The organism is Bacillus sp. R86525 (assembly GCF_042466195.1).
GTDB classification, from domain to species: Bacteria; Bacillota; Bacilli; order Bacillales; family Bacillaceae_G; genus Bacillus_A; species Bacillus_A nitratireducens.
The window spans coordinates 1-55,299 of sequence record NZ_JAXHPX010000001.1; the positions used below are offsets into that span (position 1 = coordinate 1).

A 55,299-nucleotide genomic window follows, 5' to 3' on the forward strand; every position below is an offset into this window, starting at 1 on the left:
TATAAAACAGAATCATTTATTTTTACCAGATTGTTAGTGTACAAATACAAGAGAATCGAGATCATTTGTTTGGCTAGATTAAAGCAACGCCACATCTATATGGTTGAGATGTGTTACGCCTTCTAATCGGAAAATCTGCTTTATAGAACGTGTCCACAAGTTATATTTTACTACATGTAATATTTATTTGGTGTAATTTTATCAAATATGAATAATTGCATTAAGTTTACGAGAAAAAGAGAGTATACTTTGGTATTGTGTAATAAAGATAAGGCCCACCTACGGAAATAGGTGGGCTTTTTAACGCATAAAGAAAAGACACCCATATAAGAGTGTCTTTTCCAATAGTTTTTTAGCAGAAGCAGCTAGCTCCAACTATGATTAATAAAATAAATAGTACAACTAATAAAGCAAATCCGCCAGCGAAACCGCCGCCGCCACAACTACCGCAACTACCACCAAATCCCATTTTAATCTCTCCTTTGAGTAGGAGGGGAAATTCAAGGTCACTCATGTATTTTAATGGATTCAATTTACTTTATGGTTTTACGCATTAATTGAGCAGGTCCTTTTGAAAAAAAAGACGCCATAAGGCGTCCCCCACAATTGGGTAGATAAGGTTTAGTTTTCCACTTTAAAGAAATTAGGTATCACACCTTGAAAGTATATCATAATATACGGGATGTTTAATATGCAATGTTACATACCATCTTTAACCCCTCTATTTTCTGTTTGATAAAATATAATCCTAATATTACCAAAATTTAAATAAATATTTCTACATATTCAAAATATTTACATAATTTACAAAAGTTATACAGTTGAGTTGTAAGCTATAAAAACTATTAAAGGGGGATTTATTATGTTCAAGAAATTAGTAGTAGGAGTATTAGCAACTGGTATTGCATTAACAGGAGGAATTGGGGCAGCTTCAGCTGATACGCCAAAAGATGTGAGCTCTCCGAAGCAAGCAACATGCTCAATTCCTTATGAGTATTCTAATGGTAAATTCAAAAGAACTCTTTATTACTCAAATGGAGTATATGCTAATAGTTTTAATGAAAATGTTTGCGGCGGGACGATTACGTGGTATTTAAAACATGTTCAAAATGGAGTTGCTTTTTACGAAGGTAATTTAAAATAGTAGATTTTTTGAACCTCATTTATTGGGGTTCTTTTATTTTTAGTTTTTAAAATGATTCTCCATAAAAAAAAGACACCCTAAGGTGCCTTCCTCCGACTTGAACCATCTTAATTTTATTGTATTGCTTAAAAACCATAACAAAATATAACAATCATCGAGTAAGCTTATTATAGCATCAATAAATAGGATTTTCTATATGTAATATTGCATATATATATAGATTTATTTATGTTTTATCTATATAGTTTAATTGTCTGTTATTTGTTTTAATTCATTTACTTATATTATTTTTTGAGAGCTCCAGCAATGGAGCCTTTTTTTATGCAATAAAACATTTTCTTTACATTATTTGGTCGATCTATATTAGCTTTTCCTTCTTAAAAGATACCTATATTTTACCAAACTATTGTATAGACGACCAGTCTTTTTATGAGAATTTAGTGAGTTAATAGTATTAAATTTGAAAATAGTTTTTATATCAAAAGTAGTGGATGGATTATTCTGTATGTCAATCGATATGTTAAATTGCATATCGAAAAAAGTAGAATTTATTAACGTTTTCAAAATAAGGAATATTCTTATAAATTTCTGCTAATATCAAACTTGTACTTATTATAAAACAAGGGGATGTTTATATGTTTAAAAAAGTTACATTAGGGATATCATCATTAGCGGTGGCAGCGGTAGTTGGGTTAGGAATGGCATCGGAGGCATCAGCAGGACCAGCAGCACCTCTAACTTCTTTAAGTGTAGTAAAAGTGGAATCACAATTGGGTGGAGTTGAATACATTAATCCTAATAGTTTTAGTACAACTAAAGATCATGGGGGAAGTTACTTATATGTTTACACAAAAGAAATAGGATATGGCCAGTTTCCTTTTGCCAAAATGAATGGATTTGATATAAAAAGTATTGGTTCACAAATAATTGGTGGTAATCCTATTGTAGGTTGGGAATATAAATGGGACGCATCAAATCATCAAGAAGGGACTTTTGAATATCAAAAGACTTCAATAAATTATCCAAGAGATACGTGGCGCACTTCGTTATATATTAAATAATCAGTTTTATATATTTGTAGCATGAAAATCCCTGCACTTTGTGTGGGGATTTTTTCATAAAAAAAAGACACCCTAAGGTGCCTTCCTCCGACTTGAACCACTTTAATTTTAATAATATGTATTGGACATTAAGTAAACACGTCCTATAAAACAGAATCATTTATTTTTACCAGATTGTTAGTGTACAAATACAAGAGAATCGAGATCGTTTGTTTGGCTAGATTAAAGCAACGCCACATCTATATGGTTGAGATGTGTTACGCCTTCTAATCGGAAAATCTGCTTTATAGAACGTGTCCACAAGATATATTTTACTACATGTAATATTCATTTGGTGTAATTTTATTGAATATGTATAATTGCATTAAGTTTATGAGAAAAAGAGAGTATACTTTGGTATTGTGTAATAAAGATAAAGCCCACCTACGGAAATAGGTGGGCTTTTTAACGCATAAATAAAAGACACTCATATAGAGTGTCTTTTATAATAGTTTTTTAGCAGAAGCAAGCCGCTCCAACGATGATTAATAAAATAAACAATACAACTAGTAATGCAGATCCTCCACCAAAGCCCATAATAGTTCCTACTTTTCCTTGTGTAACTATATTAAATATTGGCATAGGGGCTCAAAGTAATAACTTAAGTTCCTTGTTTAAATAAAACAGAACAGTTTCTGTATGAAATATATGAAAAATAAGAGAAAAGTGGGATGTCAAAGATGTATAATATGATTCCACTGTAAGTCGATTGTTTACTAGATTGTATGATTTTTAGTATCTTAATAAGGATTTAATTAACCAATCACGCGTACAAAATATTTCGGATATTCACTATTTTGTAGGTTACCTATTCATTGCTTTATAAACATCAAGTACACCATTTCCGGATAAGTCCGTAGAACCTTCTTGATGATTCACCCCAAATTTATAAAGAAAATTAATACTAGAATTCGGTTGATTCTTAAAATGATACTTATCAATGATCAAAGCTAGGGCACCTGAAACTTTAGGGGCAGCTATTGAAGTACCACAGCTAAATCCATATCTATTATCTGTAGCGACACCAAGTACTTGTTCCTCCAGATATAATTTATCTTTTATCCATATATCAAAACCATATTTATTAAATAATCTAAGATCACCCCCAGGGGCTGAAATGTCAATAAACCCCTGTCCATAATTAGAGAAATCAGAAATAAAATCAGAAGCATTAACAGAGGATACTGTAACCACTCCTGGTAAATCTGCAGGTATATCGAGAATAGTACCTTTATAAATAAGGTCATCATTTTTTAATCTCTTTTTATAAAACTCATCCATTTGATGATGATCCCGAACATTTAAGGAATCATTCCCGGCAGCTGCTACAACTACACTTCCTAGGCTTTGAGCGTAATCAATAGCTTTTTTATAAGCCCTGATTTCAGCAAAGTCTTGTACGGATTCTTGCCCCTCTTTAACTATTGAACCGTCTATTAGATACTCACCTAAACTTAAATTAATAACATCTACGTCATCTTTTGCAGCTTCTATAATAGCTTTTATAACCCAAGCGGTTTCTCCAGAACCATTACCAAATATCCTATAAGATTTAATACCTATTCCAGGAGCTACGCCCTTAATTTTTCCATTTGCAGCAATTTGACCAGCTGCAAATGTTCCGTGTCCTAATTTATCTTCTAAGAAGTTGATATTTCCATTTTCATCTGATTCTTGCCCCCTAAATCCACCTTTGGGAACGAGATTCTTAGAACCAGGAACTATATTATTCTTTAAATCAGAATGATTAATATCTATCCCAGAATCAATAATTCCCACAGTAACATCCTTGGTTCCTTGAAATATCTCATAACTCTTACCATCATGTGTAACCTTTTTCATATCCCATTGTTGATCCCATGGGTTATCGTCAAGGATATCGTTTTCTGGATCCTTAATTGTATTTTGATGGTTATAGAATCTTAGCGATGGATTATAGGTGCTAACATGGGGAGCATATCCGATTTTTTTCATATCATTAGGACTAGCTTTCACTTGTAGGAGTCCTATTTCATCTACTGAATAGATTATTTGTGCATTATTTTCATAAATCATTTTTTGGGATATAGCTAAGTGTTTAGGATCATCAATTAATATTGTATAGTAGTTTAAGCTTTCAGCTACACTAATATTTTGAAAAGGAACTATTAAAAAGAAACATAAACTTAAGTAGGCTATAATTCTACGAAAAAACAAAAAAAACCCTCCTTTTTCTAATTTAGGAATACCCAGTATCTTTAAAAATGATTACTAATAAAAAATTAATATTAAATCTATTATAGCTGTAGTTTATTGATCATAAGTAACACTTCCTTTTCAAACGAATTATATTGTTCTTGAATATCATGAATTACCATATTAAACTAAAAATAGATATATTTTCAATATTATAAATCTATTTACAGTTAAGATGTTACATCAAAGGGATTTTTAAAACAATATATTTTCTTAATATTCACATTTGATTCAAAACTTTTAAGTTCGTTATCCTTTTATTGCTTGAAAGATTAGTGTGTCTATTATATTAGAGATTCTGAATAATAGATTTTAAAAAGATGAATAGCAATAAAATTTAATCATAGCACCAAAATGTAAAAAAAAACAATATATTCCATAAAAAAACTTTTTTTGAATTTTTTAGAAAAAAAGTATTGAAATGTTCGGTATACCTAACATATAATTAGGTTGTCCCGGGGGAACAAATTAAAACGATATAGGAGGAATAAAAAATGAATTTAGTAGAAAAAACGGTAATGGCTTGGAAAAATCCAGAAATGCGTTCACAAGAGGTATTAGCAAACCCTGTAGGAGAAGTATCTGAAGAAGAATTAATGGCTGCAGTTGGGGGATCAGATGTAAATCCTAGAACAACATGGCCATGTGTTGTTGTTATTACTTCAACAATTTGCGGAAAAAAATAATTAAATCTTCTTAAAATAATGGGTGAAGAAATCTTCACCCATTATTTATATTAAATTAGGTAAAGTGAGTGATAATTATGGAATATCTGAAGGTAATCCCTTGGAAAGTATTTGGGCGTTCAGCTTATTTGACAGAAATATTAGTAAATGATAGTTGCAAAGGTGGTAATGATGAGGTACTTGAAAATTGGATGAAGAGGACAGGTTTTAATGCAGAAACATTGAATTATCAGCTTGAACATTTAGGGTTTACAAAAGAAATGTTAAAATCTATTCTTCTTACTAAGAAAGATAATCAGTTTCCTAATACGAATAAATTAGAATGGATAGAACAATTAAAGGAAATATTTTCAATTCCTCAATCATTTGTGACTTCGAATAAAACAGCTTTTGAATGTCTTCTTGAGCCATTTATTACTTATGCATCCCAAAAAATTAACCACTATTTTAGTATTAACACGAGTTATAAGCGTGTAATGGATGAACAATCTATTAGTAAATCAATTATAGAGAATTTAAAAAAACAATTATCCCCAATCACAGTAAAGCCTATAGTTCTAGAGGTTAATATCGCAGAACTAAGAAAAGAACTTCAGGGACAAACACCGGAAGAAAAATTTGAATTCTTTTTAAAAAATAAATTAAGTTCGTCAGAACAAGTACTTAATTTATTACTAGATTATCCTGTTTTGGCTAGACGTTTAACTGAGATTCTAGAAACTAGTTTGCATCATCAATTTAAAATTTTAGATAGATATTTTAATGATTATAAAGAAATCTATACAAAGATACTTCATTCACCTTCCGTTCTTATTCAATTACATATTGGTGCTGGGGACACACATAATGGTGGTCAAACAGTCACTATATTAACTTTTAAGAATCAAAAAAAATTAGTATATAAACCACGCTCATTATCTATTGATTTGAAATTCCAAAAATTTCTTGAGTGGTGTAACCAAACAGAAGGTAAGATTTGTTTTTCTACATTAAATGTTATTGATAAGAAGAAATATGGCTGGCAAGAGTTTATTTCGCATACAGAGTGCAAAAATGAAGAGGAAATTAGGCTGTTCTATACTCGGCTAGGAGGCTATCTTGCTATCCTTTATGCTTTTAATGCTGTAGATTTTCATTTTGAGAATTTGATTGCTCATGGGGCACATCCTTATTTAATAGATTTAGAGTCTATTTGCTATCCATTACAACCAATGAGTGAACAAAATACAGCTCAGCATGAAGCGATAAAACTCCTTATGAAATCAGTATTAGGCACAGGGCTATTGCCTATCAAATATAAACCAAATGATAGTCTAGATGTGGAAGTCAGCGGCATTGGTGGGAGTGCTGGACAACAAATTGGAAATGTTGAGACATTGAAAGGAAATAATACCTCAGGTATAAGTATAGAAAATGTCCAGTTCTATAGTACATCTAAAGAGAACCGACCAAAGTTTAATGGTCAAATAATAAATCCTGTTTTGTACATATCGGATATTTTAGAAGGTTTTGAAGGAATATACAGGATGTTTTTGGAACATAAAGAGCAATTATTAAAAAATGATGGGATTCTAAAGGATTTTTCAACAGAAAAAATTCGATTTGTTGCTAAAAATACGCATGTTTATGCAGAGTTTTTGAGAAAAAGTGAGCATACAGATTATTTGCAACATGGCTTAGATCGTCAAAGACTCTTTGATCTTTTTTGGAACTATGGCAGTGTATCGGCAAAACACTTACCTATAATTGCATCAGAAATTGATGATTTACTTCAAGGAGATGTTCCGTATTTTTCTACTAAGATAAATAGTAAGAGTATTTGGAATTCAAAGGGAGAAGAGATTCCAGATTTTTTAGAGGTAAGTGGATGGGAGCTAATTTATAAAAAAGTAAATACTTTAAGTTTGCAGGACTTAAAACAACAGAGAAAGTGGATATCTATGTCAATTGCAACTCTATCTGATAAAGAAATCCAATATAATGATATGGAAATAAAGAATTTAGAGAAAGAAAATGAATGTCCAATAGCATTGGCCACTAAGCTAGGAGAATATATTTCATCAGAGGCAATTTGGGGACATAATAAAAAAGATGTGACTTGGATAGGTATAGGAATGGACGAAAGGGAGAAAGTTAGCTTATCTCCTTTATCGGTAGGGCTTTATGATGGGTTGGTTGGTATATCTTTATTTTTTGCTAATCTTTACAAGGTAACGAATAAGGAAGAATTTAAGGAATTGTCGCAAGCTGCATTGAATTCAGTTATGGAAGATGTAAAACATCCTACGTATAAATTGAGCTTATCGGGATATCATGGATATGGATCTATACTATATGGTCTTATTGAAATAAGTCATATTCAAGGGTATTCGAATCTAGAAAATGAAATTAAACTGTTACTTAATAAAATAGATTCTCTTATTTCTAATGATGAAATCTATGATGTAATTGGAGGAGTAGCAGGCACACTAATGGTTTTAGTAAAATATTATGAAATTAATCCTTCTAAAGAAGTTATTGATATAGCCAAACGGTGTGGGAATCACTTAGTTAAAAATTCTTTGAAATTAGATAGAGGGTTAGTATGGAATTCTATATCTTCAGAAACACCTTTAGGTGGATTCTCGCATGGTGTTATAGGGATAGCATTAGCATTATATCGTCTATTTAAAATTACCCAAGAAAAGGTTTATTTGAATACTTGTCTTCAAGCTATCAGCTATCAAGACTCATTGTTTAATAATAAGACTAATTTTTGGACAAATTCAACTGAAAATGAAGGATTGGATCAGAGATTTGGTTGGTGCCATGGTTCTTCAGGGATAATTATTGCTTATATTGAAATGTGGGATATATTAAATTCTAATCAAAAGGAAATGGTACAAAAATCGATAGACACTACTTTAGATTATATGGGGTATAATAATCATTCTTTGTGCCATGGTGCATTAGGAAACTATTGGGCTCTTACGTACACTGAAAAAATAGATGGAAAAGTTGATTATAGAATATCGAATATTAAAAACAAACTTTTAAAGGAGATAGCTACTAATCCTATAATTAGTGGTTTCCCAGGTAAAATGGAAACCCCGAATCTCATGTTAGGTTTATCTGGTATAGGCTTATCTTTATTAGCAATGGAGAGGGAAATTTCTAATGTCTTAATACTAAAGTAATACTATTAATCAAAGAAATGTTATTATGGAACCTGTTTACTTTAAGAAGGCAGGTTCTATATATATTTAAAATCATTTAGGAGGAATCCATGTTTATACATAAATATGTACCTTATGTCGAACAACAAGAACAAGCTGATTGTGGACTATGTTGTTTAGCGATGATTTCTAGGTATCATGGGAAATACATTACACTTTTAGATATACAAGAATCTTATCAAAATAATAGAGATGGCATATCGTTACACACGTTAAAAGAAATAGCAATGGCATTAGATATGGATAATAAAATATATAAAATGAAAAGTGAAGATTTAGTAAACTGTAATCTTCCCGCAATTTTACACTGGAAAGGTCATCATTTTGTGGTTTTAGAAAGTGTAAAGGGTAAACAGTATACGATTGTTGATCCTGCTCAAGGAAGGATCACTATAACACAAGAAGAATTTACTCAGCACTTTACCGGTTTGATTATGTGTTTGCAGCCTAATCAAAATTTCAAACAAAAAAAATCTAAAAATTTATGGATTCCATATTTTAAAATGCTTGCTTCAAAAAAGAAATTTGTATTCTCATTATTATTATTCTCTATTTTATTACAATTATTATTACTATCGACACCTATTTTAACTAACTATACAATCGATTCAATCATAACCCCTAGAAATTTCAATTTGTTTAATGTGTTAATTATAGGTATGTCTATCCTTATTGTCTTTCAATTAATCTTTACTTTGATAAGGGCTAGGCTAGTGGTAGTTTTAAGAAATCATTTGGATTTAGTTATGATGACAAGATTTATATTTCATTTATTACATATGCCATATTCATTTTTTCAAAGAAGATCATTTGGAGATTTAATGTTTAGAGCAAATAGTAATATAATGATTCGACAAACATTATCGAATCAAGCTTTATCGGGAGTTTTGGATTCATCTTTGTTACTTGTTTTTACTATTTATCTATTCTTACAATCCCCTTCTTTGACAGTTATGATTACTTGTATAGGTGTCATATATTTTGTCATCATTTTTATAGCGAATAAGAGACTGCATCAATTATCCAAAGAAGAGCTGTCCAAACGAACAAAAGTTCAGTGGCATCAAAGTGAGATGATTTATGGTATTTTAGGAGTTAAGATGGCTGGAATGGAATTGAATATGTTTAAGGATTGGGAAAAATATTATAAAAATCAGTTATCGGCCATAAAAAAGAAGGATTATTATGCAGCAAATTTAGAAACACTTATTTTTACAATTGGAATAACCGCTCCATTTTTAGTACTTGGATTAGGAACGGTCAAGGTTTTAAATAATAACATGTCGTTGGGGAGTATGATAGCATTTTTTACACTAACGATTACATATTTCACTATGTTATCTTCATTGGCTATTTCTTGTAGTGAGTTTGCTAAGATGAGTGCATACCTTGAGAAAGTAGTTGATGTATTAGATAGGCCTACGGAACTTAATGGAAATATAAAGCTAAAAAAATTAAATGGAAATATTTTTGTAAGAAATCTAAGTTTTAGTTACGATTTTCAAAGTGAAAATAAGATTCTGAAAAATATTAGCTTGGATATTCGTTCAGGGGAAAAAGTGGCCATTGTTGGAAAATCAGGTTCTGGAAAGAGTACACTTGCAAATTTACTTATTGGTTTATATGAGCCGACGGAAGGAGAAATTTATTTTGATGAAACTTCTTTAACACAGCTTGATAAAGCATCTTTGAGAAAAAAGATAGGTATTGTCCCTCAAGATATTAATTTATTTAATCGATCTATAATAGACAATATAACAGCATATCGCCCAGAATCTACCCTTGAAGAAGTTATTGAGTCTGCTAAATTAGCTAAAATACATAACGATATAGCGGATTTACCTATGGGGTATAATACAATTATTTCCGAGTTTGGAACGAATTTTTCAGGTGGACAGAAGCAAAGAATTGCACTAGCACGTGCGCTTGTTGGTAAACCTTCAATTTTGTTACTAGATGAGGCAACAAGTTCACTAGATACAATTATTGAAGAGGAAATTGATAAAGTCCTTTCAAATTTGAGATGTACAAGAATTGTAATAGCACATAGATTAAGTACTGTAAAAAATGCAGATAAGATTATTGTATTAGATCAGGGGGAAATTGTTGAGGTAGGTAATCACGAAAGCTTAATTTTAAAGGAAGGATATTATTATAATCTTATTAATTATTATGATAAGAATGCAATTGTTGCGAACTGACCTTTGTTATTACGGTTTGAAGGATTTAAACTTTATAGTTGTATCTGAATTATCCTTTAGTTGATAGATACAGATTGATTGTACTATTAACAACTTTTAAATAAGAATACATGGGATATCTAATCAAATTACAACATCTTGTAGTGAGATATGTATTATAACTGGAGCTACAGAAATTGCTCTGGTTATAATGCGTTTAATATTTTATTTTTGGACTTGAATCTAACCCGACGTCAGCTTTTATACTAAATTTAGATACAAAAAAGGAGCTGAAGTAAATGAAGAGTCCTACAAAAAAACAACAAACTATAGTTCAATTGATGCTTGGTGCGTCACTTGTTTTTGGTTTTTTGCCCCCATTGTTAATGTTTTTAATCACACGAAAGAAAAATGTATTTTACCGCGAAGTAAGCCGTAAAGCACTAAATTTTCATTTAACTATATTTCCATTCTTTTTTATTAGTTATTTTTCTCCACCATGGTATGTAAATGTTATATATGTTGTATTAGTTGTAGAATTAGTCTTTATTCTAAATGCAATGATTCGTATTGCTTTGCGAAAATCTCATAATTATCCAATTTCAATTTCATATATTAAAAAGAAAGAAAGTTTAGGAGGGTAAATGATGAAGGGAAAATTAACAATTGGACAGTTAGCGAAGCATGCAAATGTTACAGTTCGCACATTACGTTACTATGACAAAATTAATTTATTGAATCCAAGTGACTATAGAGAAGGAGGACATAGATTATATGGTCTCGACGATTTAAAGCGATTACAACAAATTCAGTCTTTAAAGTTTCTAGGTCTTTCATTAAAAGAAATAGACGATCTATTAAAAAAACAATCTATAGAAAAAGTTTTTTTGGAACATTCCATTAACTTTAAAAGAAATGAACTTTTAGCAGAACAAGAAGAAATTCAAAGAACTATTGAAAAACTTAATCATATGAATACCATAATTAATGATAAAGAACATGTAGATATAAGTCTATTTTGTTTTGTAGTAAGTTCTACAATTTGGGAAGAAATGAATTTAGATGGATATGATGATATCGAAAATTTATTTTATAACAAACTAACATCTACTAAACGAATAGAGATTGATAAAATATATTTTGATTTATATACAGAAATTAAAAAGCTAGTATTTGATAAGGTTTGCCCTACTTCTTCTCAAGCGCAACATTTTATAGGAAGACTTATTGAGAATATTGCTGATGCAATACCGATATATCAAGAAAAAAGTACCCTTACGGAAATGAAAAAGACAAGTATATATAATCCTTTTACTGAAAAAGAGCAGGAATTCTTAGAAAACGCATATGATTTTTATCTTAACAAGGAACGGGAGTGAAACGAAATTTAATTTAGCATATATCGTTTTATTTAGGAGTAATTGAAAATATGTCTATTTAAGATAAAGTAATGTTTGATAGGAGGTCTTGAAATGATACAAGACATTATTGGGGAAATTTCGGAAATCAATATCTTTTATCAATTTCTAATGATATTTGTAATTGGATTTATCCCTTTTCTTGAAGCGCATGTTGCTGTACCAGTAGGAGTGTTTTTGAAACTTCCTTTTATTCCAACTGCTGTTTTAGGTATTGCTGCAAATGTACTTTCTGTAATGGTTATTATAGCATTAGCTAAGATTTTAAGATCGAAAACCTTAGAAAGCAAGGGGGATCATTCTTTTTTTAATAATCGTTTTTATAAAGCACGTTTTTATTTTAATAGATATGGTGTACCTGGACTTTCTCTTATGGGGCCAATAATTGGAGCGAATCATATTGGTGCATTTGTTTCTATAGTTGCAGGAGCTAGCAAAAAACAAGTACTAACATGGCAAATTATCAGTATTGTTTTGTGGGGAATAGGTACCGGAATCCTAATATTCTATGGTATTGATGTTTATTATCTATTCAAGAAATAATACATCTTATTTTATGGATGTCAAAATGATTGAATTTATTGATTATTCATTTAAAAAACCAGCATGCATAGTTTTTTTGAATTATGCATGCTGGTTTTTTATTCAGTGGGTTCATATATTTTTTTAACTGCTAACCAATAAATTATATATTGACCTAAACCTAAAGTTACCAAAACAAGTAAAGAAATAAATTTTACTTCATTAAAATATGATATCAAACCCATTCCAGTTGGTATTGCTAGTGAATAATAAATATATACATTTCTGCATGCATGAAATGTTATCCAGCGCAATCCCTCATCATCTTCCCTTAATTCAGTAGGCATTAGTGTGAAAATATTGAATTTTTGGTATGGATTATTATAATTATATATCTTTATTAGTATAATCCATATAATGAATACTGAGGTAAATATATATATAAGTAGGGAAGAAGGGAGGAATTTTGGGAGATTCAGAGAATGATTTTCTTCTAGAATAATTAGTCCAACTAAGATTAGAAGTATTATTTGAAACAAAGGTAATCGTAACAATTTTTCTACCATGTTAATTTTTAACCACCATTCTAGTTTATATATTAGTACATCAATTTTTATCCTTCTCAATCCAAAATACCTCATTAATACTTTTACCTAAGGATTCTGAAATCCTAATAGCTAATGTAACTGATGGATCATATACACCTTTTTCAATAAAAGATATAGTTTGCCTAGTAACATTTACACTTTTCCCTAATTCACTTTGGGTTAAATTCATATTATTTCTTAATTCTTTTACTTTATTACGAAGCATAATTTTTTCCTTTTCTATAATTTACTAATATATGGTCATGTTTTATATGAAAATGGAGTTATTATTTACAATTATAGCATATTTTTCATAATTGAAATAACAATTCTAAGTACACCTACTATTACCGCTGTGGAAGCTAAAGATTTTAATATAGAAGTTACAAAATTTAAAAATTTCCGAAAAAAGGTTTGGTGTATTCCAATAAGACAATGATAAAATAAAAGTGTAACAAGATATTGCTTAGTTTTTAAATTTCATGGGAATAACACAAAAGCTAGGTTTGGTCGCCTTTTTTTACGTTTTTTCATTCCTGTCCCTCCCTTCATAAGGGAAGGGAGAAGATGGCACATCTATTATTCTAAAGGGTTTAAGATGTGTAAAATAAATAAAAGACACCCTAAGGTGCCTTCCTTCGACTTGATAACCACGTTGATTTACATAATGATCGTTATTGGAAGTGTACTTAAGACCATCTTTAACTTAATAAGAGCCTAAAAAGTCCTCTAGTTTGTTTAACTGGAGGACTTTTTATCACTTTTTTGTTTTATTTTTTCTCACTAATTTTAAGCCGTTTTGCATTTATGAAAAATGCGCTTCCAATTGTGAATATAACGGAAGAGATATACATTGTTATCCCTGAGTATTTATTATCAAACATTGTAATATTAAGTAAATTAATGAACATCATCAATATAAGTGATATGTACAATCCATTAATATATTTCACTTATGCCCCCCCTTTACTTTTTTTCTTTTTCATCTCTTTTTTTCGGTAGCTCCTATGTGATAAATAGTGGTTTCTAAAGGTATTATTTAGAATATACTTTTTCCCTATTTTACCATTCGAAAGAGGTGATATGTTGTTTGTTTTCGGTTGAATATTGTATACATACTCGGTTAACATAACGTCTCAATATCGGTAGTTACTGTCAGAGTCCATCACCTTCAATAAAGCCAATTATGTTAAGTAATAAAAAAGTTGTTTAGTCTACAATAAAGTTGTTTAAAAAATACGGCCATTCTATTCAACAATCGGGCCAGATTGTGAAATAGGAAAGGACTATTGAGGATCATTCTTGAATTTGTAAGTTATTCAATTAACGGGAGTTTAGTTTAACCAGAAACTGCAATAGAACATGATAAAATAATCAAAAATGGAGTAACGAAAAAAATGTTAAATACCTCCCTATCTGCATACAAAAAGATAGAGGGCCACTAAAGGCTGAGAGGAGATGGATAGATGGTAAGTTACCATATTGCTACAATTGATAGCCTGCGTATTTTTTACAGGGAAGCAGGAAGCCGCAGAAATCCAGCGATTGTGCTGCTCCATGGTTTTCCGAGTTCTTCTCATATGTTCCGGAATCTAATTCCTCTTTTGTCTGACCAGTTTTATGTCATTGCACCTGATTATCCCGGCTTTGGAAACAGCAGCATGCCTGCTCCCGATGAATTTACATACACGTTCCATAACATTTCTCTTGTTATGGAAAAACTACTGGATCTGCTTGGAATCAGTCAGTCAGTCTTCTATGTTCAGGATTATGGGGGTCCAGTCGGCCTCCGCATTGCTGTTCGCCAGCCGTCAAGGGTGCTTGGATTTGTTATTCAAAATTCCGTTGCTCATGAAGAGGGGCTTGGCAAGCCGTTCGATCTATTTAAAGCTTTGTGGAAAGACAGAAATCCAAACACTGAAGCAGCATTGGGAGCCCTGCTCACCTTTGATTTCACAAAGAAGCAGTATCTTACCGGTGCTTGCTCGCCGAATCTGATCAGCCCAGACAGCTATTTGATGGATCAGCTCTTATTGGACCGCCTGGGAAATGCTCAAATTCAATTGGAACTTGCCTACGATTATCGAAAAAATGTAGAGCAATACCCCGTTTGGCAGCAGTATCTACGCACTAATCAGCCCCCAGCGATAGTTATCTGGGGGAAAAATGATTTTATTTTCACATTGAATGGCGCTGGTGCCTTTAGCAAGGAACTGTACAATGTGGAAACCCATCTTCTTTGCGGCGGGCATTTCCTTCTCGAGGAGCAAGCTTGGCAGGTATCACAGCTAATTAAAAGCTTCTTTTATTCAAGGCTAATTGTTCAATAATTCATGTGTAAAAAATTTTAATGATTTTCAATTCATCAACAAGATTTTATACTGGGAAGACAAAAAAGATTGGCATTTTGTCAGCTTTTTTTCTTCCACCAATTCCTTTTTATTATCTGTCGATAATTAATAATGACCGTTCATAGTATTTTTTCATTTGTAAAAAAATAGTAGTGTAAACTAATGCCTTGGTTTACACTACTAATCTTAGTATGTTTTGGGTGTTGTTTATGAATATACCACTTCAATTCATCAGGTAGCATAGTAAAAAAATTATGACTTTACTTTTTAATCTAGCCCTAGTACTATTTTATTCTCCTAAATACCAATAAACATATTTTTACTATTAGGACCCCAATTTTCTCCCATAAAACCTGACATTCCCTCTAAGTTAACGAAACATGGAAGTACAGTATACATTACCCCCTGCATTGCATTAACTCTAAAAGTTATAACAAATCTCATTTTTGAATTATCAACGGGTGCTATCATTCCCATATTTGGACGTATAGCGTTTTCTGCCGTAAGTGCCTCTTTCATCCCCACACTAGCAATACCAACGGGACCCATATTACTTCTAATCCAATAATTCGAGACATTTGTTGCAGATACCAAATCAGTTGGTTTATCATAAGTCATTAAAATTTGATTAGCCGAAATTTGTCTAGCTTCAAGAAGTATCGGGTGAGCGACCATTTGGCGAGGGTAATAAGTTAACATTGTATTCCTCCATCGTTTTTTTAATAGATAAATTACCTAGATAGTATATGTAGATTTCTGATTCATGTTCATTAGGGGGGGCCATCCCTACATAGGATGGAGCCAACATTTCGTGAGTTTCATATGCTGAGTGAAGTTCAAAAGGGTAAAAGATAGTTGGGGGAGGGATGAGAATGAAAGATGTATACAAAGCATTAAACTATTTCGGTATCATGTGTGTGTGCGTATTTAGTTTTGGGTCTATTTTCCGTTTGGTGTTACGTGATGTGATTGCGCTAGATCAATTACTTGGTTTGAGTATAGGCATTATTATTTTAATAACAGTGACTTTTATGAAACGGTATAGTAAAGAATCAAATAATGTCTGAATTTAACGTGTAAAACCTCCATATTAAAGATTTGATTAAATGTAGTCTCTACAGGAGGGGTTCATAAAGAAAAGACACCCATTTAAGAGTGTCTTTTCCGATAGTTTTTTAGCAGAAGCAAGAAGCTCCAACGATGATTAATAAAATAAACAATACAACTAATAAAGCAAAGCCTCCAGCGAAACCTCCGCCGCCACAACTACCGCAACTACCACCAAATCCCATTTTAATCTCTCCTTTGAGTAGGAGGGGAAATTCAAGGTCACTCATGTATTTTAACGGATTCACTTTACCTTATGTGTTTACGTATTAATTGAGCAGGTCCGTTTAAAAATAAAAAAAAGACACCCTAAGGTGCCTTCCTCCGACTTGAACCATCTTAATTTTAATAATATGTATTGGACTCCCATCCAAATAATATTTTATCATGTTAAGTAATATTCGTCATTGAGAAAAAAGAAAAATTCCTATATAAGGGTACCCCGCTAGCATTTCGGAAAAATACAATGAGCCGCCCATATGGACAGCTCATTTACATAATTATCGTTATCAGAAGTTGATCAACATCAGTTTATTCGTCTTATAAAATAGAAAACTAAGGAGGACAAAGTAATAGGAAGACTAAATTTAATAAAATCCATTATAGAATAAGATACATATGCTCCAGATAATCCAATGTACATTAAATATGTATAGGAAACACCTAATAATATAAACAGGGGAATCCCAATACTTAATTTATAACTTCTTTTTATTTTTCTATAAGAAAATTCCCCTAGTAAACAGCCTATAAGTACAGGTATACTCCCATACATAATGTAAAGAAGAGCCATCGACCAGGGGGAACCAAATGATGCTTTCATACCTTCAGAGTTATTTATAAATTCCAAATTAGATGTAAATATAGAAAAAAATATAAGACATACTAAATAACTAACTATAAATTTTTTCATTTCTATCCCCCATATAATTCACAATGATATCTTCATTATATGACAGTTACTCTTACCTAATATAGATAAAATGCAATATGTATATTGTATTCATGATCGGTTAACATAACGTCCTATTATCAGTAGCAAGAAAAAGGCGAATTCCTTGTAAGAGTAGGGGTCCGCCTATTTCTTTTTCTATGACTCTACAGCTTCAACCGCGAGATATAGTAAGCCTCTTTATCATGAATGGTCTGTAAGTCTCCTAAATCGAAGTAACCAAGATCACGTAAACACAAATCGCCCGCTTCTACGGTTTCAAGGCATATGGTACCGTATGTTTTATCATTATTTTTTCCTGGTCCAAGCTGTACGTTAAGAAATTGACCACTAAGTAAATCATATTCCAATTGGATTTTCACGCCTGCCGTATTACTACTCCCACCTGAACCTTGATAGTCAGTGGCGAAATGGTCAGGCAGTTGAAACACTGTTGCATCTAAAATACGGATACGATTGAAAGTAGAAATCACGTGTGCAGAAAGTGAGTGATTTGAACAAAGTTTTTGTGTGAGAAGAGAAGTAAAGACTTTTCGAAGAAATGCGATAGCTGCTGGATTAAAGCGTTGATTCAATCCTTCTGAGCTCATCATTACCCCAGTTGAAGCTTCTAACTGACTGCACAATTGTGTAAGTGATGTGCTAGCAATTTCTTGACTGAGCCATACGCAAAGGGCAATGAGTTCGTTTGCTTGATACTTACTAGATCGCTGTACAAAGCCAACTTGTTTGGCGATATCTTGTAGGACTACTGGAGATAAAAAGTATTGTAGCTCTTGCGCGAAAAGATTCAGTTCATTTGAAATGATAGGATTCATTAAAAACGCCATCCTTTCTGTATATTTCTACAAAAAGAATAGCATTATTTCTTTAAACTGTGTTCCGTAAACAAACCTTGTTAAATTCATTTCAAAAAGTTTACGGAACTTTAATTCTGTTAACTAAAATAATAAGTGGCCCAAAAAGTAGTGATTTTTGCCGTACCCCTACAAGATTTTATGCGAAAAATAGGGAGACATTGGGAGCAGTCGGAAGGCCAAAAGCCGCGCTAGGATAGAAATATATATAAAGATGTATAAGCGAATGCAAAGAGAAACAGGTAGATCTCTGATGAGAGTAACGGATCCTCATGTTTCCTCGTTACCAATAATGATGTGTTATGTCTTATATAGTTGCTTTTTGTGTCAGGGCGTTTGATGTGGTTATTTCCGCATATACATTGTTTAAAGCACTAATAAAAGATTGATGTACCTGTTGGGCAGGAATAATGTTTTCTTGGAATGCTAAATCTTTTGTAGTACAAGCATTTTCTATAACAATACAGTTAAATCCTAAATCATTAGCAGCTCTTACAGTTGCATCTATACACATATGGGTCATCATTCCACATATAACAAGAGTGTCAATATTTTCTTTTTGAAGAACATTTAATAATTTAGTATCTCTGAAGCTATTTGGAAAATGTTTTTGTATCAAATATTCTTCTTCCAATGGTTCTACTTCTTGATGAATTTCTGCTCCTTCAGTATTTGGAAGAAAAAAAGTAGCATTTTCTTTAGTTGAAATATGTTGGACATGGATAATAGGTCTTTTTTTGTCTCGGAAGAAATCTAAAACTTGTTTTGCATATTGTACAGTTTCTAATGGTTTACTTAACTCCATTTTTCCATTTGGAAAATAATCGTTTTGAATATCAATTAATACTAAAGCTGTTTTCATTTTTCATCCCCCAATATTCTGAAAATTATTTTATAATTCTATTATAGGGAGATGAAATGAAATTTGTAATATTCTCATGAAAGATTTTAGCTTCAAATAATTTCATCGTGAAAGGATTTAAGATTATGGTTGATTATACAGATATTAAGATATTAAATTTGTTAAAAGAAAATTCGAGGATACAGTGGAAAGATATTGGTAAAGAAATACATATGACTGGGCAAGCTGTTGCGAATAGGATTAGAAAACTGGAGGAAGAGGGAATTATAAGAGCTTATACAATTTTATTAGATGAGATGAAATTAGGGAAATCTCATTTGGCTTTTATTACTATTTTTATGAAGACTAATGAACATTCTAGTTTTTTAGATTTTATTGTAACAAAAGATTCTGTTGTAGAGGCTCATAAGATAAGTGGAGAAGGTTGCTATATATTAAAAGTTTTTTTAGAGTCACAGGAACAGTTGAATAATTTGTTAAATGAGATTCTTATATTTGGAAATTATCGCTTGAATTTATCAGTTAATAAAGTAAAAGGATAAAATAAGGAAAGAGATCATCTTTTAGGGATCTCACCACACCAACATCAAGTTAAGAAATTCATTATTTCCTAAAACAACAAATGAATTGGATTCCCATAGACAACTATGAAGAGATAAAAATTTCGTTTTGGGGATACTTCAAACTCTTAGCTTGATGGGCATGGGGTGCTACCCCAATATATAAAGAAAAGACACCCTAAGGTGCCTTCCTCCGACTTGAACCACTTTAATTTTAATAATATGTATTGGACGCCAATCCCATATTATTTTACCATGTTAAGTTATTTTATACATTGAGAAATGTTGTTCAAATCTATACTTTATTGAAACTTTCTTTTTATGTATTTGGCTATATTATCATAATCCCCATAGATAAATTTTTCGTTTATTCCCATGAAATCAAGTTCACTAAGAATTTTTTCTTTATTATGAATGATAATTATTTTATCTGACAAAATCATTTGTATACCTTCAATATAAGGATTTTCTGTATATTCATCACTCTGAATGTAATTTTGATATATAAACAATCCTTGTTGGTTTCGTCCCCGTTCAAAAGTTAATATTGGAGCATATTTAAAGTTGGGTAGTAGATTTATCCATGCGCTCTTGTCTACTGCCGTTGGATTATAATATATACTTGCTAATAATATTTGTAGATATGCCGTGTAGATAAATACCGGATAAGAAGTTTTTTTAATCTTTCTACCGAAATTTTCTAAGTGCGTATCAAATTTCAGTAAGTCTATCCAATTTTCAAAGAAATTAAGTTCATAGCTACCTTCTTCATAAGGAGGGAACTTATTTACATCAATCACAGGAACAGATAAAGGGGGAGATTTTAAGAATACATGAGCATCAATATATAGTTTTTTGAAGTATTCATAAAATGCCTCAGGGTGCTCTTTTTTAAATTTATAAAACAAGTTGTACATATCTAAGAACATATCATTTTCATAAGTTGCAAAAAATTCTAGTATATTTACGTCTTCAAACTTTGTTAAAAGATTTGTAATGTCTACAAATTGATCTTTAAATAAATACACAAATCCTCTTTCTTCATCAAGGTGCACTGCATTTGTATCTTTCGGGTTCTTATAATCTTGACATGCAAAATATAGTGCTACTAAGGGTGATGTAGTAATATCAATGAGATTCGTCGGAATCCCATGATGTTGGGAAAAAGCAGAAAAATGGGTACGTTCATCAGGTGTTAATTTGTACCAAACCTCTTTTTTAAACTCTTTTTGCATGTTAAGAAAGTTATTTGCGTTTTTAGTTCCTTGTTCTGGTCTATAACCCGGGGTGTTACATTTCTTAATCCTGAAGAAGAGGTTTTATTATAATTGGTTGGCTCGCCTCTAAATAAATAATTTGTAAATTCCCCACTAGAGAATAAATCTATATACTCAGCCAAGTTCTTTATTTCAGTTACAGCAGGTGTATGAAGGCCTGTTGTTTCACGTTGCAAATATTGATTTGTATTTGTCATAATAACCTCCAAAATTTAAATAATAAAAGCACTCTTCCGAGTGCCTTCAACTATTCTACTTTTAATTTCTTTTCTAATAATTTTAGGTAAAAATGTAAAATTTCTGAGCTTATCATAGCAAATTATTAATTGTTATATTGTCATATCTTGTCGAATGAAAATAAAAAAGAGAGTTGTCTTCTCTTTTTTATCCCCAAATACCATCGGCATCCATATGCTTAACAGAGTGAATTATATGGATTTCATCTTCATTCAAAGATTTGATTAATTCAGTCTTCATATAATCATTTGGTGCTCCAATTTCTATTACACTCTTTAAGCATGTAAATCCTGGTTCGAAGCAGGATGCTTTCATTTTATTACTTTGTTTCTTATTTTTCTCTCTTAGCTTAATTATCTTACTTCTAGCTTTATCAATCTGTGAGTTTAATTGATTTGTATTTTTAATTGTAAATTTAGTACCTAAGAATATAGGCTGTAAATTTTTGCAGCAGGAAGCATGACACAAGAGATCGAACTTACATATGAATAGAGTTTCTATAAATAATTTTTCAGTAGATGCTAATAGAGCTTTCAAATCTTTACTTATTTTTAAGTATTGAGTAAGAAAAGATTCGCAGAATTCCATTCTTGTTTTTCTATAATCATTCCATTTAATTCTTTCTTCAGGGAGATTAAATAGTCTATTTAGTTCTTCATACATTGACATAATTTCAGGCGTTGCATATTTTATATTCTTTTCTAAGATACCTATAATCTCCTTAAATGCTACTGATGGTTCAGTATAAGTTCCACCTTCTATGTAATGTATTTCTTTTTTGAAATGGTGATGCTCACAATCAATGTATGTCACTATTTTGTGTGCGATTGGGGAATAAAGGTTTTGGAAGTTCTCCTTTTTTTCTTTATTTGTGTCCCTAGATTGTGTTAAAAAATGCGAACAGAATTGACCAAACGCTGCTCCTCCGAATGCTCCGATAATCGGTAAAGAGGGTCCCCAATCAAAATTTTTAATTGATTCCCAAAATGTGTTCATAAATCGCTCTCCTTTTATTTAAATTTTTATTGTATTTTCAATAAGTGATCCGCTAATCAAATAACATAAAATCTAAGCTAAGCAAATTTCTGTAAAATAAAAAGCCGATTTTCCCACGTTAAGGAATAGTGATCATTGCGAAAAAATAAAAGCACTCTTTCGAGTGCCTATTAACGTTTAACACCTAGTTTTGATTCCACTTCAGTTAAGCTAGCTACAGCATTAATTAGTTTCTGATCAGAAAGTTTAATTGATTTTTGAGCTTCTTCCATTCTTTCTTTCAATGGAGCTACTCCTTTTATCCCTTGAGTTACAGCTTTTCCAGCAAGGATTCTTAAACTGGGAATTCATTATCTAATGTATATTTGGAAAGGTACACCTTCCAAGAAATGGTGGAATTGTTTTTTTAATTTAACGTTTTACTAATCTCTTCAATTAGGCGTACCGCCCACATTTTAACGGAAATATACGATAAGCAAAATTAGAAATAAAAAAAACGTTGGTTTTATTAATCCAAGCGAATCATTTAATCTCTATCTTGGATAATTTCGCTTTCCAAGCCAGTATTATTAATCACTGCACTGTTTGTATAAAATTTGTACTCTTTAAGTGAGGTAATGAGCTGTTCTAACAAAGATGGTATTTGTCGTAGGGAATCCTTAATCTCATCTGTTTTATCTTGCATTCTATGCATTATATCAGAGTGCTGTTCAGCTATAGTATTACTTGCTGCTTGTAATGCTACTTCAAATTCTTCTGGTTCACCGGAATAATAACGATAGTCTTCGCCCGCAATTTCCAATATGTTTGGATTAAAACTAGCAAGAGCGGCGAGTTCTATTTTTATAACTTCTAACTTTATTTTCAATTCATGAAGGGTTAATGCCGCTGCCAAATTGAGTGTTATACTTTCGTGTGATTCAATATTTTCTACGATGGAAAAAACATCTTCATGATATTGAATTATATCCTCCCAATCCTCTGCTTTTAGTAATGCATTATTACTAAGTACCTCAACATCCTCTAAACCAGGTCCAACCTCTGCAACAGTATATAAGTTACCTTCAAATTCTTGGACGATTCGTTTACATTCCTGCAACCAATAAAGAAGCCCTTCTTGATGCAGATAATAAAATGATGAACTGTATGGTGTTGAAGCATCAAGTATTTCTTCTACCATTTGTTCACGAATCTGCAAAATGACATCTGAATCTCTGATAATGATGCCACTTTCAAAATTGTTTCTACTTTCATCGGAGAAGTTTTGTGAACCAATATATGCAATATTCTCAGTCATGATAATTTTGGCATGGTTTTCTTTGTTAAAGTAAGTACTGAGGTGACACGAAAATTTACTTGGATCCAGTCTTGAACAATATTGTTCAATTTGAGTAAGGGCCTTTTTTTTCGCATCATAAGTAGTGTAATAGTTCCAACGACTTGGAATTTTAGTGATAACTGTGACGTCTTTATCATCAGACAATTGATGTAGTTTGTCTAATAAATCGTTTTTATGAGGTGAGATATTATACGTGATGATTGTAATGGAAGAAGCATTTTGGAAGTCCTCAATAACTTCTGCATAACCATTTTCGTCTTTACTTAATACTAGTTCACCGTTAACATCGGGTATTGTATTCATGCTGTTCCTCCTTGTATGTATTTTACATAAATGTTAACATCTTTGACTAAATTTGACCAATTGTTTGACTATACATTTAAAATGACTTATAAAATGTGATATTTCGGTTCACTCGACAACCATCATGCATTGGGTACACCATATAGATATGCACTATTGCATATCTTTTCAATAAAGTGTGAGAAAGCATTTATATACAGCTGTTTTCAAACTTTCTCAACATTTTTCTGATAACCACACGACTGAATTTTGGCAAAAATATGATATTATGAAAATAATAAAATAAACGGAACGAAAAAAAGACTCACAGCGTGTATAAGTAGTGTTCGCAGCACTCTTACACCGTTCGCCCGACTCACCAGGGGAACATCTGCCATAAGTCTCTTTTCGGTCACTTCATGAGTAACAATTACATTATAACATGCCGATATTACTAAAGCATTACTATGGTATGAATTTCCTGTTTATAATTTGAGAAAAAAAGCGAAGCGTCTTTGTTCCAGAAGGAGCAAATTTGATGGATCAGACACCTAAACAAAAACAAGAAGGATTAAAAAGAAAAGCATTAAGCAAATTTTTAAGTGAACTTATTGACAAGATTGATTTTCAAAGAAGAAATCAAGAAGAAATTGCGAAGGAATTAGGAATTAAAGGCGGATCGTTTTCAAAGAACTTATCAGGTAAGAGCCAATTTAATTTTTGGAATATGATTAAGTTACTTAACGTCTTGTATGATGCCGATACATTAAAGAAAAAGGAAATGCTACATAGGTTTTGTTCAGTTACAACGAGCAAACAAAATATGCGAATTGCAATGGAATATGCAAATGCTATCGGTGACTTGGAATTATTAAAGTTAATCATAGATATAGAAAAAACTTCCTCGTTGGCGATGAATAGAGAATGGGCTTACGTATATGAATTGGTATGGATGCGAAGTAAAGGTGTCGTTAGTGGGAAAGGACTATTAGAGAAATTAGAAGATCGTAAGAGAAGCAAAGTAATTAAGACAAAAGAAATGAAAGTGTTGTATGGAATACTAACTTTCTATACGATGTATGATTTAGAAAAATTCAATTCATTGTTTGAATACGCTGAAGTGTTACAACCCAAAGTCGAAGAAATCCCAGATGATTTCATTAGAACAGCATATTTAGGCAGAATTAAAGAAGGATTATCTTATGCTTATTTAATGCAAGATAATGTTGGAAAATCCAGAGAATTATGTCATGAAATAATGAATTTGAAAGACGATAAAAAATGTTTTTCTCTTTTAAGAGCATCAGCTTTAGTGTATCTTGCTGAGTCTTACACTTTTGAAAGTTATGAAAGAGCTTCTTGGTATATCAATAAATCGTTAGAAATGTTAGGGGCATTTCATTTTGAAAGGGTAATAAAAAGAAGAGAAAGCGTTATAAATACTTTTGCCTTCATTAAACTTGTTTGTAAAAAAGGGCTAGATAAAATTGAAATATATAACGTGTGTGAAGAAGCATTTTATCAAGTACTGATTGGCGATTCTGATGTAGCGGTTAATCTTTTAAAGGAATGCGAAAGGAAAGATGGGAAGTTAAGTCCTATGAAAAAATGTATTTTGGGTTATGCGTTGAAAGACGCTAAATTGATAGAAGAGTCAATAGTGGATTTCGAGTGCGCGGGTAATAGGTTTTACAGCAAATTACCGAGAAAATTGTTGGTAGATTTTAATAAAAATGGTATAATATACATAGGTGATGCTAAATGAAAAAAGTGTTAGCTATAGTAGCGACATTTGCATTAGTTGGAGTACTATACATATCTCCTGCTAAAGAGCAAAAAGAACAATCAACACAAACAGCAAAGGTTATTCAAGAAAATACGTATAGAATGATGGTTGATCCTGGAGGCGGAATGGGTTAATATCCTGATTTCCAGAGCCGTGATATAAATATTATGAATGCGATTGTCTCAAAAGAGGCAATCGCATTCGCTGTTTCTAGGGATATTTCCTAAATATCAAATTCAATATTTAAGAAAACATTGTGAAAGATTCACAAACTACTATGAAGATATCGGAGGATGTTGGGGATGGAACAAAATACAATCGAAAAAGAGTTAATTGAAATTGAAAGTAATCTACAAGGAATCTTTAACGCGGCTCATAATGGGGATGCTGAGTCTTATGAAATTCTTTTGAAAATAAAAGAGGCGATCGGTAGCATTTGACGCTATCAATCGCCTGATATTTTAACTAGTTGTTTTATCATTTCGATAAGTTCTTTTTGTTTATCTGGATTCTTAGAGCGGATATCTATCATTACTTGTTCTAAGTCATCCTTAGCTGTTAATTCAGGATTCTTCTCATCGGATTCACCTAATACATAAGAAACCGATACATTTGCGAGTTTAGCTATATCTAAAGAAGTTTTTCTCGATGGACATTTATCTATTTCTTCGTTCTCCCACATAGATACAGCAGATTTACTTTTTAGTCCTAGTGCGTTAATGAATTCAGATTGGCTCATTTTGAGTATTTCCGTTCTGATTTCTTTAACCCTTTTGCTAATCAATTGATGATTCATCAGTTTTCTCCCCTTTATAGAAGTCCCGTATAATATTATCTTTTACTTTTTTTTCATTAACTATAGTCAATATATATAAAATTTAACAGAAAAGTTCACTCAAAGACAACCTTTTTAAGTTTATTGAAAAAAAATTAAATTTTATAGTTCACAAAAAGTGAACATTATGTTATTATCAAATTAACGAAACGAACAAAGGTGATAAACATGAAACTAAATATCGAAAAGGCCAAATTGTTACGCAAGAAACGTGGTTATAGTCAGGCTTATGTAGGTGATTATCTTGGTTACTCAACAAAATCCGCTTATTCACAACTTGAATCTGGCAAGAGACAACCAAGTATATACAGATTGGGTTTGCTGTCTAAATTGTATGATGTTACGGTTGATGAATTAGTAGAAGGTTAACGAAAAGTTAACTAATATTTTTAACTAAACGTTCACTTTCCGTGAACTAATAGGAGGAAAGAAAATGAGGCAGTTACAGATTTTCAATCATCAAGAATTTGGAGCATTAGAGGTTATACACCTTAACGCTAAGGAAATGTTCAATCTTGAAAATACAGCGTGGTCACTTGGATATACGAAAGTGGCAAAAGGGAAAACTTACCTTCGAAAAGATCGTATCGAGAAAGTCATCCAAAAAGCTGATATATCAGTAGTTGTCCACGATGGACAACCATATATTACCGAAGATGGATTGTATGAGCTGATTTTCGAATCAGAAACTCAGAAAGCAAAAGAATTTCGAAAATGGGTTACAAGCGAAGTACTTCCTTCTATTAGAAAACACGGAGCATACATGACAGATCAAGTCCTGGAACAAGCAATAACAAATCCAGAATTCGCAATCGGTATTCTCACTAAATTAAAAGAAGAAAAAGAAAAGCTTGCGGCAGCACAACAACAAATCGTACAGCAACAACCACTTGTATCATTCGCTGAAGCGTGTATGCAATCGGATAAATCATTAAAAGTGAGTGAAGTTGCTAAATTAGCAGCTAAACACAATATCAAAATCGGGCAACGTCAGTTATTCACAAAACTTAGAGAGTGGAACTTAATGTTCAAACGTTCTACTGAGCCAACTCAGCCAGCAGTTGAAAAAGGATTATTCGAAATCACACAAGGTGTTAAGCAGAAACCTAGTGGAGAGCCATTCACATGGACAACAACATACGTAACACCAAAAGGACAAGCTTACATCATAGACCGACTGAAGAAAGAAAAGGAACAGGAGGTGGTTTAAACAATGGAAGAAAGTACATTCTCACATTTAATGATATTGGTGGCAGTTATCGGAATTGCAGGATTCATTTATCTGATGGAACGCATAGACAAGCGGATTATGAAGGATGAAAAGTGATGGATAAACAACAGCGCGATGAATACGAACGAAAGAAAATCTTGTGGATCATAAAGGATTTAAGAGCTAGAGGGGTACATAACAGCGCAGATAAGGTTGAGGAAATGCATAAGGAGTTTATCACTCTAGCTAAATAATAAAAGCCCTGCAGGGGTTGCAGGGCAAGACTAGGGTATTGAAGAATTGTCGATTCTAAAAGTAAAGGACTTCTTGGAATGTTATAAGTTTAGCACGAAATTCATTAAAACATTATATAAAGATGTTACAGAAATATGAATATAAAAAACAAAGATAAAAATCATGAAAAAAGTTGATAATCCATAGAAGCTATAAGGGATTATGTTTGTAATAGCGTCTTTATAGAGTTAATAGGACAAGCTTTTTCTTTTCGTAATATTCAGTAATCTTATGATGTCCCCCACCTAACAAATGTGTTCCTGGATATTCCGATGCGTGAAAGCGTCGAGAAAAGGTGAGAAAAATGTATCCGCTAGTTAAAAACTAGCATAATAAAAAGCCCGTACAGAAGCACAGGCTGGTTGATACACATATCGGTAATTAAATATTAACAGAATCATTCGTTAATTGATATTGAGAAAATAAAAAACCGCCCTACGCCTAGGACGGTTTGGAGAAAAGAAATGTAAATCATTCTACTTACATTATACCAAATCTTTTCTCCATAAGTAAATAAGGAGGAATTGGAAATGATTGAAAACGGAATGTTAATTGGCAATCGTCAAGATTCATCAGCAAGAGACTTTATTGAAGAATGTGCGGGTTGTGAAGGAGAGATATATTTCGGTGAAAGTTGCTTAGATTTCGATGGTGCTTACCTACATGCAGATACAGAGTGCATTACTCAATATGTAAAGTCTCATTCTACAGAGAAAGTAGCAGGTGAATAAGATGGGCCTACAAAACAAAATTGAAGCTGAAATTCAAGTTATGAAGAGTTTGGTTGAACGATATAAGCAAAGTAAAGAACCTAATGCTGCATCGATGGTTGTAGCTTATGAATACGGATTACAAGCACTGACGGAAGTGTATGAAGCTAGTAAACAAACGGAAATGTCACCATTTTAAGAGAGAGGGATATTAATATGACAACTGAAAATTATTTTTCTAAATTAGCTCAAATAGATTGCACGGAACATGTTGAAAAGAAAGGACGTTTTAATTACTTATCATGGGCTTGGGCAGTTAAAAAACTTCGTGAAGTAGATCCAACAGCAACGTGGGAAGTTAAGCGATTTGATGGAGTGCCATACCTTAAAACAGATTGCGGTTATTTTGTAGAAGTTGAAGTAATTGTACAAGGAATACCACTAAGCCAGATTCACCCAATACTTAACAATCAAAATAAGCCAATTGCAGAGCCTAACAGCTTTGATATTAACACAAGTATTCAACGTTGCTTAGTAAAGGCAATAGCGCTTCACGGATTAGGATTATATATCTATGCGGGCGAAGACCTACCGGAAGTACAAGAAGAAATGATTACTGCTCAACAAGTAGGTGCAATTAAATTAAACATAAAAAAATTAGCTACTCTTCGAAAAGTGGATGAAGACACGATTAAAGGACACTTAAGTATTAAAGAAGTTGGCGAATTGACATTAAAACAAGCTGAAGAAGTACTTAAGAAATCAACAAAGTGGGTTAAACAGGCTGAAAAAGAAACTTCTGAAATCGAAGAACAAGTAGAAAAAATAGAACAAACAAACTAAGGAGATGCTAAGCCTATGTTAGACAAAAATCAATCTAAAGTCGTCCTTCCGAAGTGGGTATGGAAGGGCGCACGGAATGAAAAAGAAGCAAGAGTAAAGGCGATTGAGTAAATTACTCCCGATCGCTATCCAGGATACAAAGTAATTAAGGTTCAAGGCGACATAGCGGTATGCGAAAGGGTGAATGCGTGATGTTTAAGATACCTGTAAGGCGTGGATCGGTGAAAGAGATGTTAATAGCAGTTCGGGATTTAGAAAAACGAGGTTATGACTATGTAACGCCAATCAAACGAATATATAGGGCAGAAAGAACTTTTTATCATGAAGGTAAGTTCAGGGGAAGAGAAAAGGTTCGGTTTACAGGAATGGAAGATTTAGTGAGTTATGAATGTTGGATGAAGAAGGTGAACTAAATGACATTAATAGATAGAAGAAGACGTGGATTTTTCATGATAGATAACGAGATTGTAGACGATGCAAGGCTTTCTCATAAAGAAATGGCAGTGTACATGGTTCTTTGCAGGCATCTAAATCAAGAAACGGGTAGTTGCTTCCCTTCTTTATCAACAATCGGAAAGAAAGTAGGAATGTCCAAAAATACGATTATCAAATCTCTAAATTTACTTATCGAATGTGGATATGTCTTCAAAGAAAAGAGAAATGGCGAAGATGGTGGACATACTTCAAACGTATATTACATCAATGATATTAGTACCCTTGTTCAACCAGTGAACAAGGTAGTTCAAGAGATGAACAAGGGTGGTTCAGGAGATGAACAAGCCCTTGTTCACCAGGTGAACCCTAACAATACTAATCTTAACAATACTAATTTAACAATAAGTAGTAGTAAGAATCCCTTCTCATTCTATGAAAGTAACATTGGAGTTTTAAATCCGTTCATGACAGATAGCATAGATCAGTGGATTAAAGATACAAACGAAGAACTTGTTATAGCGGCTATGGAACGTGCATTAAAGAAACAAGCGAAATGGAATTACGCTGAAGGTATCTTAAAACAGTGGGCTAACAAAAATGTGAAGACTTTAAATGATGTGGAAGCATTAGAAGCTGAATATCAACGAAATAAAGGAGCGAAGAACAATGCAGAGAGCGGCGGCAGCAATACCAACCGATATAGCCAAAAAGGTGAATATGACTATGGATTCTGATGTGTGTGATACGCACGGCATGAATAAGATGAAGTTCGGTGGACAGGTTGTTTGCCCTCGATGCTTCCTTGAAAACGAAAGTAAGAAACTTCAGCAACAAGAGCAAGCGAAATACGATACGGATAAAGCGAATGAGAAGAAATCCATGTTTCACCAGCAAAGCATGATCGCCGATAGCAACATTAAGAAAGCTAACTTTGAAAACTACCAACCTACTAGCGAGGAAGGAGCGAAGAACCTTGAACTTGCAAAGGTCATCGCAACGGATTATCTCAACGAAAAGGTGTTTAACACGATTATGGCAGGGAATTGCGGGGCAGGGAAAACACATCTTGCTTATGCTATCGCAGATCAGCTTGCAGGTGCAGGAATATCGGTTGTCTTTGTTACAGTCGGTGAATTGCTACGGAAGATTAAAAGTACGTTTAATAAAGATTCCTCCTTAACTGAAGATTCAATTATACGAAGCTTAGTAAAAGCGGAAGTCTTGATAGTCGATGATTTGGGAGCGGAATTAGGCGCATTAGATGCTAACACGAAAGCAACAAACTTCATTAATAGAGTGTTATTCGATGTTTTTGATGGAAGGCAAGGCAAATCTACTATCTTTACGACAAACCTTACAGGAGAGCGTTTAGAGGGTGCATATGATGAACGAATTGTATCACGTATCTTCAATAACTTTAGAGCAATTGTTTTCAAAGACACAAAGGATTACAGAAGAAAAGCATTGCCATTTTAAAAGGGGGAATTAAGATGTGTGCATGTAGTGGAACGGGAGTAATTAGAACCGATATGGGGAATGGTTGCTATCAATTTGCGCCGTGTATTTGCGAAGCAGGGAATCGCAGTCCTGAAGAAGTGGATAGAAGACGTCATGCCGTTATGGCGGAACTAAGAGAGATTCATAAATTACAACTGGAGGGGAAATGGGATGCCACGACTTGGAACGGATTTAGAAAAGGAGAATTACACAATGGCGTTGCAGCAGGGAAGGTACATGAAGAAATCGCGTCGTAACTTATATATCGCTTTAGAAGAGTTGGACTTATTGTTTGATGAAAGTGAAGTAATTCGATTACGAGAAATGTGGGATGAGAATAAAGATATTCTTGAAATAGCAAAAGAGCTAGGAAGGCATCAATTAGAAATCGCCGCATTAATCATGGATCAGGCAGATAAGAATAAAATTAAATCTCGTCCAATGGGGTTAGGGGCATGAAACAACTGACACTGGAGGATGTAGTAGGAAGTTTTGATTATAGCGCAACAAGTACAGCGGAAAGATTTTTGAAGAGTAATAGCGTTATGACGTACTCAGTAGAGTTTTACGACAAAGACGAGAAGTGGAAGCTTCGTTGGTTTGAGGCGAAGTCCGAGGGCACAGCTATAGAAATGGCTAAAAAGAAATACGGAAAGATACAAATCATTACTACTTATATTTCGGATAGAACCTTAGAGGAAATCATGAATTTGGATTAGGAGGCATAGCGCCATGACGATAAATAGATGGCTAGAAAAAGAAGATTATGAAGCAGCCGAGAAGAACGGAATTGGCTATTACATGTTATATCGTAGGGTGTATCAAATGGGGTGGGATATTGATAAGGCAATTAATACACCACCTCGGAAATATCAATTTAGGGAACAAAAGTGGTTGAGACTAGCGTTAGAAAATGGGATTAACAAAATGACATTTTTAACTCGTGTTTATAAAGGGATGTCACCAGAGGAAGCGGCGAAAAAGCCTGTAAAGAAATTGAGAGCAACAATGGAAGATAAGGTCAATTTAGCTGAAGAGAATGGTATCTCATATAGCACATTTAGTACAAGAGTATTAAAAAGAGGATGGAGTCCACAAAGGGCAGCAACTACACCTACAAGGAGACCTAAGAAGAAAAGAAGCTAGGAGGCAACATGGACAGGAAACAAATCTACATCGATGTATTACTACAAAAAGGAATTTATAAAGAAGAAAAGACAGGGCGACAACTTTATGAGATGACTGAACAAGAGTTGTGGAATCTAATAAAAGGAGTGTATTCAGAATGATGGAATTGGAGAACGGTGTGTACGAGATCACGAAGTTAATTAGCGAAGCAAAGAGAGGAAAGTAATGAAAAAAGAAACGGTGGTGCAGGTGCAAAGGGAACTCGAGGTGGTAGAGAGCGAGATTCGTAAGATGGAATATCACTTGGTGGGATTGGATAGCGAGAAACGGAAGACGAAGCGGACATTGGAAGAATTGCAGGATAGAAAGAAGAAATTGATTAGTTACTTATAAGGAGCGGAATGGAATGAATTTGAGAGTGAAAATCAAACGATTAAAAGATGTAGAACTGCCAAAGTATGCGAAGCCAGGTGATAGTGGCTTTGATCTTGTAGCAGCGGAGGACACAATTATTTGGCCGGGAGAAACAAAGGTTGTATCAACTGGATTGGCTTTTGAGATTCCACCAAGATACGAATTGCAGGTACGACCGCGTAGCGGTATGACGCGTAACACAAAGTTAAGAGTTGTTCTTGGCACGGTGGATAGTGGATACCGTGGAGAGGTTGGAGTGCTAGTTGATAACACCGAAGTACCTAAAGTGGTTAATATGCAAGCTCATGTAATTGAAAAAGGTACACGCATTGCTCAAGGCGTCATAGCGCCAGTGGAAACAGCGAATTTCGTTGAAGTAGACAAGCTTTCAGAGAGTGATCGTGGCACAGGCGGATTTGGAAGTACGGGCGTAAAGTAAGACCAAATTTGAATTTTGTACAAATATGCACAGGGTACTCAGTACAGTTCTATAAATAAAGCTCTACTCTCAAAAGGGAATGATGAGAGTAGAGCCTGTGGATGGTGTTACTGAATGCTCGGGTTGATGAACACCAGCAATAAAATAATATCACGAGTATTCAGAAAAAACACTAGATAATTGTTTCCGATTTTTCAAATTATAGTTAATTGGTTTTTATTAAACAAAAGCGTTATCTGATTGGAGGAATCAACGTGATTTACGAAGTGATTGAGTATTGCAGTCAGTGTGATAGAAAAATAGAGAATTGTGATTGCTGTTGTAATAAGTGTGATGAGTGGCTACACGATTGTGAATGTAAATGAAGTAAAAAGTCCTAGCTTAAAATGCTAGGACTTAAGGAAGTAAAGTTGTTGCAATTGTCGATTCCATATTAATGAGTGTTAGGAACTTTAACAGTATAACTAATTATTTATTATAAGTATATATAGATTTTAAAAAAATATACAAAATCTTTATTGTAAAGAAAAAAGAGATAGGGTTCACAACCCCATCTCTTCCAACAAAGATAAGTGCAATTTTGCTTCTTCACAATTTGGATTAATACAGTAATGAATAAACGAATGTTCATCGTGTTGTATGAGAGGTTGATCACAAGATACACATGTGTACGGCGAACTCATTTTACATACCTCCTTACAGATTATGGATTAATTTTAACACAGTTTTGGTTTGTGAGGGAGTAAGACAAAAGCGTTATTTAAAAACAAAAAGCCCTAGAGTTAGGGCTCTAGGGCTTCTTGTTTTGGTATTCTCACATGGTTTTTCAAAAAGAATAGAACATATTGAAAATAACATGTGAATGTTTCATAAATGTATCAAAAAAGTGAACAAAATTGCTACTGCAGAAGAAGCAGAAATGAAGTTTCTAATACGTAAGTACGTGAAAGGTATTATTTCCAGTGGATAAAATGCGCATGGGACACCTAATCATTATTTTATGGGAAGAAAAGAATATGTTATGAACTTGGTTGAATGAAAAAATGAAAATTTTACTTTTAGAGTAAAACTGAACAAAATTCTTATTTAACAACAAATAAAAAGAGCACATTTTTATATGCACTCTTAGTAAGGCAGGTAAATGTCTCATGAGATATAAAAAATTCAAAAAATCGTAATCAGATTTTCACGAGTGAATTTTTAATATTGTATGCCTTACTTGGAGTTATGGAGCATGTCACTAAAGAAAAGAGACAAATGGGAATTTTAACAAAAGCGTTATTTAAATGAAAAGACAACAAACGGAGGGGTTTGTTGTCTTGATAAAAAGGAATGGCACTAAGTATATATTACTGAGGTAACTGGTTAGTAAAAGTATATGCATTATATATATAAATATCACCAAACAAAGGTGAAAAATTTTTAACAAAATCGTTATTTTGCTGAATAAAAAATAGAATCTCTCAAAGAGAGATTCATGGGAATATTTATATTTTTAACTACTCTAAAAATCTTTTTTTGATATCCGGATTAGGGATAAGACATTGTTTTTGTTTGCCAAACCATTTGTATCTATTTTCTGCGACTCTTTTGTAATAAAGGTTCCGAATAGGTTTTGGGATTATTAAAAGGATAAAAAATAATTTACAACTTCCTTTTAAGTGCCTACAAATATTCAGTATGGCATCTGATTCTGTATAAGCCTTATTATTATCAATTAATACCACGCTATCTATTGTTTCGCTAATGTTGTATTGATTTAATAACTGAATACCTATGCTACTTTGGCGTGATGCAAATTTAAAATATCCTTTAGGATCTCTTTTAATAATAAATTGAACACTTTGATTACATAAGTTGCATTCTCCATCAAAAAGTATAATTCGTGTCATTTATAATCCTTTCTAAAACGTTTATTTGAATGCTTTTTATTTTAACTGAAAAGAGAATATAAATACACTCATTGTGAATTATTGAATTACGAAGAGCTTTTAATAAAAACGCTATTTTAGATGAGGGAGGAATTACACACTAAAAAATAAATATGCCCTAGTACGTAAGGCTAGGGCATAAAAGTTAGTCGGTAAATATCTTCATAATAATATTATCACATTTAATGTTTTATATGTTTGGAATTATAGATATTTAGATGGCTTTTTAAAAACTTTATAAAAATTTCATTTGGTGGAAATAAAAACCCTAGTTTCCTAGGGTAATGGTATAACAGCTCAATATATTTTATTCTTTTATATTGTAACTTAATATTACGTTACAAACATCAGGTAAATGTAACCAATTACAGAAAATAAGAGCAGCTAACAAAAGCTAACTGCTCATATAAGGAAAACAGAGAAAGGATAACCATGTGTCTACAGTATTGACGGAATATTGAGTTTTAATCAAGGGAGATTATATTTTACAAATTAGATTATGATAGCCGATATTCTCCATATTGACCAGAAAAGAACCAAAAATTCTATTGAAATTCCAAGTTTTCTTTTCCTAGTTTTTTGAAATTCTTTTATTAAATAGCCAACAGCACTAATTGCTAGAAGAATGAAAAGAATAAGTTCTAGTGTAACTAGCATTTGATCTACTCCTAATCCATTAATTAACTTAGTATATAACGATTATAAGATGTTATTGTGGCTAATGGTGAAAAATTAAACAAAACTATCTCTATATGTAAAAAGGCCCCGTTGTCTCCAACAGGACCTTTCCTAAAATGGCAAAGAGTAACTCTTACCTTACTCTTTGTTCATATACTACAAGATTGTTAAAAAAAATCCAAGGCTCTTTATATTGAGAAATAAAGAAGAATCATTATAAAGGATTTTATCTTTTTTCATAAATAAAAGAGCAGCTAGCAAAAACTAGCTGCTCGGCTGGTTCTCCAAAAGGGGGAAAGGAGAAAGGTTAGGGACTTCATTAAATGAGTTCTGGCTATCGCCTATCTATATTATTAACGGAATATTGAGTTTTATTCGTGAAGAACGACGTTTAACTTAATGCATAGCCAATGATCAAAGTTAGTGTTAAAAACACTGATAATAAAAGTGTTAGTAGAACTGTTGCTATGCTTCTAAGCATCGTAACCCAATTATCTACTTTAGAAAATCCCTTCATACCAGCAAAAAAAGTTCCTATTGTTAAAACTAGTAAAAAAAATAAAGGGTGGATAGGTAGTGAATTCATAATAAACATCTTCGTTTCAGATGAGGCTAGTGAACCAATCTCAAGATATAAGAGGAATAAACCAATGCAAATAATAGAAAAAATAAAGGACCATAGATTGATGTTATGTTTCATCGCTTTCTCCTATATTATTAAAATATTTTCCATTTAATTCTAATGGAAAATAAAAGAAAAAGATAGCGTTTATAAATTGAAATGATTTTTTTTTACAAAATAATCCTTTTAGAAGAAAGTGAGGTTAGGAGAATGGAAGGTAACGTAAAGCTATTAGGTGCAGACGGAATGTGTGGAATGGAGTTTACAGGAAATAAGGTCAATGTTTATAACGATGAAGGATATGTAATGGAGAGTATGACAACAAGGGAGCATGTTCAGGAAGTTATTGATTTTCTTGAAGAGTGCAAGAAAGAAATGGAGGAATAACAATGGGACAAGGAAACCGTGGAATGGCTTTTGAAAAGCTTATTAATCTATCGAATGAAATGTATCAAAGAGGGGGAGTGGCGCTTATAAATAAGCGTCCAACTCCTGTGAAGGTATTAAGAATGGTCTATGGACGTGTGAAAGATGGTTATTACGAATCTAAAAGTACAGTAGACTATGACGGTGTGTATAAGGGACGAGCTATAGCGTTTGAAGCAAAATCTACAAATGAGATAAATCGATTTGATTTAAAGAACATCGCGCAGCATCAATTGGATTATCTAGAGATAGCGGAGAAGATGGGGGCAATTTGTTTCTTCCTCATCGGGTTTAGTAAGGACAAGTCAGTATTCGCGGTACCACTATCAGTCATTCAATCTTATGTAAGGGTGTCACAGCAGCCCAAAGGCAAGAAGTCGATACCAAGAGCGGATTTTGATATTTATGGGTATTTAGTAGATCAGACAGAACGAGCGCCAGTGGATTACTTACAATACATTGACGAAGCAGTAGCACCAGTTATGTTTGATGGAATGATTCAATTTGATCAGGACCATACAAGGATAGCAAATAACATGGAAGCAGCAAAAGAGAAGATGGCCAACAAGAAACGGAAATTGCTAAAGGCTTAATGGATAGCGGAGCAATGACTAACAGTGTGGTGGGGGTAATGTTAATGCGCGATGTTCCCTTATTCAACAATGAGATATTAAAATTTCACGTACCTAATGTAAAGTTAAAAAGACAAATTCGAAATAGGGGGGATTCCTTCATGGAGAGACAATTAACTTTATTACCAGCAATCGATGATAAGAAAGTACAGAAGGAAGTAGTGAGCGTTTTAAAGGAATACAGAGCACTCAAGATGCGATTCAGTAATGAAGTGGAACAAGAAGGAATCAGTTTGTTTCCTGAGCTACGTAATTCTAGAAACACGAGTAAATGGAAGGTGCAGCAGGTAGAAAAGGCGCTTAATAACTTACTAGATGAAGATGAACGGAATATCGTTGAGCGTAAGTTCCTAACAAACGAGAGAGTAAAAGATTCAGATGTTTATCATGATCTACTACTCAAGAAGACATATTTCTATGAAAAGAAGCAAAGTGCGGTTAAATTGATTGCTACGGCATTAGGGATAATCTAAAAATAGCGAACAAAATGCGAACTTTTTGGGGGACTAAATAAAACCATGGAAATTATAAGCTATTCCTATAAACAGTTCTTTGAAAAGAGAATACGTTTTGGGGATAGCGTTCCCATTATAATAACGTTACTCGGTGACGCGGAGGCTAGAGGGGATAAGAGCTTCCCAAAATTATTTATATTTTACTTCTCATTGAGTGTATAAACGTACCGCCTTTCGTTTGTAGGCTCATAGGTAGTAAAATCACACCTGTCATGTGAATTCTTGATTTCTATGTTAAAACTGGATCGTTTACCAAGTGGGATGATGGTTCGTTCGATTGAATGGGCCACGTTCCCGGATAGAAGGAATAACTTAATTTATTAGTAATTACTCACAATATTTACTAATGTAACGTAAGCTAGGTTCTTCTTAAACGATTAAACGAGCAGAGAGCTTCCGCTCTTTGTTTGAGCCAATACAGCTGAACCTTCCCCTCAGTCTTGTGTATTGGTTCAAACAAGGCGTAGGAAGAAACATACGCGTCTTGATATAATCACGTTGTATAAACGAAATTGGCGAAAATGACATTAAGTAGCCGACTCTATGGAGTATAAACGAGAAGATTCTTAGTCTTCTCCCAGTCACCGAATTAACCAAATGTGAAGCGTGTAGCTAATATATAGTGTTGCGATGACTTGGAGAAGGTTGAGAGTTATCTTGACCTTGGAAGAGGAACTCTTGCCATTTGTTTTTCTATTTCTCTCTATTAAATATGTGAACTATGGGGAGTTTTGTAAAACATAACTTTTGAATTATGTAATAAAAGTATATATAATTATACTAATATTAATATATTAACTAGTTAAAAATGGGGAAAGAAAAATGAAGATTAAATTTGATGTAGTTAAAGATGAAAATTTTGATTTTACTTTATTAGAAACAAAATTGCTGAAAACTTTTAAAGAAGTAGATAATGTAGCAATAATTGAAAAGGTTGAAGATAAAATTTTTGAAAAAGATGATGTGCAGACCCATTTAGCGGAGATTACTATTAATGTTACAGGAAAGAATATTGGATATAGATCAGCTTCAGCTAGTATATTCATTGTTCTAGAAAGTCTATCAATAGAGCTATTCAATATTAATATTAGTATACGTTAAGCATCCAAAACGGGTGCTTTTTTCTTTGTTATATAGAAATTACACATTAACGATTAGGCATATTTAAGAATTTTGAACATAAGATGGTAGTGACACCGGGAAAGATTCATTGTGTTCGCTACTCGCGTTAACACGTTTCGAAAAGGCATCTTAATTAGGTGCTTTTTTGTTTTCATCTTTCGAGATGGACGAGCATATATTGGACTGTTTGGATGAAAACCACTTTATATATCAGAGCACCTACCAATTATGGGTGCTCTTTTAAAATGATCTTATTCATATCGAAAATGTTTTAACATACAATAAGGTGAGAGTAGGCAAAAGAGTCAACGATACTCTAATAATTTGAAAGAGCGTCCATTGAAGGCGCTCTTTTGTTTTGAATAAAATGGATATTTGGTTAGGAAGGTTAATGATGAAAGTTATTTATTAACATCCAATTTTGACAACATGGTTTATCTTTTGGATAACTATGTGTTCATCATGTATCGTGTCGATGGTGAAGAAAGATAAGGGGTGAGCAAGTGGATTGGATAGACTTCTTTGGGATTCTAATATGGGTAATCATCCTTCGCATGTATTATCGATACGTTACAAAACAAACGAACACAACGAACGAAAATAGAGGTGAAGAATGTCCTGTTCGTCTGTCTAAAAGTTGACCCTTTTGTACAGTTAAAATTTATAGGGTAAAAACTTTGTAAACAGATAGTTGTTAATGTCTAAAAGATAGTCTAAAATAAAAGTATATAATTCTTAAGACTTTTAGACTATTTTGAGGTGATTTGGATGGCTATCGTTGGTTATGCAAGGGTAAGTACAAAAGATCAAAACTTAGATGCACAAATTGAAAGGTTAACAGAATATGGATGTGACAAAATATATTCTGAAAAGTACAGTGGAGCTAATAGTGATCGGGAAGAATTGCAAAAGGCACTAGAGTATATGAGAGAAGGAGATAAATTTGTTGTTTGTAAAATAGATCGTTTAGCCAGATCAATATTTGATTTGCATAAGATTGTAAATCAATTAGCTGATCGAGGAATAGCGGTGGTGTTTCTTAAAGAACAAATTGATTTTTCAACGCCTGCAGGTAAATTGATGTTTACTATGTTAGGGGCTATTGCTGAGTTTGAAAGAGATTTAATCAATGAAAGAACAGCTGAAGGTCGAGAAAGGGCTAAAGCGATGGGTAAACATATGGGACGTAAAGGGCAGGATGAAAAGCAAGTTAAACAAGCCATGAACTTATTTTTAAATAGGAAGGAAAATGGTTTGAGTGTAAATGATATTTCAAAAATGACAGGTGTTCCGCGTTCTACTATTTATGCTAAGGCTAAAGAATTAAAGTAGCGAATCCGCTGCTTTTTTATTTTGCATAGAAAAAAGTTATTCGAAGGGAGAAATGAACGAGTTACTTCCTATTATATAGAAGGTGGTGGGTGATATGGAGTGAAACAAAAACACGAGTTAGCTCAAGAAGATTACATGCAAGGTATGAAGTATAAGGAACTGGCTGAGAAATATGAGGTCAGTATTAATACAATTAAGTCCTGGAGAAAAAGGCATGGTTGGAATCGAAAAAGGGTGCACCCAAAAGATGAAAAAGGATGCACCCAAACCAAGAAAACAGGTGCACCCCTTGGCAATAAGAATGCAGTGGGTAATTCGGGCAACAAGAACCCTAAATGGGGTAATAATAATGCTGTAGGGCATGGCCCGCCAAAAGGGAACCATAACGCTATGACGCATGGTTTCTTTCGAAAACACTTTCCAGAAGATGTAGCTGATTTAGCTGCTGAGATCATGGAGAAGAATCCAATTGATATGTTATGGGAAAACATAACGATTCAGTATGCTGCTATTATTAGAGCGCAAAGATTAATGTTTGTTAAATATCAAGAAGATAAAACAAAAGAATTACGAAAGAATAAAGTTACTGAGAGTGGCTTTGAAGAGGAATGGGAAATCCAATTTGCTTGGGATAAACATGCTACTTTCTTAAATGCTCAGTCCAGGGCGATGACGACATTATCACAGCTTATTGAGAGGTTTGATAGGTTAGCAAATGCAGATGATAAGAGAAGACTAGAGTTAGATAAATTGAAGGCAGATATAGAGAAAACCAAAGCCGACACCGCTCGTATTAAAGGTGAAGATGGCGAAGAATATGAAGATGATGGTTTTAAAGAAGCGCTAGAAGGTAAGGTAGAGGAAGTGTGGGATGACTATGTCGACGATTCCGAAGCGTAAAAAGAAACCTGCTCCATTCAAATTCAAGCCATTCTCCAAGAAGCAGATGAAGGTATTAACCTGGTGGAAGCCTAACAGTCCCGTTAAAGATTATGACGGGATTATTTGCGATGGCTCCATTCGTGCCGGGAAAACAGTATCAATGGCTCTTTCCTATGTCATGTGGGCAATGGAATCCTTTGTGGGTGAGAACTTCGGTATGTGTGGTAAAACAATCGGTTCGCACCGCCGTAACGTTATAACGCCACTTAAAAAGATGCTAAAGTCTCGTGGTTATAAGGTGAAGGACCACCGAAGTGAGAATATGCTTTCTATTACTAAAGATGGAGTAACGAATTTTTTCTATATCTTTGGTGGTAAGGATGAAAGTTCTCAGGATTTGATACAAGGTATAACTGCTGCAGGAATGTTTTTTGATGAAGTAGCACTTATGGTGCAAAGCTTTGTCAATCAGGCGACAGGACGTCTATCAGTTACTGGTTCTAAAATGTGGTTAAAATTAGCCACGCTACATAGTGATATGTAGTTTAAAACTCGGTGAACTGGTAAGTGCCAGGTGTGCCTAAATGGTGCTAACGGTGAAAATCTAAAACGAACCAATTTTAATTGTAATCCTTTTGTAGTAAAATAATACCAAAGGGGTGGTTGCAATGAACAATCATATTAAAGGTTATGTTTACATGTTGATTTCTCCAAGTGGAAAAGAGTATATAGGAAGAACTATTGATATAAAAAGAAGGGTAAATAATTATAAAACCCGTTGTAATTACGTAGAAACTCCAATTTATCAAGAAATAAAAAAATACGGTTTTGATAACTTTCAACTTGATATATTAAAGGAAATCACAGGAGAAAGGGAAGAAGTCGAAGAACAACTAAATAAATTAGAGGGATACTATATTGCGAAACATAGAACTTCCGAAATAGGGGTGAATGTAAGGAACTTCGACGGGAAAATACGAACCTATACTCTGAAAGATTCTACTAAAGAGAAAATGAAAAGGTCGCAAACAGGAAGGAAGCATTCGTTAGAATCTCGACAAAAAAGAGCAGGAGAGAACGCCTACCAATCAAGAAAAGTCCATTCAGAAAAATTAGGTGAAACTTTCAATTCTTTAAGAGAAGCTGCTAAATATGCAGGATTAACAAACGGATGTAAAATTTCTGAGTTTATTAGTGGGAAAAGGAAGTCAGCGGGTAAACATCCAGAAACAAAAGAACCTTTAAATGATTGGAAATTTGTTTGATATGACAATACCGTGCCAAGCCATAGGGGAAACCCTTTGGAAGGTGTAACGACTAAGATATACAGGCTAAGGAAGCGACTAACGTCGCTTTTTTCTATGCTTATGAAATCTGTACTCATAAGGTGTAATTCCTTATGGGGAAGCGCCGAGCATCTCTAGAATGAGATGAAGATATAGTCTATTCCCCTAATAAATATCGGGAAACCGAGGGTATAAAAGTTAACTGTAACCCAGCAGGGCCATATCACTGGTTTAAAGAGAAGTGGTTGGATCAAAAGAAAGAAAAGAATCTACTGCACCTTAAATTCTCTATGGATGATAATTTGTCATTAGACGAGAAGACGAAAAGAAGGTATCACCGCATGTATAGTGGCGTATTCTATCGTAGATATATCAAAGGTGAATGGGCAGCTGCTTCAGGACTTATATTTGATATGTTTGATGAGGATAAACATAAAGTCCCTACGATCCAAAGGGAATACGTTGAATACTTTGTTTCTTGTGACTATGGTACGCAGAACGCTATGGTATATGGCTTGTGGGGTAAGTGCATCGAAAAAGGCGAAGAAGTATGGTACAAGGTGAAGGAGTACCGTTATAGCGGTAGAGAAACGGAAAAGCAGAAAACAGACCAGGAATACTACGAAGACTTTGAGGGATTTGTAGGGGATTTGCCAATCCATGGTACAGTAGTTGACCCGTCCGCTGCTTCATTTATAGCTTTGCTAGTTAGGAACAAACGAAAAGTATATAAGGCCCGAAATAATGTTAAAGAGGGTATTGGTAATGTCGGTGTTGCGCTTAACACGGGCATTATTTATTTTAACGATTGCTGTAACGAAACATTTAAAGAATTCGCTTCTTATATATGGGATGAGAAATCAGTTGAACGTGGTGAAGATAAGCCACTGAAAGAGAATGATCACCATATGGACGAAACAAGATACTTTGTTAATACAATTATTTACGGACTGCGTAAAAAGAAGAAAAAGAAAAGAGGTGAAGCAGCTTAATGATGAATAAAAGGAAAGTTAGTGCCAAAGTAATTAAGGCAGCGGGAACAAGTGCTCAGGTACTATCCCGCCAGCAAGAGAGTGAAAATGAGAAGTATGCTGTAAATGAAATCATTGAACCACCTTATAGAATAGAAGACCTACAGCAGATTAGAGAAAATAGTACGATTCTTGGTCAATGTATTGATGCGTACAAGCGTAATATAGCTGGGTTTGGTCATGAAATGAAGTATAAGCAGGATGATAACAAAGAAACTCCTGAAATGAAGGCGGAGTGGACGTTAGTTGATACTGAAATTATTCCGTTATTTAGTTTCGAAAAGCCATTCAAGGAGATTCTTGAAACAGGTATTGATGATAAAGAGACGACTGGAAATGGTTATATTGAAGCGATTCGTAATTTAGAAGGAAAACCTGCAGAATTAATAAATATGTTACCGCAATACATGCGAGTGACACGTAAAGATGACAAACCTCAAGAAGTAACGTACTTAATTAATGGAAAAGAAATCAAACGAAAAAAGAGATTTCGTCGCTATGTACAACGAGTAGGATCAGTAGACACTTATTTCAAAGAGTTTGGCGATCCACGTTTCTTAAATAAAGAGACTGGTAAGTTTTCCGATGTTTCGTTAGGAGAAAAAAACGCTACCGAAGTTATTCATTTGAAGATTGGTAATGGACCATATGGCATTCCACGTTGGGTATCGCATGTTGTACACATGGTAGGGGCTAGAAAGGCAGAAGAATTAAATCTGCGTTATTTTAAACAAGGTAGACATATCCCGATGGCTATTCTATTAAAGAACGGCATTTTATCAGAAGAAAGTGAAGCGGCGATTACTGATTATGTTTCAAATGTTGAAGGCGAGGATAATCAACATAAATATCTCTTGTTGCAAGTGGAAAGTGCGGAGGAAGGTATTGTAGGTGACACCCCAACACCGGTGGATATTGAGCTTAAATCTTTAGCTGATATCTTGCAAAATGATGCTCTATTCCTTGAATACGATGAGAAATCACGCCAAAAGGTACAATCAGCATTCCGTTTGCCTGATGTATATGTCGGCTATATTAGAGACTTTAACAGAGCAACTGCTGAATCTGTGCGTGAGATTACAGAAGAGCAGGTGTTTGAACCTGAGCGTAACAGCTTAGAGTTCATCATTAATAACGTTCTTCTGCTTCCATATGGATTAAAACACGTATATGTGAACCTACGTAAGTCAGAAATTAGTAACACGGAAGATATGGTTAAAACCATTGAGGTATTGGCTGATAAGGGCGGTTTAACATTTCGAGATATACGTAATATCGCTGGTAATATGCTAAATAAAGAGTTCTCTGATTATGATATTCCTGAAGTAGATCAACCGGTTGCTTTAGTTTTAGAAAGACATCGTAAAGTAAGTGGTTGGCAAAAAGGATTAGGAGAAACTCTACAGAAGTCAGCTGACAGCAATTCAAATGAGGAACTAGTCAATGTAATGAAAGACCTACGTGACGTACTGGAGTCGATGCAAAATGCAGAAGATTGATAAGCTCTTAGTTTCTCTTAATGAATGGATTGCAAAGGCTGATACGGACGATTTTATAGCTTCATTGCCTACGGATCTAGAAGTATTGGACATGTTACCAGGATACGTTGAGGAATTTGAAAAAGAAATTGCTAAACTGCTTCGGAAACAGAAGAAGTACTTTGTCGATGGAATTAAGAACTATATGAAAAAAGATGCTGTGGAGAAGGGTATCAAGATAAAGGACATTATCGACTTTGTCACTGGTAGCCTATTTGGAGCGGATACCTTTGCTAAAAGCCTGAGCAAAGCAGCAAGGAAGTTTCTTGATTATACGATGAAGGACATGACAAAAGCTTTTATGGATGCGATTGACCCAAATATTCAATTTAATATCTTCTCAAAACGCACTACAAAGTGGATTGACAGTTGGGCTGATGAATTAGGAAAGATTATGAAGATTAACTCTCACAAAGCAGTAGAGCGGATTTTAAACGAAGGATTAGAGAAAGGGAAAGGTATTCGTGAAATAGCAAGAGAGCTTGCGAAGCTTCCGGAATTCGACCGTAAAAGAGCGAAGAGGACAGCGCAGACCGAAGTCCTTGCAGCATGTTCCGCTTCTCAATTTGAATCATATTACCAATCCCCTGCGGTTACGGGTAAGAAGTGGCGTCATAGCGGTGCGAAGAATAATCAACCGCGGGAAAATCATGTGGCGTATGACGGTACAACGGTTCCGGTAGAGGAAGAATTTAAACTGCCTGGATCTGGTGAGAAATGTATGTTTCCTCGTGATAGTTCGTTAAGTGCGAAAGAAAGAGTGAATTGCAAATGTGTTATGTCCCCTTCAGTAGATAAAAACATATTAGGGCTATCTGAAGAAGAGAAGCAGAAGATTAGGGAAGAAACTTTGAAGGAGTTGAGTAGAAAATGAAGACTTCTAAAGCTATGTTGATTCATATTTGAAAGGAGGTGAATAGAACAGATGACAAAGCGAAAATTGAAAAATCTACAAGTCTCACACGTTTCTTATGTAAATGCAGGTGCAAATAAAAGAGAATTCTTTTTGACTAAATCAGACCAAGAGCCGAACTTTGAAAAAGAAGTGCGTGTTATTAAATCAAATGATGAAGAAAAACGCTTAGTATATGGAATTGTTTATGAACCGGGTGTTCTCGATAGTCATAACGATTTCGCTGACGAAGTGACTATCGAGAAAGCTGCTCATGAGTTCATGCTGAAATATCGACAGATTGATAAGGACCATGATTTCCAAGCAGGAGTTGGTGAAGTAGTTGAATCATATATCGCTCCTGCTGATATGGAAGTGAACGGTGAGGTAATAGCAAAAGGAACATGGGTGCTTGTTACTAAGGCAACTGAGGAAGTGTGGGAATCTATCCAAAAGGGAGACTATAAAGGATATTCCCTTGCAGGAGTCGCAGAAACAGAAGTGGTTGAAGAAGAAGTAACTAAAACTGAAGAGAAGCAATTTAAGTCCTTCTTCCAATTGATGAAGAGCTTTTTTAGTGGAGAGAAAGTTGAAAAAGGCGAGGTTAGAGATAAATTTAATCAGAACAAACATCGCCGTGATGTTAACGCCTCTTTCTCTGCACTAGAAGATACTTTCTATCAATCATTATGGAATGCTCCTACTGCTGATGCTATCGACTTAGATCGTATTGAAGCAGCCGCACTTGAATTTGTTGAGATTATCAATGAATTGAAGGACACAGAAGCAGTTGTAAAGGCATGGGAGGACAAACCTGTTGTATCTCTTGCTGAAGAAGTGGAGAAAGCAGGTAAGAAAATCAGTGTTCCAAACATGGGAGATATCGACGCTGCTATTGAGTCATTAACAAATCTAAAAACATGCGTCACACCTTCAACGGAAGGCGCAGAGAGTGAGGGAAACAATATGGAGTTTAACAAAGAACAATTAGAAAAAACATTAACTTCAGCAGTAGAAAAGGCTGTTGGCCCAATTAAGGAAGAGTTAGCTACTGTTAAGAAACACCTTAATCTCGACGAGGAAAAAACAGAAGAAGATATTAAGGTGGAAAAAGCTGTTGAAGCTGCTACCGCTCCTTTACGTGAAGAGATCGAAGCATTAAAGAAATCTCAAGGTATTAGTAATCAGCAAGATACTGATGTTGTCGAGAAAGCAGAAGTTAAAAAATCTGTATGGAATGGCTTACTGTAAGCCTGAAGGAGGAAAATATATATGACACTTAATAACAAAACAATTATTGAAAAAGCAGACGTTACTCTTGCCACATTAGCTAGTGGCGGTTTAATGAATCCTGAACAAGCTGATACATTCTTACGTATGGTGCAAAACTCTCCTACTATTTTAAAGGACTCGCGCTTTGTTCAAATGGCTTCAGACACACTTAAAATTGAAAAAATCGGCTTTGGTTCCCGTATTCTTCGCCCTGGTGTTGAAGGTGTACCTTTAAAAGACTCTGATCGCTCTGCTCCATCAACTAGTACAATTACGTTAAATGCTAAAGAAGTAATTGCGGAAGTGCATATTACTTATGATACATTGGAAAACAATATTGAGGGCGGTAATCTTCAAAATACTATCATGCAGATGATAGCAGATCGTGCTGCATTAGATATCGAAGAGCTAATTTTGAATGGTGATATAGCATCTACAGATTCATATTTAGCTTTATTAGATGGCCTACGTAAACAAGCAACTTCGCATGTTGTAGATGGTGCTGCAGGCGTATTTACTAAAGATGTATTTAAGAAAGCTTATAAAGCTGTTCCGGCTAAATACCTGCGTAACCCTAAAGATTGGAAGTTTTACACATCGCATGGTTTAGAAATTGAATGGAAAGACCAAGTAGCGATGCGACAAACTAACTTAGGGGATGTTTCACTTCAAGGTGGTTTAGCTTCTGCTTATGGTGTACCAGTAGAGGGAATTGCTATGTTACAGCCATATAATGATGGAGAAAATACTGTATCTGATATTTTATTAACTCCTCCTAAAAATATTGTGACAGGTATGAGCCGTAATATTCGAATTGAAGTAGATAAGGATATTCGCGCTCGTAAATTCATTATTGTTTTAACTGCAAAGGTTGATGTGAAGTTCGAAGAGGAAGATGCAGTAGCGAAAGTTATCAAAGTTAAGGAGTGATGACTTTTGAACTACTACGCTAAATTAATAGTTGGTAAAACATATGACGTCCATGAACGTCTTTTTTTATTGGACCAAGAAGAGAAGGTTACAAAGAAAACCTATGATTATCTAAATGGTAATGAACAATTTGTAGTTCGAAAAGACAGTAGTAAATCTAAAGGAGAGGAGTGATAAGTATGACAATTATTACTGCTCAAGAATTAATAGTTTATACTGTACTGCCTGAAGTCAAGAAACGTCCTGTTCCTCTATTGGAGCAGGACATACTTGAAGCGGATACAGAGATTTATAATCTCTCTAAAATAGATTTTTGTGATAAGAAGAAATATCCTGAGATTCCAGCAGAAGTGAAGTTAGCGTGTAAGAAATTGGCTCAGTATTACGCTTATACAAATGCTGATACAACTGCAATGAAGGGAATTAAGTCTGAAAGTATTGGTGGAGGTGACTATTCTTATACAAAGGATAGTGGCAGTATAACGAAACCTTCAGTTCTATATCTCCTGCAGAAATTCATGGATCATAAAGGGAAAAATAAAGTCACATTCAAAATGAGGACGATTTAATGTCTCTTCAAGGTATGTTTGTTCACGAATGTGATATTTACCATGTGCAGAAGGAAACAAAGCCTGGGAAGTACGGGCAACCAGGAGAAGAGGTTTATTTATACCATGACACTCCTGATATTGCAGAACAAAGCTGCTACTTTGCAGAAAATGTGGCAGTTGCTAGACCTACTGCGATACAATCTGCTCCAAATCAGTTAAATGAACAGCATACACGATTGTTATTTATGCCTGGTACAGATATAAAACATAACGACAAGGTAATCAAGAAGAATACTAGGGTCGTTTACTATATACGCAATCCCTTTCCAGTAGTACATCCACTTACTGGTGAGGTTTCACATATAAAAGCCACTGCGGAGAGGAAGAGTGAGCCATGGCTAGTCAAATAACGACTAGAGGATTTCGTGAGTTCAGTGCAAAGTTGAATCGTATGGCACGCGGATTAGATCGGAACGTTGCTTTATGGCTTGAAGCTAGCGGATTTCAATTTCTAGAAGAGGTTCAAAATCAAATCATTTCATTAGCAGTTGTAGATACAAGACGACTGCTAAATTCGTTTGATAAAGGCGGAGATGGAAACGTATGGCGTTCCTCTGATGGCGGTTTAGTGTTAGAGATAGGGACAAATTTAAAATACGCCAAAATGCAAAATGATGGTTGGCAGCAGGTAAGGAGATTCGTTCCTGGTAGATGGGAAGGACATAATTTTGAATATGACCCACACGCACCAACAGGAATGATGCTAACTGCTAAATTTATTGAAGGTCGTCCCTATTGGGATAATGCAGTTGTCATTTATGAGCGTATGTTTCAGCGTTCATTTGACCGCCAATTTAAACAATGGGTACAGAATGGAGCGAGGTAATTATGTATGAGCAAATACATGGTTCTATGAAAGCTTTTGTATACGACAGTTTACCTGTTAATACATTCGCTTATCATGATCAAGTTCCAGAAGAACTAGTCATTCCCTCGGTATATTATCCGATTTTATCTATAAATGATGATAAAACTTCAAAAGATCATTACACCTTACTATACACGATGGTAGTAAGGTTTTTTAATGTGACGACAGATAAGGCAATGCAAGTAGCTGAAAAGGTTGCTAATAAAATCAGAAGTAACGGTTACACAGTACATCTTCGAAATGAAGATGGTAGTGATTCAATTGAAACGATTTATTTTCGGAGAGTAACAACTGCTCCAAGTGGAATTGGCTCTGCGCAACTAACAATGATTTTTGAATACCAACAAGCCTATGTAAATTAAGGAGTGTGATATATATGGCTGAAACACCTGGAATAGTTAAGAACAAAATGTACCGCGGTGATGAGTTTATTATCGCTGCAAAAATAAAGGATCAGACCAATCAATCTGTATTAGTTAGACCGTTTGACCAAACCGAAGACTCTCATAATATTGAAGCTGATGAAATTGAAGCGGAGTCTAAAGATAGATCGTATTCTGATTATGGAAAAAGAAAAGAAACTCGTTCATTCTCTTGTACATTAGCAGAAGGAGATCCATATTATCCTGCTGTTAAGGCTGCCATTAGAAATGGTGAATATATGGAGATTTATGAAATTAATATGAGAACGAAAGAAGCAGAAGCTGGTAACTATATGATTACTTCTTTTGAACGTTCTTCATCTAACGGTGAATTTGTTTCTTATTCAGTTGAAGTAAAATTATCCGGATCTGTAAGAACAGAAACACTCACAGAAATCCCTAAGGGTGCAGGTCAGTAAAGGACGGTTTTTACCGTCCTTTTTAAGTTTTAAAATAATATCCGATTAAGAGGAGATTGATATATATGCGTTTTGAAATCGATAAAAAAGAATACGAATTAAAACTTACTTTTGGAAACATCTATGAATTAAATAAAAAATATGAAGGCGGTTCAAACGAAGTTGTAATGGCTTGTATGCAAGGAGATTTAGAGCTATTTGTTGATGCTATCTACTTTGGATTAATGCATACAAAAGAAGGATTTACACGCGATAAAGTCATGGAGAACATCGAAAAACAATTTGAAGAGGGGAAAATCTCTCAAGAATTCATTGAAGAACTTTTAAATGAGGTGGTAGCAGAAAGTACTTTTTACCAAAAGACAACAAAAAAGTTGAGAAAACAAATGAAGAAGCAGTATCTAGCAAAGAATCCAGAAGCAACAGAGAACCCAGAGATGATGGAAATGGTAGAGGAAATGTTCGGGAAGGTCGAAGAATAAGAGAATTTACTCGCGAAGACTTAGATAAAATTCAGCAAGATGGGTTTAGGTATTTAAAATTATTACCTAGCGAGGTTATGGAACTTACCCCTCGTGAATTCGAAAATATGATGATAGGTCGGAATGAGCAACACCTTGATGAGTTACAAACAAATAGCGTGTTTGCGCTTATGATTCGTGTAGCCTATCATCACGATCCTAAAAAGCAATTAAAACCAACTGATTTATTCGACCGTAATAAGTTGAATGGAGAAAATAATCAAGAGTTAACTATAGAAGAAAAAATGCAAAAAGCGCAAGAACATATGCAGTTCTTACAAAATCTCAACTTCAATTAGAAAGGAGGGAGAGATTTCGCCGCACCAGAAGAATTGGTTGTTCAGTTTAGGGCTGAAACTGATCAAATGCGTCGCGAGATTCAACAGATGCGTCGTGAAATGAATGATTTTGTCACATCGACCAGTCGAAGCTCCAGAGAATATCGACGTAGCATTGAAAATATGGGGGATGCTAACAGTGAATATAGTCGTAGATTACGGCAAATGAAATACGAACAACGAGAAGCTATGAAACCTCATATTGAAGAATTAAAACGAACTAAACTCGCTTATTTAGATGCTTCTATGAGTATGGCAACATACTCTGGTAGCGCTCAGGATTTAATTGCTCAGGTTAACAGAATTGGTAAGGCAGAAAAAGCCGCAAATGATGAAATTATGAAACTAGACAGAATGAAACAAGCTAGTATTTTGCAAACCATTGGTATGTTGAACAACATGTCTACAACATCCAGTAAACTACAAGGTAACTTACAACGTATGGGGAATCCATTATACAACGTTTCTAGAGGTGCTTTAGCAGCAACAAATGCAATGGAACGATTGGCGAATAGAAGTAGTGCTGCTCAGTTGGCTTTAGAATTTCTTGGACCTACTGCGAATATGAAGCAGTTAAATGATCAAATTCGTATTATTAACCAATCTGTTATGGGGATGGGACAAGCGTTTTTAGTCGTTGGTGCTGGAGCAGTTATGTTTTATGGCAAGTTGCATAAAGCTAATATGGAAATGAACCCTAAATACGCAAAAGCATATAAAGACATGATAGAGTCACTTACTGAAGCGTTACAGCCAATGAGGGATGCGTTTGCTGCTTTAATGATACCTATATATAATTTTGTTAACACAATGGCAAAAATGGTCATTGCATTTAATGAAGCACATCCTACTTTAGCGAAATTCATCCAGGGGACAATGATGTTAGTTCCAGCCTTAACACTCCTATTGCTGCCATTAGGTGCAGGAATGGGATTATTAAAAGGGTATAGGGCGGCGTTTGCTGCTTTATGGATGATTATTAAACCAGCGGTAATGGTATTAGCTATGGCAAGTCCCGTAGCATGGGCGCTAGCAGCTGCGATAACGGGTTTAGCTTTAGGATTTACTTATGCGTATAAAAATATAGAACCATTTAGGAACGCAGTAAATAATGTGATAACCGTTTTTAAAGCGTTTTGGCAAGTTTTACAAGGAAATAGTGATGGAGCAGCTAGTATGCTCACTTCACTAGGAATGTCACCAGAGAATACTAGAGCTATCATATCATTTGGTGAAACAGTTCGAGGGGTAATTGAAACAATTAAACAAGTTTTTTCAGGCTTTGCAGTATTCATGCAAGGCATTTTTGCATTGTTCGCAGGTGATGAAGAAAACGGAACAGCACTATTAAAATCGCTAGGGATGAATCAGGAAACAATTACAACGGTTGTTAACACTGTATCGTCTATCAAGCAAGCAATAAGCGAATTTTTAAGCGAGATATGGTCCTTCATGACTGCGATTGGAACCCAAATAGCTCAGTTTTGGCTAGAAAACGGCAGTCAGATAAAACAAGCCTTTTCTGATTGTTGGTCCGTATCGAGTGAAATCATAAAGGCGGTAATGCCGATTATAGTCGCTGTTTTCCAATTCGCGTGGCCGATTATTAAAGAGATTGTGATTGGAACGCTAGAAGCGATACGTGATTTTATACAAGGAATTCTAAAAGTTATACTCGGAATCGTGAAAGTTTTTTCTTCTCTTTTTACCGGCGATTGGGTTGGAGTTTGGGAAGGGGTTAAGGAAATTTGGTTCGGAGCACTAGAAGCGATTTGGGGTTACTTGCAATTATGGGGTGCTGGGAGAGTCCTAAAGTGGCTTGGTAAATTTGGAAATGACATAGGTCGGTTATTCGGTAAGTTTTGGGGAGATATAAAGAAAATTTGGAATGATGCTCTTGCAGATTTATATGTATTCTTTGGTTCAAAACTAGAAACTATAACCCGTCTAGCACAAAGCTGGGGCGGTATGTTCAAAAATTTCTTTGTTGGGATTTGGGATGCTATTATAGGCGGAATACAGAGCAAAATGAACAATGTGGTTTCAACGATTGGTTGGGTACTAGGACAAGCAGTAAATACAGTCCAGCGTTTTGTAGGCTACTTTTTCACAATTGGTCAGCAAATAATATCCGGAATGATCAATGGTATTTATAGTTACGCCAATAAACTGATAGATCAGGTGTTTAATATTGGTCGTTCCATAAAAGATACTATTACTGGATTTTTCCGTATTCACTCTCCTTCACGTGTGATGAGGGATATAGGGGTGTACGTAGGTCAAGGTTTAGATCAGGGAATGGATAGTATGATAAATCCTCTTGTGCGTACTGCATTAGACATGGCATCGGCTGTTAAAGATGGGTTTTCAAGTTTGACAGATTCAATTCAGATGGGTGATATTCTCCCTGGCGATGTAGTGGCTCCTGTAATTCCTTCTATTTCAGGTAGTTACAAAGCAACATCATATGTATCAGGCGTTAATTCATCATCGGATTTTGGGCAACAAGCAATGGTTAACTCTCAATCAGCTAATGTCACAAGTCAAAATGATACTAGATTAGTGGCAGATGCAGTTAAAAATCTAGGTGACAAATTAGATAATCTACAAGTTGTTATGGAAGGCGAAACAGTAGGACGTATTGTACGACCTTATGTAAATGAAGGGAATGCGGTCGAAAACACAGTAAGGAGGTATTTCTAATGGACGTACAAATCTCAAGAATGAATGGACAAATTATGAAGCTATCTGACATAAACGTCCAAGCGCAAGACTTTCGTGTGGGATCGATTGAAATGCGTCCTACTTATACAGAAGTAGAAGGGGCAAATGGAAGAATTAGCACAGGATCTACTTATGGGGTACGGACTATAACCGTACCCTTTTATTTTAAAGCGCAGGATTTACTAGATGTAGCAATAACGCGAGATAAACTATTTGAAATGGTACTGAGTACGGAATCTTTTTATATTAGGGAACTAAGACGATTAGAGTATCAAAATGGAGATAATCAATTCGTTAGCGGAAAGCATTATAAAGTAAAACTTTCGTCTACATTTGATATAGATCAGCAACTCAAATATGGATTTGGTGAATTAGAATTTGAAACAGCAGACTTGCCATTCGCTGAATCGATTGGTAAATCATCAGATATTCAAGGTGATGGAATTAGCCCAGGTAGTGGATTATGGGGAACAGGGATGGGAATTATCAGTGATCCTGCGTCAAGGATATATAAACACAAAGCCGTAGCAGGTCAACGATTTAAAATTTTTAATCCTGGTAACATTCCAGTTCATCCTTTTGAACAAGAATTAAAAATAACAATTAGTGATGTAGCTGGTAGTACAGCAGGATTTATGCTTAAGAATCATACGAATCTTAGCACAGCGACAATAACGTCAGCTTTATATATCACAGACACCATTATTTATTCAGGTCCGAGTATAGGAAGAAACGGATTATCCTTTTTGAGGAATACAAAGAAGGATTTCATTGAACTTGTACCCGGGTGGAATACCTTAGAAGTGTTT

The 55,299-nt window shown here is 34.2% G+C and carries 70 protein-coding genes and 4 pseudogenes (1 of these 74 only partly in view); 54 read left to right on the forward strand and 20 right to left on the reverse strand.

The genetic code is table 11. From position 1 onward, the window contains the following. Window positions 1–352 precede the first annotated feature (352 nt). Window positions 353–469: a YjcZ family sporulation protein gene (locus SJY24_RS00005; protein WP_002069235.1), complete on the reverse strand. Its 117-nt coding sequence runs from the start codon at window positions 467–469 to the stop codon at window positions 353–355. A 393-nt stretch (window positions 470–862) separates the two neighbouring features. On the opposite strand from SJY24_RS00005, the gene SJY24_RS00010 reads away from it, so the two are divergent. Together SJY24_RS00010 and SJY24_RS00015 are read left to right on the forward strand one after the other, a co-directional pair. Then, window positions 863–1,144 (forward strand): LCI fold-containing protein, encoded by a 282-nt coding sequence (locus SJY24_RS00010; protein WP_377863274.1) that lies wholly within the window; start codon window positions 863–865, stop codon window positions 1,142–1,144. Window positions 1,145–1,779: 635 nt separating this feature from the next. After that, window positions 1,780–2,205 carry a DUF4879 domain-containing protein gene (locus tag SJY24_RS00015; protein WP_377863275.1) on the forward strand — a complete coding sequence of 142 codons (426 nt, stop codon included), beginning with the start codon at window positions 1,780–1,782 and terminating at the stop codon, window positions 2,203–2,205. A gap of 495 nt (window positions 2,206–2,700) precedes the next feature. Here SJY24_RS00015 and SJY24_RS00020 read toward each other — a convergent pair whose 3' ends face one another. Together SJY24_RS00020 and SJY24_RS00025 are read right to left on the reverse strand one after the other, a co-directional pair. After that, window positions 2,701–2,826 (reverse strand): YjcZ family sporulation protein, encoded by a 126-nt coding sequence (locus SJY24_RS00020; protein WP_377863276.1) that lies wholly within the window; start codon window positions 2,824–2,826, stop codon window positions 2,701–2,703. A 222-nt stretch (window positions 2,827–3,048) separates the two neighbouring features. Then, window positions 3,049–4,440 carry a S8 family peptidase gene (locus SJY24_RS00025; protein WP_377863277.1) on the reverse strand — a complete coding sequence of 464 codons (1,392 nt, stop codon included), beginning with the start codon at window positions 4,438–4,440 and terminating at the stop codon, window positions 3,049–3,051. Window positions 4,441–4,973: 533 nt separating this feature from the next. Here SJY24_RS00025 and SJY24_RS00030 point away from each other — a divergent pair. The 6 genes from SJY24_RS00030 to SJY24_RS00055 all read left to right on the forward strand — a co-directional run bounded on the left by SJY24_RS00030 (window position 4,974) and on the right by SJY24_RS00055 (window position 12,521). Then, window positions 4,974–5,165 carry a class II lanthipeptide, LchA2/BrtA2 family gene (locus SJY24_RS00030; RefSeq protein ID WP_071730961.1) on the forward strand — a complete coding sequence of 64 codons (192 nt, stop codon included), beginning with the start codon at window positions 4,974–4,976 and terminating at the stop codon, window positions 5,163–5,165. 77 nt (window positions 5,166–5,242) lie between these two features. After that, entirely contained in the window at window positions 5,243–8,341 is a 3,099-nt protein-coding gene (locus SJY24_RS00035) for a type 2 lanthipeptide synthetase LanM family protein (protein ID WP_377863278.1), read from the forward strand. 89 nt (window positions 8,342–8,430) lie between these two features. Continuing rightward, window positions 8,431–10,581 (forward strand): peptidase domain-containing ABC transporter, encoded by a 2,151-nt coding sequence (locus SJY24_RS00040; protein WP_377863279.1) that lies wholly within the window; start codon window positions 8,431–8,433, stop codon window positions 10,579–10,581. A 278-nt stretch (window positions 10,582–10,859) separates the two neighbouring features. After that, the gene (locus tag SJY24_RS00045) at window positions 10,860–11,204 is read left to right on the forward strand and encodes a magnetosome magnetite crystal formation protein family (protein ID WP_377863280.1); all 345 of its coding nucleotides are present in this window, start codon (window positions 10,860–10,862) and stop codon (window positions 11,202–11,204) included. Window positions 11,205–11,207: 3 nt separating this feature from the next. Beyond that, window positions 11,208–11,939, forward strand: coding sequence for a MerR family transcriptional regulator (locus tag SJY24_RS00050; RefSeq protein ID WP_377863281.1), 732 nt, complete (start codon window positions 11,208–11,210; stop codon window positions 11,937–11,939). 93 nt (window positions 11,940–12,032) lie between these two features. After that, window positions 12,033–12,521 carry a small multi-drug export protein gene (locus SJY24_RS00055; RefSeq protein ID WP_377863282.1) on the forward strand — a complete coding sequence of 163 codons (489 nt, stop codon included), beginning with the start codon at window positions 12,033–12,035 and terminating at the stop codon, window positions 12,519–12,521. A gap of 98 nt (window positions 12,522–12,619) precedes the next feature. On the opposite strand, the gene SJY24_RS00060 is transcribed toward SJY24_RS00055, so the two are convergent. The 3 genes from SJY24_RS00060 to SJY24_RS00070 all read right to left on the reverse strand — a co-directional run bounded on the left by SJY24_RS00060 (window position 12,620) and on the right by SJY24_RS00070 (window position 14,040). Next, on the reverse strand, window positions 12,620–13,126 hold the full coding sequence (locus SJY24_RS00060) for a hypothetical protein (RefSeq protein ID WP_377863283.1): 507 nt from the start codon (window positions 13,124–13,126) through the stop codon (window positions 12,620–12,622). Then, window positions 13,107–13,313 carry a helix-turn-helix transcriptional regulator gene (locus tag SJY24_RS00065; protein ID WP_377863284.1) on the reverse strand — a complete coding sequence of 69 codons (207 nt, stop codon included), beginning with the start codon at window positions 13,311–13,313 and terminating at the stop codon, window positions 13,107–13,109. The genes SJY24_RS00060 and SJY24_RS00065 overlap by 20 nt, the downstream gene beginning before the upstream one ends. A 544-nt stretch (window positions 13,314–13,857) precedes the next feature. Beyond that, the gene (locus SJY24_RS00070; RefSeq protein WP_000875167.1) at window positions 13,858–14,040 is read right to left on the reverse strand and encodes a hypothetical protein; all 183 of its coding nucleotides are present in this window, start codon (window positions 14,038–14,040) and stop codon (window positions 13,858–13,860) included. A 513-nt stretch (window positions 14,041–14,553) separates the two neighbouring features. On the opposite strand from SJY24_RS00070, the gene SJY24_RS00075 reads away from it, so the two are divergent. Then, the gene (locus tag SJY24_RS00075; RefSeq protein WP_377863285.1) at window positions 14,554–15,417 is read left to right on the forward strand and encodes an alpha/beta fold hydrolase; all 864 of its coding nucleotides are present in this window, start codon (window positions 14,554–14,556) and stop codon (window positions 15,415–15,417) included. Window positions 15,418–15,735: 318 nt separating this feature from the next. Here the strand turns inward: SJY24_RS00075 and SJY24_RS00080 are convergent, their stop codons facing one another. Next, window positions 15,736–16,137 (reverse strand): hypothetical protein, encoded by a 402-nt coding sequence (locus SJY24_RS00080; protein ID WP_377863286.1) that lies wholly within the window; start codon window positions 16,135–16,137, stop codon window positions 15,736–15,738. Window positions 16,138–16,310: 173 nt separating this feature from the next. Between SJY24_RS00080 and SJY24_RS00085 the strand changes: the two genes are divergently transcribed. Then, window positions 16,311–16,505 (forward strand): hypothetical protein, encoded by a 195-nt coding sequence (locus SJY24_RS00085; protein ID WP_377863287.1) that lies wholly within the window; start codon window positions 16,311–16,313, stop codon window positions 16,503–16,505. A 108-nt stretch (window positions 16,506–16,613) separates the two neighbouring features. Here the strand turns inward: SJY24_RS00085 and SJY24_RS00090 are convergent, their stop codons facing one another. The 4 genes and pseudogenes from SJY24_RS00090 to SJY24_RS00105 all read right to left on the reverse strand — a co-directional run bounded on the left by SJY24_RS00090 (window position 16,614) and on the right by SJY24_RS00105 (window position 19,216). After that, complete coding sequence (locus SJY24_RS00090; protein WP_002069235.1) at window positions 16,614–16,730, reverse strand: YjcZ family sporulation protein; 117 nt, start codon at window positions 16,728–16,730, stop codon at window positions 16,614–16,616. A 341-nt stretch (window positions 16,731–17,071) separates the two neighbouring features. Continuing rightward, entirely contained in the window at window positions 17,072–17,458 is a 387-nt protein-coding gene (locus SJY24_RS00095) for a hypothetical protein (RefSeq protein WP_377863288.1), read from the reverse strand. A 188-nt stretch (window positions 17,459–17,646) separates the two neighbouring features. Continuing rightward, window positions 17,647–18,315, reverse strand: a pseudogene (locus SJY24_RS00100) (IS4 family transposase); the annotation flags it as partial. Window positions 18,316–18,661: 346 nt separating this feature from the next. After that, a complete protein-coding gene (locus SJY24_RS00105) occupies window positions 18,662–19,216 on the reverse strand; it encodes a cysteine hydrolase family protein (RefSeq protein WP_377863289.1) in 555 nt (184 codons plus the stop codon). Window positions 19,217–19,341: 125 nt separating this feature from the next. Between SJY24_RS00105 and SJY24_RS00110 the strand changes: the two genes are divergently transcribed. Next, window positions 19,342–19,758, forward strand: a complete 417-nt coding sequence (locus tag SJY24_RS00110; RefSeq protein ID WP_002187798.1) for an Lrp/AsnC family transcriptional regulator — start codon at window positions 19,342–19,344, stop codon at window positions 19,756–19,758. 320 nt (window positions 19,759–20,078) lie between these two features. On the opposite strand, the gene SJY24_RS00115 is transcribed toward SJY24_RS00110, so the two are convergent. The 5 genes and pseudogenes from SJY24_RS00115 to SJY24_RS00135 all read right to left on the reverse strand — a co-directional run bounded on the left by SJY24_RS00115 (window position 20,079) and on the right by SJY24_RS00135 (window position 23,928). Next, window positions 20,079–21,011, reverse strand: a complete 933-nt coding sequence (locus tag SJY24_RS00115; protein WP_377863290.1) for an FRG domain-containing protein — start codon at window positions 21,009–21,011, stop codon at window positions 20,079–20,081. Beyond that, the gene (locus SJY24_RS00120; protein ID WP_377863291.1) at window positions 20,972–21,250 is read right to left on the reverse strand and encodes a hypothetical protein; all 279 of its coding nucleotides are present in this window, start codon (window positions 21,248–21,250) and stop codon (window positions 20,972–20,974) included. Before SJY24_RS00120 ends, SJY24_RS00115 begins: the two co-directional genes overlap by 40 nt. 187 nt (window positions 21,251–21,437) lie before the next feature. Continuing rightward, window positions 21,438–22,286, reverse strand: a complete 849-nt coding sequence (locus SJY24_RS00125) for a hypothetical protein (protein ID WP_377863292.1) — start codon at window positions 22,284–22,286, stop codon at window positions 21,438–21,440. A gap of 170 nt (window positions 22,287–22,456) precedes the next feature. Further along, window positions 22,457–22,612 (reverse strand): annotated as a pseudogene (locus SJY24_RS00130) (ribonuclease); the annotation flags it as partial. A 200-nt stretch (window positions 22,613–22,812) separates the two neighbouring features. Further along, complete coding sequence (locus SJY24_RS00135) at window positions 22,813–23,928, reverse strand: phospholipase D-like domain-containing protein (RefSeq protein WP_377863293.1); 1,116 nt, start codon at window positions 23,926–23,928, stop codon at window positions 22,813–22,815. 517 nt (window positions 23,929–24,445) lie between these two features. Here SJY24_RS00135 and SJY24_RS00140 point away from each other — a divergent pair. The 3 genes from SJY24_RS00140 (at window position 24,446) to SJY24_RS00150 (ending at window position 26,133) form a co-directional block, all read left to right on the forward strand. Continuing rightward, window positions 24,446–25,672, forward strand: coding sequence for an AimR family lysis-lysogeny pheromone receptor (locus SJY24_RS00140; protein ID WP_377863294.1), 1,227 nt, complete (start codon window positions 24,446–24,448; stop codon window positions 25,670–25,672). Next, window positions 25,669–25,827, forward strand: a complete 159-nt coding sequence (locus tag SJY24_RS00145) for a hypothetical protein (RefSeq protein ID WP_377863295.1) — start codon at window positions 25,669–25,671, stop codon at window positions 25,825–25,827. The genes SJY24_RS00140 and SJY24_RS00145 overlap by 4 nt, the downstream gene beginning before the upstream one ends. A 168-nt stretch (window positions 25,828–25,995) precedes the next feature. Continuing rightward, complete coding sequence (locus SJY24_RS00150; RefSeq protein ID WP_201309443.1) at window positions 25,996–26,133, forward strand: hypothetical protein; 138 nt, start codon at window positions 25,996–25,998, stop codon at window positions 26,131–26,133. A 5-nt stretch (window positions 26,134–26,138) separates the two neighbouring features. On the opposite strand, the gene SJY24_RS00155 is transcribed toward SJY24_RS00150, so the two are convergent. After that, the gene (locus SJY24_RS00155; RefSeq protein WP_001016404.1) at window positions 26,139–26,489 is read right to left on the reverse strand and encodes a helix-turn-helix domain-containing protein; all 351 of its coding nucleotides are present in this window, start codon (window positions 26,487–26,489) and stop codon (window positions 26,139–26,141) included. 207 nt (window positions 26,490–26,696) lie between these two features. Between SJY24_RS00155 and SJY24_RS00160 the strand changes: the two genes are divergently transcribed. The 16 genes from SJY24_RS00160 (at window position 26,697) to dut (ending at window position 33,498) form a co-directional block, all read left to right on the forward strand. Next, the gene (locus SJY24_RS00160; protein WP_377863296.1) at window positions 26,697–26,897 is read left to right on the forward strand and encodes a helix-turn-helix domain-containing protein; all 201 of its coding nucleotides are present in this window, start codon (window positions 26,697–26,699) and stop codon (window positions 26,895–26,897) included. A 64-nt stretch (window positions 26,898–26,961) separates the two neighbouring features. Continuing rightward, the gene (locus SJY24_RS00165; protein WP_377863297.1) at window positions 26,962–27,738 is read left to right on the forward strand and encodes a phage antirepressor; all 777 of its coding nucleotides are present in this window, start codon (window positions 26,962–26,964) and stop codon (window positions 27,736–27,738) included. A gap of 116 nt (window positions 27,739–27,854) precedes the next feature. Next, window positions 27,855–27,992 (forward strand): hypothetical protein, encoded by a 138-nt coding sequence (locus tag SJY24_RS00170; protein ID WP_377863298.1) that lies wholly within the window; start codon window positions 27,855–27,857, stop codon window positions 27,990–27,992. 570 nt (window positions 27,993–28,562) lie between these two features. Continuing rightward, on the forward strand, window positions 28,563–28,763 hold the full coding sequence (locus tag SJY24_RS00175) for a hypothetical protein (protein ID WP_377863299.1): 201 nt from the start codon (window positions 28,563–28,565) through the stop codon (window positions 28,761–28,763). A gap of 1 nt (window position 28,764) precedes the next feature. After that, window positions 28,765–28,941: a hypothetical protein gene (locus tag SJY24_RS00180; protein WP_377863300.1), complete on the forward strand. Its 177-nt coding sequence runs from the start codon at window positions 28,765–28,767 to the stop codon at window positions 28,939–28,941. Window positions 28,942–28,958: 17 nt separating this feature from the next. Then, window positions 28,959–29,585 carry a Sak single strand annealing protein gene (locus SJY24_RS00185; protein WP_377863301.1) on the forward strand — a complete coding sequence of 209 codons (627 nt, stop codon included), beginning with the start codon at window positions 28,959–28,961 and terminating at the stop codon, window positions 29,583–29,585. A gap of 191 nt (window positions 29,586–29,776) precedes the next feature. Further along, window positions 29,777–29,998, forward strand: a complete 222-nt coding sequence (locus SJY24_RS00190) for a hypothetical protein (protein ID WP_377863302.1) — start codon at window positions 29,777–29,779, stop codon at window positions 29,996–29,998. Next, window positions 29,999–30,754, forward strand: coding sequence for a helix-turn-helix domain-containing protein (locus SJY24_RS00195; RefSeq protein WP_377863303.1), 756 nt, complete (start codon window positions 29,999–30,001; stop codon window positions 30,752–30,754). After that, a complete protein-coding gene (locus SJY24_RS00200; RefSeq protein ID WP_377863358.1) occupies window positions 30,738–31,496 on the forward strand; it encodes an ATP-binding protein in 759 nt (252 codons plus the stop codon). The genes SJY24_RS00195 and SJY24_RS00200 overlap by 17 nt, the downstream gene beginning before the upstream one ends. A gap of 14 nt (window positions 31,497–31,510) precedes the next feature. Continuing rightward, complete coding sequence (locus tag SJY24_RS00205; RefSeq protein WP_377863304.1) at window positions 31,511–31,774, forward strand: hypothetical protein; 264 nt, start codon at window positions 31,511–31,513, stop codon at window positions 31,772–31,774. Then, entirely contained in the window at window positions 31,731–31,976 is a 246-nt protein-coding gene (locus SJY24_RS00210) for a helix-turn-helix domain containing protein (protein WP_377863359.1), read from the forward strand. The genes SJY24_RS00205 and SJY24_RS00210 overlap by 44 nt, the downstream gene beginning before the upstream one ends. Then, window positions 31,973–32,236 carry a hypothetical protein gene (locus tag SJY24_RS00215; RefSeq protein ID WP_079520137.1) on the forward strand — a complete coding sequence of 88 codons (264 nt, stop codon included), beginning with the start codon at window positions 31,973–31,975 and terminating at the stop codon, window positions 32,234–32,236. Before SJY24_RS00210 ends, SJY24_RS00215 begins: the two co-directional genes overlap by 4 nt. A 13-nt stretch (window positions 32,237–32,249) precedes the next feature. Further along, the gene (locus SJY24_RS00220) at window positions 32,250–32,663 is read left to right on the forward strand and encodes a hypothetical protein (RefSeq protein ID WP_377863305.1); all 414 of its coding nucleotides are present in this window, start codon (window positions 32,250–32,252) and stop codon (window positions 32,661–32,663) included. Between the two features lie 8 nt (window positions 32,664–32,671). Beyond that, window positions 32,672–32,806, forward strand: a complete 135-nt coding sequence (locus tag SJY24_RS00225; protein ID WP_097821312.1) for a Fur-regulated basic protein FbpA — start codon at window positions 32,672–32,674, stop codon at window positions 32,804–32,806. A 64-nt stretch (window positions 32,807–32,870) separates the two neighbouring features. Then, the gene (locus SJY24_RS00230) at window positions 32,871–33,038 is read left to right on the forward strand and encodes a hypothetical protein (protein WP_377863306.1); all 168 of its coding nucleotides are present in this window, start codon (window positions 32,871–32,873) and stop codon (window positions 33,036–33,038) included. Window positions 33,039–33,051: 13 nt separating this feature from the next. Next, window positions 33,052–33,498: a dUTP diphosphatase gene (gene dut, locus SJY24_RS00235; protein WP_377863307.1), complete on the forward strand. Its 447-nt coding sequence runs from the start codon at window positions 33,052–33,054 to the stop codon at window positions 33,496–33,498. A 542-nt stretch (window positions 33,499–34,040) separates the two neighbouring features. Here dut and SJY24_RS00240 read toward each other — a convergent pair. The 3 genes from SJY24_RS00240 to SJY24_RS00250 all read right to left on the reverse strand — a co-directional run bounded on the left by SJY24_RS00240 (window position 34,041) and on the right by SJY24_RS00250 (window position 36,807). Further along, a complete protein-coding gene (locus SJY24_RS00240; RefSeq protein WP_377863308.1) occupies window positions 34,041–34,181 on the reverse strand; it encodes a hypothetical protein in 141 nt (46 codons plus the stop codon). An 816-nt stretch (window positions 34,182–34,997) separates the two neighbouring features. Beyond that, complete coding sequence (locus SJY24_RS00245) at window positions 34,998–35,390, reverse strand: thiol-disulfide oxidoreductase DCC family protein (protein WP_377863309.1); 393 nt, start codon at window positions 35,388–35,390, stop codon at window positions 34,998–35,000. Window positions 35,391–36,498: 1,108 nt separating this feature from the next. Beyond that, on the reverse strand, window positions 36,499–36,807 hold the full coding sequence (locus tag SJY24_RS00250) for a hypothetical protein (RefSeq protein WP_377863310.1): 309 nt from the start codon (window positions 36,805–36,807) through the stop codon (window positions 36,499–36,501). 132 nt (window positions 36,808–36,939) lie between these two features. Here SJY24_RS00250 and SJY24_RS00255 point away from each other — a divergent pair, with 132 nt between their 5' ends. From SJY24_RS00255 to SJY24_RS00370, 24 genes and pseudogenes are all read left to right on the forward strand, one after another. After that, window positions 36,940–37,116, forward strand: a complete 177-nt coding sequence (locus SJY24_RS00255; protein ID WP_377863311.1) for a hypothetical protein — start codon at window positions 36,940–36,942, stop codon at window positions 37,114–37,116. 2 nt (window positions 37,117–37,118) lie between these two features. Next, on the forward strand, window positions 37,119–37,748 hold the full coding sequence (locus SJY24_RS00260; protein ID WP_377863312.1) for a Holliday junction resolvase RecU: 630 nt from the start codon (window positions 37,119–37,121) through the stop codon (window positions 37,746–37,748). Window positions 37,749–37,888: 140 nt separating this feature from the next. Further along, window positions 37,889–38,260, forward strand: a complete 372-nt coding sequence (locus SJY24_RS00265; RefSeq protein WP_340954747.1) for an ArpU family phage packaging/lysis transcriptional regulator — start codon at window positions 37,889–37,891, stop codon at window positions 38,258–38,260. An 864-nt stretch (window positions 38,261–39,124) separates the two neighbouring features. After that, entirely contained in the window at window positions 39,125–39,403 is a 279-nt protein-coding gene (locus tag SJY24_RS00270) for a hypothetical protein (protein WP_012260114.1), read from the forward strand. 524 nt (window positions 39,404–39,927) lie between these two features. Further along, a complete protein-coding gene (locus SJY24_RS00275) occupies window positions 39,928–40,065 on the forward strand; it encodes a hypothetical protein (RefSeq protein WP_377863313.1) in 138 nt (45 codons plus the stop codon). Between the two features lie 127 nt (window positions 40,066–40,192). Continuing rightward, the gene (locus tag SJY24_RS00280; RefSeq protein WP_377863314.1) at window positions 40,193–40,756 is read left to right on the forward strand and encodes a recombinase family protein; all 564 of its coding nucleotides are present in this window, start codon (window positions 40,193–40,195) and stop codon (window positions 40,754–40,756) included. A 99-nt stretch (window positions 40,757–40,855) separates the two neighbouring features. Then, entirely contained in the window at window positions 40,856–41,656 is an 801-nt protein-coding gene (gene terS, locus SJY24_RS00285; RefSeq protein ID WP_377863315.1) for a phage terminase small subunit, read from the forward strand. After that, window positions 41,628–42,149 (forward strand): annotated as a pseudogene (locus SJY24_RS00290) (PBSX family phage terminase large subunit); the annotation flags it as partial. The gene terS and the pseudogene SJY24_RS00290, both read left to right, overlap by 29 nt. A gap of 157 nt (window positions 42,150–42,306) precedes the next feature. Next, window positions 42,307–42,903 carry a GIY-YIG nuclease family protein gene (locus SJY24_RS00295; RefSeq protein ID WP_377863316.1) on the forward strand — a complete coding sequence of 199 codons (597 nt, stop codon included), beginning with the start codon at window positions 42,307–42,309 and terminating at the stop codon, window positions 42,901–42,903. Window positions 42,904–43,124: 221 nt separating this feature from the next. Continuing rightward, window positions 43,125–43,916, forward strand: a pseudogene (locus SJY24_RS00300) (PBSX family phage terminase large subunit); the annotation flags it as partial. Continuing rightward, window positions 43,916–45,454: a phage portal protein gene (locus SJY24_RS00305; RefSeq protein WP_377863317.1), complete on the forward strand. Its 1,539-nt coding sequence runs from the start codon at window positions 43,916–43,918 to the stop codon at window positions 45,452–45,454. The pseudogene SJY24_RS00300 and the gene SJY24_RS00305, both read left to right, overlap by 1 nt. Continuing rightward, complete coding sequence (locus SJY24_RS00310; RefSeq protein ID WP_377863318.1) at window positions 45,441–46,367, forward strand: phage minor head protein; 927 nt, start codon at window positions 45,441–45,443, stop codon at window positions 46,365–46,367. Before SJY24_RS00305 ends, SJY24_RS00310 begins: the two co-directional genes overlap by 14 nt. A 51-nt stretch (window positions 46,368–46,418) precedes the next feature. Further along, the gene (locus SJY24_RS00315; protein ID WP_377863319.1) at window positions 46,419–47,636 is read left to right on the forward strand and encodes an XkdF-like putative serine protease domain-containing protein; all 1,218 of its coding nucleotides are present in this window, start codon (window positions 46,419–46,421) and stop codon (window positions 47,634–47,636) included. Window positions 47,637–47,657: 21 nt separating this feature from the next. Continuing rightward, on the forward strand, window positions 47,658–48,587 hold the full coding sequence (locus tag SJY24_RS00320) for a phage major capsid protein (RefSeq protein ID WP_377863320.1): 930 nt from the start codon (window positions 47,658–47,660) through the stop codon (window positions 48,585–48,587). Window positions 48,588–48,593: 6 nt separating this feature from the next. Beyond that, window positions 48,594–48,761: a YqbF domain-containing protein gene (locus SJY24_RS00325; RefSeq protein ID WP_164691369.1), complete on the forward strand. Its 168-nt coding sequence runs from the start codon at window positions 48,594–48,596 to the stop codon at window positions 48,759–48,761. A 5-nt stretch (window positions 48,762–48,766) separates the two neighbouring features. Next, window positions 48,767–49,156, forward strand: coding sequence for a protein YqbG (gene yqbG / locus SJY24_RS00330; protein WP_377863321.1), 390 nt, complete (start codon window positions 48,767–48,769; stop codon window positions 49,154–49,156). Then, the gene (locus SJY24_RS00335; protein ID WP_377863322.1) at window positions 49,156–49,548 is read left to right on the forward strand and encodes a DUF3599 family protein; all 393 of its coding nucleotides are present in this window, start codon (window positions 49,156–49,158) and stop codon (window positions 49,546–49,548) included. The genes yqbG and SJY24_RS00335 overlap by 1 nt, the downstream gene beginning before the upstream one ends. After that, window positions 49,533–50,024 (forward strand): HK97 gp10 family phage protein, encoded by a 492-nt coding sequence (locus SJY24_RS00340; protein ID WP_377863323.1) that lies wholly within the window; start codon window positions 49,533–49,535, stop codon window positions 50,022–50,024. Before SJY24_RS00335 ends, SJY24_RS00340 begins: the two co-directional genes overlap by 16 nt. 2 nt (window positions 50,025–50,026) lie before the next feature. After that, the gene (locus tag SJY24_RS00345; protein ID WP_377863324.1) at window positions 50,027–50,428 is read left to right on the forward strand and encodes a hypothetical protein; all 402 of its coding nucleotides are present in this window, start codon (window positions 50,027–50,029) and stop codon (window positions 50,426–50,428) included. A gap of 14 nt (window positions 50,429–50,442) precedes the next feature. After that, complete coding sequence (locus SJY24_RS00350) at window positions 50,443–50,907, forward strand: phage major tail protein, TP901-1 family (protein WP_377863325.1); 465 nt, start codon at window positions 50,443–50,445, stop codon at window positions 50,905–50,907. A gap of 65 nt (window positions 50,908–50,972) precedes the next feature. Continuing rightward, on the forward strand, window positions 50,973–51,389 hold the full coding sequence (locus SJY24_RS00355) for a tail assembly chaperone (protein ID WP_377863326.1): 417 nt from the start codon (window positions 50,973–50,975) through the stop codon (window positions 51,387–51,389). 77 nt (window positions 51,390–51,466) lie between these two features. After that, complete coding sequence (locus SJY24_RS00360; RefSeq protein ID WP_262767472.1) at window positions 51,467–51,727, forward strand: hypothetical protein; 261 nt, start codon at window positions 51,467–51,469, stop codon at window positions 51,725–51,727. A gap of 66 nt (window positions 51,728–51,793) precedes the next feature. Then, window positions 51,794–54,469, forward strand: coding sequence for a phage tail protein (locus SJY24_RS00365; protein ID WP_377863327.1), 2,676 nt, complete (start codon window positions 51,794–51,796; stop codon window positions 54,467–54,469). Continuing rightward, window positions 54,469–55,299: the 5' portion of a phage tail domain-containing protein gene (locus SJY24_RS00370; protein ID WP_377863328.1), read on the forward strand. 51 nt of this gene lie beyond the right edge of the window; only the first 831 of its 882 coding nucleotides appear in the window; the start codon lies at window positions 54,469–54,471; its stop codon lies off the right edge, out of view. Before SJY24_RS00365 ends, SJY24_RS00370 begins: the two co-directional genes overlap by 1 nt.

Bases quoted from the DNA above. Each gene is read 5' to 3' on its own strand.
- SJY24_RS00150 (WP_201309443.1), top strand. From the start codon at position 25,996: ATGGAACAAAATACAATCGAAAAAGAGTTAATTGAAATTGAAAGTAAT.
- SJY24_RS00085 (WP_377863287.1), top strand. From the start codon at position 16,311: ATGAAAGATGTATACAAAGCATTAAACTATTTCGGTATCATGTGTGTG.
- SJY24_RS00310 (WP_377863318.1), top strand. From the start codon at position 45,441: ATGCAGAAGATTGATAAGCTCTTAGTTTCTCTTAATGAATGGATTGCA.
- SJY24_RS00170 (WP_377863298.1), top strand. From the start codon at position 27,855: ATGGATAAACAACAGCGCGATGAATACGAACGAAAGAAAATCTTGTGG.
- SJY24_RS00200 (WP_377863358.1), top strand. From the start codon at position 30,738: ATGACTATGGATTCTGATGTGTGTGATACGCACGGCATGAATAAGATG.
- SJY24_RS00065 (WP_377863284.1), bottom strand. From the start codon at position 13,313: ATGCTTCGTAATAAAGTAAAAGAATTAAGAAATAATATGAATTTAACC.
- SJY24_RS00125 (WP_377863292.1), bottom strand. From the start codon at position 22,286: ATGAACACATTTTGGGAATCAATTAAAAATTTTGATTGGGGACCCTCT.
- SJY24_RS00175 (WP_377863299.1), top strand. From the start codon at position 28,563: ATGATTGAAAACGGAATGTTAATTGGCAATCGTCAAGATTCATCAGCA.
- SJY24_RS00365 (WP_377863327.1), top strand. From the start codon at position 51,794: ATGCGTCGCGAGATTCAACAGATGCGTCGTGAAATGAATGATTTTGTC.
- SJY24_RS00320 (WP_377863320.1), top strand. From the start codon at position 47,658: ATGACACTTAATAACAAAACAATTATTGAAAAAGCAGACGTTACTCTT.
- SJY24_RS00220 (WP_377863305.1), top strand. From the start codon at position 32,250: ATGACGATAAATAGATGGCTAGAAAAAGAAGATTATGAAGCAGCCGAG.
- SJY24_RS00210 (WP_377863359.1), top strand. From the start codon at position 31,731: ATGGCGTTGCAGCAGGGAAGGTACATGAAGAAATCGCGTCGTAACTTA.
- SJY24_RS00305 (WP_377863317.1), top strand. From the start codon at position 43,916: ATGATGAATAAAAGGAAAGTTAGTGCCAAAGTAATTAAGGCAGCGGGA.
- SJY24_RS00105 (WP_377863289.1), bottom strand. From the start codon at position 19,216: ATGAAAACAGCTTTAGTATTAATTGATATTCAAAACGATTATTTTCCA.
- SJY24_RS00015 (WP_377863275.1), top strand. From the start codon at position 1,780: ATGTTTAAAAAAGTTACATTAGGGATATCATCATTAGCGGTGGCAGCG.
- SJY24_RS00225 (WP_097821312.1), top strand. From the start codon at position 32,672: ATGGACAGGAAACAAATCTACATCGATGTATTACTACAAAAAGGAATT.
- SJY24_RS00180 (WP_377863300.1), top strand. From the start codon at position 28,765: ATGGGCCTACAAAACAAAATTGAAGCTGAAATTCAAGTTATGAAGAGT.
- SJY24_RS00255 (WP_377863311.1), top strand. From the start codon at position 36,940: ATGGAAGGTAACGTAAAGCTATTAGGTGCAGACGGAATGTGTGGAATG.
- SJY24_RS00350 (WP_377863325.1), top strand. From the start codon at position 50,443: ATGGCTGAAACACCTGGAATAGTTAAGAACAAAATGTACCGCGGTGAT.
- SJY24_RS00035 (WP_377863278.1), top strand. From the start codon at position 5,243: ATGGAATATCTGAAGGTAATCCCTTGGAAAGTATTTGGGCGTTCAGCT.
- SJY24_RS00090 (WP_002069235.1), bottom strand. From the start codon at position 16,730: ATGGGATTTGGTGGTAGTTGCGGTAGTTGTGGCGGCGGAGGTTTCGCT.
- SJY24_RS00335 (WP_377863322.1), top strand. From the start codon at position 49,156: ATGTCTCTTCAAGGTATGTTTGTTCACGAATGTGATATTTACCATGTG.
- SJY24_RS00120 (WP_377863291.1), bottom strand. From the start codon at position 21,250: ATGACAAATACAAATCAATATTTGCAACGTGAAACAACAGGCCTTCAT.
- SJY24_RS00195 (WP_377863303.1), top strand. From the start codon at position 29,999: ATGACATTAATAGATAGAAGAAGACGTGGATTTTTCATGATAGATAAC.
- SJY24_RS00110 (WP_002187798.1), top strand. From the start codon at position 19,342: ATGGTTGATTATACAGATATTAAGATATTAAATTTGTTAAAAGAAAAT.
- dut (WP_377863307.1), top strand. From the start codon at position 33,052: ATGAATTTGAGAGTGAAAATCAAACGATTAAAAGATGTAGAACTGCCA.
- SJY24_RS00040 (WP_377863279.1), top strand. From the start codon at position 8,431: ATGTTTATACATAAATATGTACCTTATGTCGAACAACAAGAACAAGCT.
- SJY24_RS00315 (WP_377863319.1), top strand. From the start codon at position 46,419: ATGACAAAGCGAAAATTGAAAAATCTACAAGTCTCACACGTTTCTTAT.
- SJY24_RS00260 (WP_377863312.1), top strand. From the start codon at position 37,119: ATGGGACAAGGAAACCGTGGAATGGCTTTTGAAAAGCTTATTAATCTA.
- SJY24_RS00160 (WP_377863296.1), top strand. From the start codon at position 26,697: ATGAAACTAAATATCGAAAAGGCCAAATTGTTACGCAAGAAACGTGGT.
- SJY24_RS00145 (WP_377863295.1), top strand. From the start codon at position 25,669: ATGAAAAAAGTGTTAGCTATAGTAGCGACATTTGCATTAGTTGGAGTA.
- SJY24_RS00135 (WP_377863293.1), bottom strand. From the start codon at position 23,928: ATGAATACAATACCCGATGTTAACGGTGAACTAGTATTAAGTAAAGAC.
- SJY24_RS00075 (WP_377863285.1), top strand. From the start codon at position 14,554: ATGGTAAGTTACCATATTGCTACAATTGATAGCCTGCGTATTTTTTAC.
- SJY24_RS00345 (WP_377863324.1), top strand. From the start codon at position 50,027: ATGTATGAGCAAATACATGGTTCTATGAAAGCTTTTGTATACGACAGT.
- SJY24_RS00190 (WP_377863302.1), top strand. From the start codon at position 29,777: ATGTTTAAGATACCTGTAAGGCGTGGATCGGTGAAAGAGATGTTAATA.
- SJY24_RS00165 (WP_377863297.1), top strand. From the start codon at position 26,962: ATGAGGCAGTTACAGATTTTCAATCATCAAGAATTTGGAGCATTAGAG.
- SJY24_RS00050 (WP_377863281.1), top strand. From the start codon at position 11,208: ATGAAGGGAAAATTAACAATTGGACAGTTAGCGAAGCATGCAAATGTT.
- SJY24_RS00250 (WP_377863310.1), bottom strand. From the start codon at position 36,807: ATGAAACATAACATCAATCTATGGTCCTTTATTTTTTCTATTATTTGC.
- SJY24_RS00205 (WP_377863304.1), top strand. From the start codon at position 31,511: ATGTGTGCATGTAGTGGAACGGGAGTAATTAGAACCGATATGGGGAAT.
- SJY24_RS00115 (WP_377863290.1), bottom strand. From the start codon at position 21,011: ATGCAAAAAGAGTTTAAAAAAGAGGTTTGGTACAAATTAACACCTGAT.
- SJY24_RS00030 (WP_071730961.1), top strand. From the start codon at position 4,974: ATGAATTTAGTAGAAAAAACGGTAATGGCTTGGAAAAATCCAGAAATG.
- SJY24_RS00095 (WP_377863288.1), bottom strand. From the start codon at position 17,458: ATGAAAAAATTTATAGTTAGTTATTTAGTATGTCTTATATTTTTTTCT.
- SJY24_RS00080 (WP_377863286.1), bottom strand. From the start codon at position 16,137: ATGTTAACTTATTACCCTCGCCAAATGGTCGCTCACCCGATACTTCTT.
- yqbG (WP_377863321.1), top strand. From the start codon at position 48,767: ATGACAATTATTACTGCTCAAGAATTAATAGTTTATACTGTACTGCCT.
- SJY24_RS00020 (WP_377863276.1), bottom strand. From the start codon at position 2,826: ATGCCAATATTTAATATAGTTACACAAGGAAAAGTAGGAACTATTATG.
- SJY24_RS00185 (WP_377863301.1), top strand. From the start codon at position 28,959: ATGACAACTGAAAATTATTTTTCTAAATTAGCTCAAATAGATTGCACG.
- SJY24_RS00280 (WP_377863314.1), top strand. From the start codon at position 40,193: ATGGCTATCGTTGGTTATGCAAGGGTAAGTACAAAAGATCAAAACTTA.
- SJY24_RS00340 (WP_377863323.1), top strand. From the start codon at position 49,533: ATGGCTAGTCAAATAACGACTAGAGGATTTCGTGAGTTCAGTGCAAAG.
- SJY24_RS00045 (WP_377863280.1), top strand. From the start codon at position 10,860: ATGAAGAGTCCTACAAAAAAACAACAAACTATAGTTCAATTGATGCTT.
- SJY24_RS00010 (WP_377863274.1), top strand. From the start codon at position 863: ATGTTCAAGAAATTAGTAGTAGGAGTATTAGCAACTGGTATTGCATTA.
- SJY24_RS00155 (WP_001016404.1), bottom strand. From the start codon at position 26,489: ATGAATCATCAATTGATTAGCAAAAGGGTTAAAGAAATCAGAACGGAA.
- SJY24_RS00355 (WP_377863326.1), top strand. From the start codon at position 50,973: ATGCGTTTTGAAATCGATAAAAAAGAATACGAATTAAAACTTACTTTT.
- SJY24_RS00215 (WP_079520137.1), top strand. From the start codon at position 31,973: ATGAAACAACTGACACTGGAGGATGTAGTAGGAAGTTTTGATTATAGC.
- SJY24_RS00245 (WP_377863309.1), bottom strand. From the start codon at position 35,390: ATGACACGAATTATACTTTTTGATGGAGAATGCAACTTATGTAATCAA.
- SJY24_RS00240 (WP_377863308.1), bottom strand. From the start codon at position 34,181: ATGAGTTCGCCGTACACATGTGTATCTTGTGATCAACCTCTCATACAA.
- SJY24_RS00230 (WP_377863306.1), top strand. From the start codon at position 32,871: ATGAAAAAAGAAACGGTGGTGCAGGTGCAAAGGGAACTCGAGGTGGTA.
- SJY24_RS00360 (WP_262767472.1), top strand. From the start codon at position 51,467: ATGGAACTTACCCCTCGTGAATTCGAAAATATGATGATAGGTCGGAAT.
- SJY24_RS00140 (WP_377863294.1), top strand. From the start codon at position 24,446: ATGGATCAGACACCTAAACAAAAACAAGAAGGATTAAAAAGAAAAGCA.
- SJY24_RS00265 (WP_340954747.1), top strand. From the start codon at position 37,889: ATGGAGAGACAATTAACTTTATTACCAGCAATCGATGATAAGAAAGTA.
- SJY24_RS00295 (WP_377863316.1), top strand. From the start codon at position 42,307: ATGAACAATCATATTAAAGGTTATGTTTACATGTTGATTTCTCCAAGT.
- SJY24_RS00005 (WP_002069235.1), bottom strand. From the start codon at position 469: ATGGGATTTGGTGGTAGTTGCGGTAGTTGTGGCGGCGGCGGTTTCGCT.
- SJY24_RS00055 (WP_377863282.1), top strand. From the start codon at position 12,033: ATGATACAAGACATTATTGGGGAAATTTCGGAAATCAATATCTTTTAT.
- SJY24_RS00270 (WP_012260114.1), top strand. From the start codon at position 39,125: ATGAAGATTAAATTTGATGTAGTTAAAGATGAAAATTTTGATTTTACT.